This window comes from Desertibaculum subflavum, assembly GCA_003576705.1.
Classification (GTDB): Bacteria; Pseudomonadota; Alphaproteobacteria; order Ferrovibrionales; family Ferrovibrionaceae; genus Desertibaculum; species Desertibaculum subflavum.
The window spans coordinates 1-45,023 of the sequence record QOZS01000046.1 but is presented as its reverse complement, the minus strand read 5'-3'; the positions used below and the strand labels follow the sequence as shown (position 1 = coordinate 45,023).

Below are 45,023 nucleotides of genomic sequence, written 5' to 3'. Positions count from 1 at the left end.
CGGTCAAGGCGCCGGCAGCCGCGCCCGCGCCGGCGCCGAGGCCGGCGCCGCTCAGGGCGCGGTCGCCGGTGCTGCTGCCGCAGGCAGCGAGGCCGAGCGCCAGGCCGGAGATCACAACCGTGCTGGTGAACAGGCGTCGCATGGGTCGCTCCTTCGTTTCGGATGGCACCGTCGACATGGTCGGCGGCGGTTGGGCGTTAAACGTGGCGTGTCCGTGGCGGTTCCGCGGCATGTGGATTGCCGTCAAACCGGCGGGGCGCGGCCGCGCACCAGGTGCACGACCAGCGAGATCGCGAAGACGAGCAGGAAGACGAAGCAGAGGACCTGGGCGATCCACAACGAGGCCGACGCCACGCCGCCGAACCCGAGCAGGCCGGCGATGATCGCCAGCACCAGGAATGTCAGAGCCCATCCCAGCATCGCAAGACCTCCTTCTCCGCGAGAATCACTCGCGTCCGCCCAGCGCCCGCAGCATCCAGGCGAACTCCTCGTGCTTGCCGATCCGGGCGGTCAGCATGTCGGCAGTGAACACGTCATCCACACGGTCCGCCTCTTCGACCGCGTGCCGCAGACTGCGGGCCACCGTCTGATGGTCCTTGATGAGCGTTTCGAGCATCTGCGCCGCTTCCGGGTCGCCGCTCGCTTCCTTCACTTCGGCGAGGTCGAGGAATTTCGCGAGCGTGTTGGGCGCCAGAAAGCCGATGGCGCGAATGCGTTCCGCCACCTCGTCGATCGCCGCGCCGAGATCTTCGTACTGCGCCTCCGTCATCTTGTGGATGGCGTAGAACAGCGGGCCGCGGACATTCCAGTGGAAGCCCTGGATCTTGGCATACAGGACGTAGGTATCGGCGAGCGCCTGGCTGAGCAGCTCGGCCAATCGCGCTCGGTCCTCGCGGTCGATGCCGATCGCGACGGGTATCCGCTCCTTGGGCTCCTTGGCGGCGGTTGCGGGCATCAGGGATCACCTCCGAACGATTCCGTGGGAGCGGGTTGACGCGCCGGTGGCCGGCCGCACCCGCCTCTCGCGGACAACGCCGCAGATGCGAGCCGGTTCCCATGGCCGCCGGGTCAATGCCCCGCGGGGTCCTCAATCGGAGGCGGATCCCTCGTCGGCGGCGGGGGACGGACCGCTCGCCGGAAACGGTATGGCGGGGAGATCGACGCGGATGACCGTACCCGCCGCGTCGTCGATGGTCAGCGCGCCGCCGAGCTGGCGGGCATAGCCGACCATCAGCTGGTTGCCGAGGCTGCCCTCGGCCGCCTCGTGCTGCTCGACCGATCCCCGCTCTACGCCGCCGACCCCGTCGTCGGCGATGATCAGTGTCGCCCCGCCGGCAGGCGATCGCTCCATGCGGATGGTGACCTGGCCGATATGCCGGCGCGGGAACGCGTGCTTGAAGGCATTGCTGAGTGCTTCGGTCACCAGCAGCGCGAGGGTCACGGCCGTCTCCGCCGGGACGAAGATCGGCGGTACGACGACCGACATCCGGATGTGTCGCTCGCGCGCATCGAGGAATTCGGCCACCTGGTCGGCCAAGGTGCGCAGGAAGCCGCTCAGCTCCACCTGCTGCATCTCGTCGGTCTCGTACAGGGTGCGGTGAATGAGGGCGAGGGCGTTGACGCGGTTGCGCACCGTCAACATGGCGTCGCGCGCGGCCCCGTCCCGGATGCCGCGCATCTGCAGGTTCAGCAGGCTGGCGATGATCTGCAGGTTGTTCTTCACCCGATGATGGATCTCCTTGATCAGCGTCTCGCGGTGTTCGAGGGCGTCGCGGAGATCGGCGTTGCGCTCGCGTATGGTGGCCATCATGCGGCGCAGCGAGGTCGCGAGCTGCTGCAGCTCGCGCGGCGCATCGCTGAGCTGCTCGTCCGGGTCGACGGTGCGGCCCGCCGCGATCGAGGCGGCATGTTCGCGCACGCGCAGCACCCAGCGCACGATCAGACGGTCTGCCGCCGTCCAGGCGGTCGCCACGGCGGCGACCCAGATCAGCGCGGGTAGTCCGAGCCCCAGGAGCAGTTGGAAATTGAGCTGCTGGCTGATCAGGTGGCGCGGTTGACCGAGAGCCACGTAAAGGGCGCCGCCGGCCAGGGGGACGACGGCCCACTCGCTGCGCTGGCCGACGACGATCCTGCCGTCCGTCGACCTGGGCGGCGCCTGATCCGCGAAGGCCTGCATCAGTGCCTTCTCGCCGGAGAAGCCGCCCTGCTGCTTACCGGAACCCTCGAATGGAAAGATGCGACCGGAATGGTCGATCAGCGCGAGCATGCCGGCGCTTGCGCCTGCATTCTCCCCTGCATTCTCCGGCGTGTCGTCGCTGCGGAGCGGCGGCGCCGTCATTCGATCCCAGGGTATGCTCACCGCGATCACGCCGGTGACGGCGCCGGCACGCGACCGTAGGGGTGCGGAAGCCACCAGGATCGTGTTGTGGGTGACGCGGCTGGCCAAGGGCTGACTGACGAAGAAGTCGGCGCCCGTCGTGGCGGCCTGAAACCAGTCGCGGTCGGTCATGGTCACTGCCGGGTCGACCGGCTGGCTCGAGCACGCGATGCGCCCGTCGACGTCCAGAATCAGCAGAGTCTGGAAGTCCGCATTCCGCGCCAGCGCGTTGCGCAGGTTTTTCTGGCAGGTTTCGCCCTGCAAGGGCTCCGCACCGAGCAACTCGGCCAATGTCTTGAGCAGTCCGCGTGCGCCGTGGACAAGCTCCTCGCGCTCGGTCGCAATCAGCTTGGCCCGCTGCAGCAGAAGACGTTGCAGGCTGTGGCGTTGATCGTAGTAGTCATAGACGGCCTTGCCCCAGGCGATCAGTACCGGGGGAACCAGAACGAGCGAGAACAGAAGAACCAGTCTGGCGCGGAGCGATCGCCCGAAGAGGCGTGCGAAGCCCAGTCTCATCCCGCAAGTGCCTCGCCCGCAGGGGATTCACGCGGCATCGCTGCTCTTGGCCGAAGCCGCGCGCGGCGCATTCTCGGCGTCGGCGTGCGACCCGTTCTCGTTGCGCTCGGGCGGCGTACCGCCGAGATCGGCGACCAGGGCCCGCCTGGCGCGCGAAACGCGGCTCTTCATCGTGCCGATGGCACAGCCGCAGATCTTTGCGGCCTCCTCGTACGAGAACCCGCTCGCGCCGATCAGCACGAGAGCTTCGCATTGTTCCGCCGGCAGGCGCTCCAGAGCGCGCTGCAGGTCGTCCAGATCGACGCCTTCCTCCTGCGAGGGCGGTACGGCAACGTTGCGCGCATAGATCTCATCGGGATCTTCCACTTCCCGGATGCTCTTGCGCAGGCCGCTGTAGAATGCGTTCCGCAGGATGGTGAAGAGCCAGGCCTTCAGATTGGTGCCGGGCGTGAAGCTTTTCCGATTGGCCCAGGCCCGCAACAGGGTCTCCTGCGCCAGGTCGTCGGCGAGATCGGCCCGGCCCGAAAGCGAACGCGCGAAGGCGCGCAGCGCCGGCACGGCTTCGAGCAGTTCGCTCTTGAAGTCGAACCTGGCGGAACGGGCCGTGGCGTTCGGCCGATCGGTCTCCGGCGACAAGGGATCCATCAAGCACAAGCCTTCTTGAGACGAACGACTAGGGTTGCTCTTCCGCCTTGGGCGGGCGCGCTGGCCCTGCGGAGGCGTCACTCTGCTCGTCGACCTGTTCGTCGAGCCGGCTCAGCAGCTCGCGAAACTTGTCCGGGATGGGTTCGTTGACCGTTCCCTGGTAAAGCCGCCGCAAGCCCCGCCCCAGCCAATCGGAGCCATTGCGCCCGCCGGGCGCCGGCTGCCCGTCGCGGGTCGTGGCGCGGTGAGCCCCGGCGGCCGTAGCCTCGGAAGCCTCCGTCGGTTCGCTGGCCATTTCACGTCCTTGTTCCACTCGCTTGCCCACTTCGACACCCTCATCGACCGAGGCATGTTCAACCATGCAATCTTGCCTGACTTTTCAGGCGCCTCGCCCCCGCTGCGGCAGGCCGTTCCTTCGGGCAACGTCCATCGCGGCGTCGCCTCGCTTGCGTTTCCCCCAGCCGCGCTGGCCGACGCTCGTTGTAACTCCGCGAGACGACAATCGTTCCCGTGCCCGGGAACTTTTTGCGCTGCCGTCCGTTTACCGCACTACGGAGCGGGGCGGAGCGCCTGATATCCTGCCGGATTTCTATCCTACGTTGTATATAATCGAGATAGAGCAATCGGACGACGGGGATCGAAAGATAGGGATTTGGCAATGGAGCTCGCCCGGCAAGCCGCATCCAAGGGGATCTCGTGACAAAACTCGCTGTCCAACGGAGAGAGAATCTGATGTCGCGCTCGGAGAGCATAACTCCGCACCTGCCGCTGCTGCGTCGCTATGCGCGGGCCCTGACGGGAAGCCAGGAAAGCGGTGACGCGTTCGTTATCGCCACGCTCGAAGCGGCGCTGGCCGACCCGGAATCTCTCAACGCCGACAAATCACCGCGCGTGGCGTTGTATACGGCGTTCACGAGGATCCTGAGCAGCGCCAGCGTTCGCGGTGCCGACCCGGATGACGCGGAAACCGATGGTGAGCGGCTGGCCCAGTCCCGCCTCGGAGTCGTGGGGCCGGAGGCACGGCAGGCCCTGCTCCTCACCACGTTGGAGGAATTCACGCCGGAACAGGCGGGCATCGTCCTCGGTCGGACGCCGGAGGAGGTTTGCGCGCTGGTGGCATCCGCCATGAGCGAGATCACCAAGGACATCCGTACCGACGTCCTGATCATCGAGGACGAAACCGTCATCGCGCTCGACCTCGCGGCGATCGTCGAGGATATGGGGCACTCGGTCTCCCACATCGCCATCAGCCGCAGCGATGCCGTGAAGGCAGCCCGCCGCCGGCAGCCCGGTCTGATCCTGGCCGATATCCAGCTCGCCGACGACAGCTCCGGCATCGACGCCGTCAAGGACATCCTCGCCGACGTGCAGGTGCCGGCGATCTTCATCACCGCCTATCCGGAACGCCTGCTGACCGGCGAGCGTCCGGAGCCGACCTTTCTGATCACCAAGCCGTTTCTGCCGGATTCCGTGCGCGCCGCCATCGGGCAGGCGCTGTTCTTCCAGCCGAAGGCGCGGGAAACGGCTGCCGCGAAGGGCTGAAGCGACCGCATAGCAAGCGGGGAGGAAAGCCCGGTACCGGAGCGCCCCGAAGAGCGCTCCGGTTCGCGGCTTATATCTTGCGCATCCAGTCGTTCACCTGCTGCTCGGCCTCCTCCTTGGTCAGTCCGTAGCGCTCCTGGATACGGCCGGCCAGCTCGTTCTGCTTGCCCTGGACGACATCGAGATCGTCATTGGTGAGCTTGCCCCATTGCTGCTGCACCTTGCCCTTGACCTGCTTCCAGTTGCCGGACACCTGATCCCAATTCATGGTCCACTCTCCAATCGTTCTGTCGCGCCGGCTGGCGCTCCCGATGGAAACCCCGAAAGACAGGGGTTGGTTGCTGCGCCTAGTTCAACGTCCGCATTAGCGGAGTACGATCCAGAGCGCCCAGGCGATGGCGAGCGCCAGAACCGTCCCGGCCAGCGAAACCGAGAGCACCCGCCGTATGCGGCCGGAAGTCTCTCCGGCGCGGGCCTGTTGGGTGTTCAGGACGGTGCGGGGCTCCGGCCGGATGTCTGCCCGGTCTTCCACCATGATCGCTAGACCCGTCCCGTGAGCATCAGGATGACGAGGATCAGCACCACGAGGCCGAGTCCGCCGCTCGGCCCATAGCCCCAGCCGCGGCTGTACGGCCAGGCCGGGATCGACCCGACCAGGATGAGAACCAGAATAATGAGCAGGATGGTTGTCAGCATCGCGTCGCTCCGCAAAGGTCACGATGCGTGAAACTCTTTTGCCCGGGAACCGGTTCCCGCGCCGCGGCAACGACCGGCCAGCTTCCAGCCGGACTACCAGACCGCCGTCTCGTTCATGGTGGAGACATGGGCGTTGATCACCTTCCAGCCGAGGCCGGGGAAGCGGACCCAGGTTTGGCTTTGCCTTCCGATCAGGTCGCGCCCGCGCACCTTGAATTCCAGGTTGATGGTGGCGATGTCGCGGCCGAGCGTCAGGATCTCCAGCCGGATGCGCTTCTCCTTGATGCCGGGCCCCGGCGGCCGCGCGACGCGATGGCCGTGGATCGCCGCGAAGCCATAGCCGTTCTCGTGCAGGGCATAGCGGATGGTGTGCGGGCTGTCCCAGAAGGCGGCGTCCAGCACGTCGACATCCTTGTCGATCAGCGCCTGTTCATAGCGCTCGAACAGGTCACGCAGCTCGGCGACGACTTCGGGAATGTTCGGGGTCAGATCGTTCATCGCGGCTCTTCCATCGCTTGCGCGACCGCCACCAGCATGGCGTCGCTGCCATGCCCGCCCAGGATCGAGAGCCCGACGGGCAGGCCGTCCACCATCGCGCCCGGCAGGCTCACCTGCGGCACGCCGGTCAGGCCGCCATGGGCACAGAGGCAAGTGATGCGGTCGCGCAGCGGATCGAGCACGGAGAGCGCCTGGCCCTTCCGCGGGGCCGGGAACGGCGTGGTCGGCAGGCAGAGGATGGTGCCGGGCGGCAGAAGGTAGGCGAGCCGGGCGCGCGCCTCCTGGCGCATCAGTCGCGCCCAGCTCTGCTCCGCGGCCGGAATCATCGAGCCCAGCACCAGGCCGCGGGCGACGCCGAAGGCGAAGCGCGGGTTGTCGCGGTCGATCCAGTTCTTGAAGGTCGCCCAGGCCTCGGCCGGCTGCAGGGTGCGCTGGGCGCGGGCCCAGACCGAGAGCCCCTGCGGCGCCAGCAGGTCCTCGCGCGTCTCCCCGATCAGTCGGGAGAGGCGGTCGACCATCGGCTGCAGCGCCGCCGCCACTTCGGGATCGGCGAAGCCGAAGGCATCGACGGCGACGACCAGCCGCTTCGGCAGCTGCGCCGCGATCGGCTCGCGCAGCAGTACCGACGAAACCCGCGCGAAGGTCGCCGCATCGCGGGCGAACCAGCCGGTGGTGTCCGAGCTCGGCGCCTGCGGCATCATCCCTTCGACCGGCAGCCGGCCATGCGTCGGCCGGATGCCGTAGAGACCGCAAAAGCTCGACGGCACCCGCACCGACCCGCCGGTATCGGTGCCGAGCGCGGTGTCGCAGATCCCCTGCGCGACGGCCGAGGCCGAGCCCGAGGACGAGCCGCCCGGGACGCGGTCCGGTGCCTTTGGGTTGAGCGGGGTGCCGTCGAAGGCGCTCTCGCCCAGGATGCCGAGCGAGACTTCGTCGGTGATGGTCTTGCCGATCAGCTCGGCGCCGGCATCCAGCAGCGTCTGCACCGCCCAGGCATGCTTCGTCGGCACGGGATTGGTCCGCGCCCAATCGTGGTTGCCGCCGCCGGTCGGGAAGCCGGCGACATCGAACAGGTCCTTGGCGGCGAAGCTGAGGCCGGCGAGCGGCCCGCCCGGCCGGCCGGCGATGCGGGCGCGCGGTCCCGGTACGAAGGGTTCGGTCATCCGCTCAGGATGGCCATGCCGTGACTTCCAGCCAAGTGCTCTGATAGGTGGCGCCTTCGCCCATATCGGTGAAGCGGTCGGAGCAAAGCATGTTGATGGTGCCGTCCACCGCCTCGTCGTCCGGGCGCTGGCCGGGCACCAGCACCACGCCGGGCCGCACCTCGCCGCTCACCTTCAATTTCAGGCCGATGGCGCCGCGGCCGTTCTCGAGGCGCACCTTCTGCCCATCCGTGAGATTGCGCTTCGCCGCGTCCTCGGGATGCAGCACGCAGAACGGCGCGCCTTCGCGCTCGCGCAGGAACTTCACGCCGGTGAAAGCGGTATGCGCCTGGAAATAGCCGGGCGCGGTGAGCAGGCGGAGCGGCCAGCGCGGCGCTTCCTCTGCCTCGACCGGATCCGGCTCCCAATCGGGCAGCGGCGGCAGGCCCTGTTTCGCCAGCGCGTCGGAATAGATCTCGAGCTTGCCCGAAGGCGTGCGGAATTCCTGCGGACCCTTGGGCGCGATGCTGATCGGGGTGGCGCGCAGCACCTCGGCCGGGTCGATGCCGACGGTCGTGGCGCCGCTGATGCCGCGGAACAGCTCGCGCACGATCTCGGGCGCGCTCATGCCGAACACGGCATCGCCGAGCCCCATGCGCTTCGCCAGCGCCTGGGCGACCTGCAGGTTCGACCGGGCTTCGCCCTGCGGCGCCACCGCGCGCGGGCCGTACTGCATGTAATAGGCGCCGTAAGCGCGGTAGAGATCGTCGGTCTCCAGATAGACCGACGCCGGCAGCACGATATCGGCATAGCGCGCGGTGACCGAGAGGAAGGGATCGTGCACCACGGTGAACAGATCTTCGCGCGCCAGGCCGCGGCGCACCTTGTGCACGTCCGGACAGGTGACGGCCGGGTTGTTGGCGGCGATGAACAACCCGCGGATCGGCGGGTCCCGCATTTCCAGCAGCGCCTCGCCGAGGCGGAGATGGTTGACCATCCGCGTCGCCGCCGGGCCGGAGGGTTTGCGCACGGCGTTGTAGTTGAGGTCGCAGGTGGCGGCGGTGAGCAGCAGCGCGCCGCCGCCCGGCTTGCCATAGGCGCCGGTCAGGCCGGGCAGGATGGCGACCGCGCGCAGCGCCTGGCCGCCATGGGTGAGCCGCGTCATGCCCTCGCCGAGGCGGATGAAGGAGGCCTTGGCCTTGCCGTACATCGCTGCCAGCTGCTCGACGTCCGCGACCGCGATGCCGGCGATCTCGGCCACCCGCGCCGGCGCGAAGCGCGGCAGCACCTCGGCCGACAGGCGATCGAAGCCGACCGTCTGCGCGGCGATATAGGCGCGGTCCAGCAGGCCGTCGCGTTCCAGGATATGGGCGATGCCAAGCGCCAGCGCGGCGTCCGCGCCGATCTTGATCTGCAGGTGCCAGTCGGCCGCCTGGGCGGTGCGGCTGCGCCGCGGATCGATGACGACGATCTTCGCACCCTTCTTGCGCGCCTCCTCGGCCTTGGCCCAGAAATGCACGTTGGTCGCCATCAGGTCGGCGCCCCAGCCGATGATCAGGTCGGATTGCGCCACCGCTTCCGGATCGGCGCCGCCGATCGGACCCAATGTCGCGTCCCACGCCGCCTCGCAGCAGGTGTCGCAGACGGTGCCGCCCATCAACCGGCTGGTGCCGAGCGCGTGGAACAACCCGTTGACCAGGCCGCGGTTCATCAGGCCCTGATGGGCGCTGTAGGCATAGCCGAGCAAGGCGAGCGGGCCGCTCTCGGCGATGATCGCTTTCCAGCGGGCGGTGATCTCGTCCAGCGCCGCATTCCAGGTGATCGGCACGAACTTGCCCGCGCCCTTCGGCCCGGTGCGGCGGAGCGGGGTGGCCAGTCGCTCTGGCGAATGCACCAGCTCCACATCGCGGTTGACCTTGGCGCAGGCGAAGCCGGCGGTCAGCGGCTGATCGGGATCGCCCTCGATCTTCACCACCCGGCCCTGATCGACATGGGCGATCAGCGAGCACATGTCCGGGCAATCATGCGCACAGACGACTTTCACCTGGTTCACGCGACACCCCTCCTGCGGGCAAGCGTCCGACCGCGCCCGTTGCTACGACCGCCGAGGTTACAAGCAATTTTCCGACCAATCCGCGCAAACCGATGGGGCCAAACCGGCCGGCAGAGGAAAGCGGGGTGCTGACCTCTTCAGTAGTGGAATTCGGCGATCACGATCCGGTTCTCGGCTCTCGGCCAGCTCTGCACGGCGAAGCTCTCCAGATTGAAGCGAACCGGAACGCCACGGGCCGCTCCTTCCGGCAGAATGATGCGCCCGGTTGACGCACCGGGCACGCCCTTGTTGACGCCTTCCGGCACCGCGCCGTCGATCAGGAAGACATCGCGGCCGTGACCGAAATAGCCGCGCGGACGGCTGATGTAGACGACGCTGCCGGCGGCTTCCTCGCCCTTGCCGAAGCGCGCCGGACGCAGATGCAGGATGTTGCTGCCCCGCGGGAAGGGCGAGCGATAGATGTGGGTGATCGGCTGGCTCGGCACCTCGACGACGAATTCGAGATAGGTATCCGTCGGGGTTGTGAACGGACCCCAGGCGCCGCCGGCGCCGGTGGTCTTGGTGAACATCGCCTCGCCGAGCCGCTTCCCGCTGCGCGGGTCGACGGCGTGGATCGTGACCTTGGCCCCAGCGACGCCGACATTGTCGAAGCTTCCGCCGGTCAGGCCGGTTACGTTGCCGTTCAGCACCGCCGCGGCTTCGGGAAGGATCTCCACCCGGTCAGGCAGCCGCCCGGTGATGAAGCGATAGGTGTGCACAAAGGCCACCGGCGCGTACGACACCTCGCGGTGATCCAGGCCGGCCAGGGCGACGTTCTCGGCGCCCTTGAGCGCCGGCGCATCGAAAGAGATACCGGTTGGCTTGCCGGCCATGCCAATGAAGCGGCCGTCCGGCTGGGCATATTTGTCGTCCTTCTCGGACCGGAGCGTCATGAACTTCACGCCGGCAACCACCTCGTCAGGGCCATCGTTCAACTGCCGCATGAAGTCGGAAGCACCGTTGAACTCGCTGCCTACCAATACTGTATCGGAGATGATCACGCCGCGATTCACGCCGCCGCCGAGGACGACATGCGAGACATGATCGCTGCCACCGCCGTTCTTGACGTAGTTGCGGATGGTGTTGGCGCCGCGCGAATTGCCGACCAGGGCCACCTTGGCCGCGCCAGTCTTCTGCTTCACGTCGGCGACGAAATCGGCGAGCTGCTGCATCGCCTCGGCGGCGGAGGTGCGCCCCTCCTGCGGCTTGGCGTCGACGCTGCGGGCAGATGGGTATCTGAGATCGATGGCATGCAGCCGGTCGCGCGCATAGCCATTCGATTCGAAACGCCAGATCTGCGCGATCCAGAGCGCCGCCGTATCGCCGTTGCCATGCACGAACACCACCGGCGGGTCGTTCGCCTGGCCGAGAGCGAAAGACGGCAGGCACGCGGCCAGCGCCAGTGCCAGAACGTGACGGCGCAGCAGTCGAAGCATGGGAAGTCCTCCCTTTGTTATCCTTGGCTTCCGCGCCGGCATGCTAGCGCTGCGGGCAGCGTGCCGCCACGGGCGGACGGATCACGATTGTGCGCGGCGGGCCGGGATTCGCCGGCAGGGTGGAGAAGATGCTGAAGGTGTTGTCGCGCGCCATGGCCGTCATATTGATAGGTCTGGCGTTTCCCGCCGCCGGCGCCGATGTCGCCGTCCGCGGCGAGCTGATCGTGGTCGACGGACGGCCCTTCGTCGCCCGCGGCGCCGCGGGCGAGCGCCGGCTCGACCTGCTGAAGCAGCTCGGCGCCACCGCGGTGCGCACCTACGGCAACGAGACGGCGGCGGTGCTGGACGAAGCGGGGCGCCTGGGTCTCAAGGTGATCGCCGGCTTCTGGCTGGAGCATCCCCGACGCGGCTTCGACTACGGGAATGCCGCGCAGGTGGCGGCGCAGAACGCGGCGCTGGAGCGTTTCGTGCGCGCGCACAAGGACCATCCGGCGCTGCTGCTCTGGGGCCTCGGCAACGAGGTGGAGGCCGAGCTCGCCGACGACGCGGTCGTGTGGCCGGCAATCGAGGCGGCGGCACGGCTGGTGAAGGCCATCGATCCGCGGCATCCGACCATGTCGGTGATCGCCGAGGCCGGCAATGGCAAGGTCGCCAAGTTGATGCGACAGGCGCCGAGCATCGACGTGCTCGGCGTCAATTCCTACGGTCCGGCCTTGCCGAGCCTGGCCGCCCGGGTGCGCGAGCAGGGCTGGCGCGGCCCGCTGCTGGTGACCGAGCTTGGCCCGCTCGGTCAGTGGCAGGCGGGCAACACGCCCTGGGGCGCCGCGATCGAGCCGTCGAGCACCGAGAAGGCGGTGCTGCTGCGCCGCTATCTCGGCGCCCTGATGCCGGCGACCCAGGGGCAGCTCGTCTTCTATTGGGGCCAGAAGCAGGAAGTGACGCCGACCTGGCACAGCCTGCTGCTGCCGGGCGGCGAATGGACCGGGACGGCGGAGGCGATGGCCGCGGCCTGGGGCGGCACCACGCCTGGCGGCAACCGCGCGCCGCGCATCCGCAAGCTCGCCTTCACCGCGGGTGACAGCCGCCCGGCCGGCAGCCCGGCACGTGCCGAACTCGCGGCCGACGATCCCGACGGCGATGCGCTCGCGGCCGAATGGGTGGTCATGGCGGAGAGCACCGATCTTCGCAAAGCGGGCGATGCCGAAAGCGTGCCGCGGAGCTTCCCGGGCGCCGTTCTCGGCGGTGGTCCGGCGGGTGTCACCGTCGCCGGCCTCGCGCCGGGGCGCTACCGCCTGTTCCTGACCCTGCGCGACGGAAGGGGTGCCGCCGCCACCGCGAACCTGCCGTTCGAGCTGCGGTAACGGCCGGCCCTACCAGCGCAAGGTCACGTTGGCACCGACATGGCGGCCCGGCTGGGCGAACAGGCCGCGATTGGCAGCGGTCGAGGACAGGCCCACGACATCCTGAGCGATGTAGTACTTCGCGTCGAACAGGTTGAACATGCCGACATTGACCGTCAGGGTCGGCAGGATCTCGAAGAAGGCCGTCAGGTCCACCACGGTGTAGCTCGGCGCCTTGAAGTAGCTGTTCTGGCTGGTGCGGTCGTGCCGCCAGGCATGCATCACGGTCAGCTCGCCGCCGAATCCCTCCGGATTGCTGTAGCGCAATCCGCCGACCACGCGGAACGGATCGACGGAATCGATCGGCGTGCGGGTTTCTTCATTCTGGCCGTGGGCGTAGGCGGCGCTGCCGATCAGCGACCATTCCGGCATGAAGCGCCATTCGCCCCGGAACTCGGCGCCGTAGATGGTGACGCGCGGGATGTTCTGCGACTGGAACTGCTGCAAGCCGCCGCCGCTGATGCCGACGAACACGCTTTCGATGAAATCGGTGTAGCGGTTGTAGAAGCCGGCCAGGCTGAAGCTCGATCCGTCGCCGAACCGTCCGCGGATGCCGGCCTCGACGCCGTCGCTCTCCTCCGGCTTCAGGTTGCCGTTCGGCAGGATCTCGTAGCCGAAGGCCGGATTGCTGAAGCCGAAATTGGCATCGTCGTAGGGTGGCGCGCGGAAGCCGTGCGCGTACTGCCCGAACAGGGTGAACTGGTCGGTCATCGCATAGGTCAATCCGAGCTTGGGCGAGACGGCGACCTCGCTGAGCTCGTCGATCGTGAAATTCGTCACGTTGGAATTGGCGAACTTCTGATCGGGCTTGGGCTTAAGATGGTAGTAGTCGACGCGCACGGCCGGCAGGATGGTGAAGCGGCCGGCGCTGATCTTGTCCTGCACATAGGCGCCGACCAGCAGCGTCTCGGTATCGGGGAAATTCTTGTTCGGGAAGGTCTCGCCGGCGATCACCTTGGTCGTGACGCCGGTGCCGAGGTTGGTTTGAAAGCGGTCGCGCGGCCGGCTCGTCGTGGTGAAGTCGGCGCTGAGCCCATAGGTGAAGTCGTTCGGCACGCCGCCGAATTCCGTCCGGCTGATGAACTGCGCCTCCGTCCCGTAGATGTTCTGGTGGAAGTCCAGATCGGTGAAGCGATAGAGATTGCCGGATCGGAACTGCTTGTTGACCTCCTGGCGGTCGAGGATGGTGACGTAGGCGAGCAGCCGCGTGGTGTCGACGAAGCCGAACGGCTCGTCATGCGTCCAGTCGAGGCTGAGGCGGACGCGCTGATTGGTATCCTCGTTGTTCGAGGCGAGGACGGTGGCGCTTTCCTCGGTCCGAACCTTGGTGTCGGTATCCTTCATCGTGAATTCGCCGATCAGCCGCAGCGTGTCGACGTCGGTCGCCGCCAGGAGCAGCTTGCCGAGGATGTTGTTGACGTCGTAGCTCTGCGGATTGGCCGACTTGTCGCCGCCGGGATCGACTTCCTGGCCGTCGCGCCGGGTGTAGAGCAGCAGCGCCTGCACCTTGCCGGCGCGGCCGGCGCCGGTCAGCGTCTCGGAGAAGCTGGTATCGGCGCCGTTGAAGGCGGTCTTGACGCTGCCATAGATGTCCTTGCCGACGAGGTCGAGATAATCGCTCGGGTCTTTGGTGACATAGGCGACGACGCCGCCGAGCGCGTCGCTGCCATAGAGCGCCGAAGCGGGCCCGCGGACGATCTCGATCCGCTTGACGTTCTCCAGGTCGACGAAGTCGCGCGTATAGGTGCCGGCGCCGGCATTGGTGCCGGGATAGTCCGGCACGCGCACGTCGTCGATCTGCAGCCGGACGCGGTTCCCGCCGACGCCGCGGATCGTGTAGTTGGTGGCGCCGGTGCGGCCCGGGTTGTTGCCGATGGAGACGCCGGGCTCGTAGCGGATGGCATCGCGCGGCGATTGCGCGTTGCGCCGCTCCAGGTCCTCGGCGTCGATGACGGATGCGGTGCCGGGCACGTCGAACAGCGTCTCCGGCGAGCGCGTCACGGTGACGGTCACCGCGTCCAGCTCGGTCACCGGCGGCTTGCGCACCGGGCCCTTGGGCGGCGCGCTCTCCGGGGCCCGCTCAGCCGGCTCGGTCTGGCTCTGCCCGGCCGGCGGGTCGGCGGTTTGCCCCAGGGCGAGCGCGGCCGGCAGGCCGGCCAGCGCGCTCGCGGCAAGCAGAAGCGGAATGTGTCGAACGGCCATCGCCAGAAACCCCCGGTTGGCAGGAGACAATCTGGCTGGCAGGGGCGGGACGAGGCCGCCGGCTGGCTCGATCGCGTTGAGATGCGGAACGGGGCGAGGGAAGAGCTGTCCGTCGTGCAGCCCGGGCCACCCGCCGCCGTTGCGAATGCGTCGCATTAAGCTTCTAAGGCCGTTCACGAATTCGTGCAAGGGGCCTGTCACGGATCAAGTCGGCTCCGAACCCCGCGCCGTTCGTGGCTTGCCGGCGCACCGCGAGGCGAAGTGCCGCTTTGCGGCTATACTCCGCGAAACAGGGGAGGGTGCCGCAATGGGCCGCATACTGTTCCGCGACGTGTCGATCATCGACGGGACCGGCAAGGCGCCGTTCGCCGGCGATCTGCTGGTCGAAGGCAACCGCATCAAGGCGGTCGCGCCGCGCGGCGCCGCCATGGCGGCCGGCGACGCCGAGATCGTCGAGGGGCGCGGCGCCACCGTGATGCCGGGCCTGATCGAGCCGCATGCGCATCCGAGCTTCTGCAACACCGAGACGATCGAAGGGCTCGGCGCCATCCCACCGGAGGAGCACACGCTGCTGACGGCCAGGTACTGCCGCGAGCTTCTCGATGCCGGCTTCACTTCGATCCACAGCGCGGCGGCCGCAAAGCCCCGGCTCGACGTCGCGGTGCGCAACGCGATCAATGCCGGCGACATTCCGGGGCCCCGCATGCTCGCCGCGTCGCCCGAAATGACCATCACCGGCGGTCTCGGCGATGTCCGCCTGCACCATCTGCACCGCGACACCTTCGGCTATATCTGCGACGGCGAGGAAGAGTTCCGCAAGGCGGCGCGGCTGTTCGTCCGCGAAGGCGTCGACACCTTGAAGATCAACCCGTCCGGCGACGAAGGCGTGCCGTCGGCCCGCGCGCGCCACACCGTAATGACCGAGGCGGAGGTCGCCGCCGTCTGCGAGGTGGCGCGGAGCCGCGAGAAGCGGGTCGCCGCGCATGCGCGCACCGCCGAATCGGTCAAGATGTGTCTGCGCCACGGCGTCGAGATCATCTATCACGCGACGCTCGCCGACGAAGAGGCGCTCGACATGCTGGAGGCGGCGAAGGACCGCGTCTTCGTCGCCCCGACGCTCGGCCTGACCTGGATGACGCTCAAGGTCGAGCGGCCGTTCCGCGCCGATCTGCCCGTCGATGTGCGGCGGACGCTGGAATTCGAGCTGGAGAACGGCGCCGCGAACATGCGCTCGCTGCTCAAGCGCGGCGTGCGCGTGATGCCGGGCGGCGATTACGGCTTCTCCTGGAATCCGATTCCGAGCAATGCCCGCGACATCGAGCATTTCGTCAACTTGCTCGGCATGAGCCCGCTCGAGGCGATCGTCAGCGCTACCAAATGGGGCGGCGAGATCATGCTGCGCGGCGATGAGCTCGGGCAGGTCAAGGAGGGCTTCCTCGCCGATCTGCTGCTGGTGGACGGCGATCCCTCGAAGGACGTCCGCATCCTGCAGGACCGCGACCGGCTGCTCGCCATCATGCAGGACGGCCGGTTCCGCAAGCGTCCGCCGATGCAGGGCCAGTCGCAGCGGGTCGCGGCTGAGTAGCGCGCGAAGAAGGGTTCCGGCCTCCTGTCGTTGATGCTAGAAGGCATGCAGAACGACAGGGAGGAAACAATGATCAGTCGTCGTGCTGTGATCGGGACCGGACTCTGCCTTGCGCTGGCAGCGCCAATTGCCGCGCAGGCCAAGGACATCAAACTGCCGGGCACCTTGGTCTGGACCGCCTACGATGTCGGCTCGTCCGGCTACGCGCAGGCGGTCGGCGTCGGCAGCGTGCTGAAAAACAAGATCGGCACCAATCTGCGTGTGCTGCCGGGCAAGAACGACGTGTCGCGGCTCGCGCCGCTGCGCGAGAACACGGCGCAGTTCACCGCCACGGGCTCGGACTCGATCTACGCGCAGGAGGCCGTCTTCACCTTCGGCGAGAAGGAATGGGGCCCGCAGCCGATCCGCCTCGTGCTGCTGAACTATTCCGACGGCGCCGCGGTCGCGCTGGCAACGGCCGCCGATGCCGGCATCAAGACCCTGCAGGACGTGAAGGGCAAGCGCGTCGCCTGGATTCGCGGCGCGCCGGCGCTGAACCAGGCCGTCACCTGCATGCTCGCCTTCGCCGGCCTGACCTGGAACGACGTGAAGAAGGTGGAGTTCGGCGGCCATGGCCCGGCGGTGGAGGGCATCATCAACAACGAGGTCGATGCCTTCAACAACGCGACCTTCTCGGCGCTGAACCAGAAGATCGCCGCTTCGCCGCGCGGCATCTTCTACCCGACCGTGCCGCATAACGACGAGGCGGGCTGGAAGCGCCTCAAGGATGTCGTGCCCTGGTACGAGAAGGCGATCGCCACCGAAGGCATCGGCATCAAGAAGGAAGGCCAGGAGATGGCCAATGTCGCCTATCCGGTGCTGGCGACGATGGACCGCACGGCCGAGGACACCGTCTACAACATGATCAAGGCGATGCACCTCTACTACGACGAATACAAGGCGAGCGCGCCGGGCGGCAATGGCTGGGACATGAAGCGGCAGAAGTTCAGCCAGTTCGTGCCGTATCACCCGGGCGCGGTGAAGTACTACAAGGAGATCGGCGCCTGGCCGGCCGGGCAGGACGCGGTGCAGCAGAGGACGCTCGCCCGCCAGAAGGCGCTGATCGATGCCTGGGCCGCCTATGTGAAGAGCGCGCCGTCCGACAAGGAGGCGTTCAAGCAGGGCTGGGTCAAGGCCCGGGCCGAGGCGCTCAAGGCCAAGAGCCAGTCGGTGGTGTTCGACACCTGGTGAGGAAGCGGCGCGGCCGGCCCACCCGGCCGCGCCTCTCTCCCGCGTGATCTGAGCGCCGACCGGCAAGGAGCATGCCGCTATGACCGATCGCTTGGTGGTCCGCGACGAGGACCTGCCGGATTACGACCTCGCGCGCACGCGCACGCTGCCCAGGCTTTGGCAGTACGTCATCGTCGTCGCCACCCTGGTCTCGGTCTTCCTGGCGCTGAACCAGATCTTCTCCTGGCGCTTCTTCGCCGGCATCACCCTGCTCGATACGCAGTATCTATATGCGATCACCGGGCTGATGTTCGCCATGGTGTTCATCGTCTTCCCCTCGCATGCACGGCAGCGGCGGGATTTCGTGCCCTGGTTCGATGCGGCCCTGTTCGTCCTGGCGCTCGGCGTCGGCAGCTATTTCTTCGCCAATGCGGAGCTGATCCTCGACCAGGCCTGGGAATATGCCGCGCCGGAGCACGGCAAGTGGGTCAGCCTCGTCATGTGGGCGCTGGTGCTGGAGGCCGGGCGGCGCACCGGCGGCTGGCCGATCTTCTTCATCGTGCTGATCATTTCGCTCTACCCGACCTACGCGCATCTGATGCCGTCTGTGATCAGCGGCGTGAACCAGGATCTGCTGAACACGGCGGCGTTCCATATGTTCAGCGCCGAGAGCCTGCTCGGCATCCCGATGCGCGCCTTCGCCTCGCTGGTCTTCGGCTTCCTGATCTTCGGCGTCGCGCTGCAATATACCGGCGCCGGCCAGTTCTTCATCAACATCGCCTTCTCGCTGCTCGGCACCGTGCGCGGCGGGCCGGCGAAGGTGGCGATCTTCTCGTCGGGCTTGTTCGGTTCCATGTCGGGCGGGCCGGTCACCAACGTGCTGACCACCGGCACGCTGACCATCCCGGCGATGCAGAAGATCGGCTTTTCGCCGCGCTATGCCGCGGGTGTGGAGGCCTGCGCCTCCACCGGCGGCGTGCTGATGCCGCCGATCATGGGCGCCACGGCGTTCGTGATGGCGAACTTCCTGCAGATTTCCTATGTCGAGGTGGCGCTGGCCGCCGTCGTGCCGTCGCTGCTCTATTATTTCGGCCTGTTCGTGCAGATCGATGCCTATTCCGCCCGCCAGGGCCTGAAGGGCATGCGCAAGGAGGAGCTGCCCGGCGTCTGGCAGGTGCTGAAGGGCGGCTGGTACTACGTCTTCGTCTTCGGCCTGCTGATCTACATGCTGATCCATCTGCAGCAGGAGGCGCGGGCGCCGTTCTATGCCACGCTCCTGCTGCTGGTGATCAACCAGCTCAATCCCGAGCACCGGCTGACCTGGGCCAAGCTCGCCAAGTTCGTCTTCGCCACCGGATTTCTGCTGGCGGAGCTCGCCGGCACCTTGGCCGCCATCGGGCTGATCGTCGGCGCGCTGGTCGTGACCGGCATGGTCGGCACCATCACCAACGATCTCGTTTTCCTTGCCGGCAACAACACGCTTGTGCTGCTGATCATGGGGGCCATCACCTGCTTCATCCTGGGTATGGGGATGACGGTCACCGCCGCCTATATCTTCCTCGCCATCATCCTGGCGCCGGCGTTGATCAAGGTGGGGCTCGACCCGCTCGCCGTGCACATGTTCCTGCTCTATTGGGGCATGCTCAGCTTCATCACGCCGCCGGTGGCGCTGGCCGCCTTCGCCGGGGCCTCGATCGCCAAGACCGATCCGATGGCGACCGGGTTCGAGGCGATGCGGCTCGGCACCATCATCTACTTCATCCCGTTCTTCTTCGTCTTCAACCCGGCGCTGCTGCTGATCGGCGATGTCGGCGAGATCCTGATCGTCTGCTCCTCCGCCGTGGTCGGCGTCGTCCTGCTCAGCGCCGCCTTGCAGGGATACATGATCGGCGTCGGCAGCATCCTCGGCACCCCGCTCGGCTGGCTCAGCCGTGTCCTGCTGGCCGCGGGAGGCCTTGTCTTCGCCGTGCCGGGCGGCGACTTCACCGGCTTCAGCCATCTGCAGCTGACCCTGATCGCTGCCGCGCTGGCGGTGCCGGGCATCGTCCTGGCCCTTATGCAACGGGTACGCGCGCCGTCGGTTCGAGCGGCACCCGGCTGACCGTCGGGCTTGCGGCCAGCGCGGTTCCGCTGGTCAAATCGGCGGCAAGAGGGTTGGGGAGTGACGTCCATGCCGCGCTACCGTTCCTATACGACGACCCAGGGCAAGGGCCAGGCCGCCGCACGGGCGCTGTGGCGCGCCACCGGCACCGGCGAGAACGATTTCGACAAGCCGATCGTCGCCATCGCCAACTCCTTCACCCAGTTCGTGCCCGGCCACGTGCACCTGAAGGATCTCGGCCAGCTGGTGAAGGGCGAGATCGAGAAGGCCGGCGCCATGGCCAAGGAGTTCAACACCATCGCCGTCGATGACGGCATCGCCATGGGCCATGACGGCATGCTGTACAGCCTGCCGTCGCGCGAGCTGATCGCCGATGCGGTCGAGTACATGGTCAACGCGCATTGTGCCGACGCGCTGGTCTGCATCTCCAATTGCGACAAGATCACGCCCGGCATGCTGATGGCGGCGATGCGCCTCAACATTCCGACGCTCTTCGTCTCCGGCGGGCCGATGGAGGCCTCGAAGGTGACCGTCGGCGGCAAGGAGATGGTGATCGACGCGGTCGACGCGCTGGTCGCTGGCGGCAGCCCGACCATCGCCGCCGCCGATCTGAAGATCATGGAAGACAATGCCTGCCCGACCTGCGGGTCCTGCGCCGGCATGTTCACCGCTAATTCGATGAACTGCCTGGTCGAGGCGCTCGGCCTGGCGCTGCCCGGCAACGGCACCTTGCTGGCGACGCATGCGCGCCGCAAGCAGCTCTTCGTCGAGACCGGCCAGCGCATCGTCGAGCTGACGCGCCGCCATTACGAACTTGGCGAGACCGGCATGCTGCCGCGCAATGTCGCCAGCCGCCGCGCCTTCGAGAACGCCATGTGCATGGACATCGCCATGGGCGGCTCCACCAACACCATCCTGCACCTGCTCGCCGCCGCCTTCGAGGGCGAGATTGAGTTCGACATCAACGATATCGACCGGCTGTCCCGCAAGGTGCCGAACCTCTGCAAGGTCTCCCCGGCGGTGTCGCATTATCACGTGGAGGACGTGCACCGCGCCGGCGGCGTGCTCGGCATCCTGGGCGAGCTGGAGCGCGGCGGCCTGCTGCACGGCGACGTGACCGACGTGCTGGGCGACACCCTGGTCGACAAGCTGTCGCTCTGGGACGTGCGCCGCTCCAACAGCGAGGAGGTGCGCCGCTTCTACATGGCGGCGCCGGGGCGCCGGCGCATGCTCGAAGCCTTCGGGCAGAACGCGCACTATCCGGATCTCGACCTCGACCGCGCGGGCGGCTGCATCCGCGACATGGGGCACGCCTATTCGACCGATGGCGGCCTCGCCGTCCTGCACGGAAACATCGCCAAGGACGGCTGCATCGTGAAGACGGCCGGCGTCGATCCCTCGATCTGGAAGTTCCGGGGCAAGGCGAAGATCTTCGACAGCCAGAACGCCGCCGCCGCCGGCATCACTTCCGGCGAGGTGAAGGCGGGCGACGTGGTGGTGATTCGCTACGAAGGCCCGCGCGGCGGGCCCGGCATGCAGGAGATGCTGATGCCGACCAGCCTGCTCAAGGCCTTCAACCTGGCCAAGGTCTGCGCCCTGATCACCGACGGCCGCTTCTCCGGCGCCAGCTCCGGCCTCTCGGTCGGCCATATCTCGCCGGAAGCGGCCGAAGGCGGCGAAATCGGCCTGATCGAGCCGGACGACGAGATCGAGATCGACATTCCGGCCCGCCGCATCGAACTCATGGTGCCGGCGGCGGAGCTGGAGCGGCGCCGCGCCGCCATGAACGCGCGCGCCGATGGCGGCTGGCAGGCGGTCGGGCGCGCCCGCAAGGTCAGCCGGGCGTTGCGCGCCTACGCGGCGCTCGCGACCAGCGCGTCGAAGGGTGCCGTGCGCGACCCCGACCAGCTCACCCGGGGCTGACCTTTCCGTTTGTCATGCAATTGTTGCAGGACATCGCCGCCCCGACTTAGGATTGTTACAGCGCTTGCAGAGCGCGACCCGGAGGGGGGCGGTTTCGCATGTCGGCATTGCGACCACCGGGCCTGGGCCCCGTTATCGGACATACGACGGGCACCACTTCCCGTCTTTGGATTCAAGCCGCCGAGGTCAAGGAGGACGGGGTCACCCTGGAATCGAGCCGGCGCACCGTCGGCGTGCTCGGCGTGCTGACCGGCCGTGCGAGCAACCTCAAGGTCTCGCGCGCCTATTACTTCCGCCTCCAGCGCGAATTCGATCGCACCGGGACATTCGTGCTCGGCGCGGACGTATCGCTCGGCCGCTATCACACCGACGAAGCGGATGCGAAGCGGCTCGGCCTGCCGTTCCAGGCCGAGACGGCGGAGCCGTTGACGCCCAACACGGAATACCGCGTTCGCATGGCGACGCTGTCGATCGACGATCCGGCGCCGGATGACGAGAGCATCGCCGATGTCGAGCTCGCCCGGCGGCTGCCGCCGATCGACCACGTCAAGCACATGTTGCTCGGCCTCGATCCGTCGATCTGCGAGACGCTGCTCCACACCTTCCCGGAGCGCGGCAAGGTCCAGGACAAGCTGACCTTCCTGCTGGGCTCCTGCCGCTATCCCGGTCTGCTGTGGAAAGCCAAGGAGGCCGACAAGATCTTCGACCCGATGCAGCGGATGCTGGCGGAGGGCCAGTTCCCGGAGCGACCACGCTTCTCGCTGATGGTCGGCGACCAGATCTATGCCGACACGTTGAACCGCCTGATACCGATCGGGCTGGCCGACACCTACGAGGAGTTCCAGGAGCGCTATCAGAGCGCCTATGGCTCGCCGAACATGCGGCAGCTGCTCAAGACCGCGCCGACCTACATGACGCTCGACGACCACGAGATCGAGGATAACTGGTCGCAGGATCGCCTCTCCGACAACGGCAAGCACCAGCTCTTCAATCTCGCTATCGGCGCCTATATGAGCTACCAGTGGAGCCCGGGGCCGCGCAGCTGGGGCCGGCTGCTCTACTACCGCTTCAAATGCGCCGGCTATCCGTTCTTCGTGCTGGATACGCGCACGCAGCGGTTCAAGGACCAGACGGGCCTGCCCGACAATCATCTGCTCGGCCGGCCGCCGATCGATCCCGTCCATCCGGGTCAGCTGAAGCGCCTTCTCAAGTGGCTCAGCAAACAGCAGGCCAATTTCGGCAACGTTCCCAAGTTCGTCGGCTGCGCCAGCGTGTTCGCGCCCAACGCCATGGACGAGCGGTTGGACGATCCCGATCCCGCGAACTGGCTGACCGCCAATGCCAAGCGGCGTGACGGCAGCGATTCCTGGCCCGCCTATCCTCTGACGCGTCGCGCAATCCTGGATCACATCGTCGGCAACAACATCCAGAACGTCGTCTTCCTGACCGGCGACATCCACTGCGCGAACATCGCCGAACTGAGATTCGCCAAGGGTGGCAGGGCGCTGGATCTCCGCGCCTTCGACATCACGTCATCGGCGCTCTACTGGCCGTTCCCCTTCGCCAACGGAGATCCCAACAACTACGTCCACGATTCCACGCTGCCGAAACAGCGGGATCCATTCCCGATCGATGGCGGCGAGATGAACTACGTCGCCTGGGCCTTCACCCAGGAGGACAACTTCTGCCGCATCAGCGTCGACAAGAGGGCGGCGCGGCTCGATGTCACCTACCACGACACGAAGGGGCGACCCCTGCCGGTGGCTGATCCGTCCGGAACGCCGATTACGACGCACCAGCTTTCGCTCGCTCCCTGGTAACCGAGGAGGCCGATCCATGCCCGGCGGCATCGCGTTCGACGAAACCATGGAAGGCTGGTTCGCGCTCGGCGCGGCGACGCCGGAGGCGGGCGCCACGCAGGGCAAGCATGCCGGCACGCGGCTCGCCATGCATGCCAAGGTGAGCATCGACGATCTCGACCGCTTCATCGCCGAACCGGCGCATCCGGGCGCCCTGGCCGGCACCATCGACTTCCAGCCGATCGGCATCGGGCTCGCGGCGCCGAGCGGGCTGTTCCAGCTGTTCTCGCCGGGGCCGGGCGAGGACAGCCGCCGCATGGTCTACGAGCTCGGCTTCCGCGACCAGGGCCGGCCGCGCTATCTCGCCGGCGAGAAGCGGGTCCGCAACGAGGCCGGCGTCGATCTCTGGAAGGACACGACGACGCTTTACACCCGGCTGCACGACGGCACAGACGCGAAAGGCCCGGTGATCGGCGCCGGCATCCTGACGCTCGGCGTGCCGCAGCTGCTCGCGCTGGTGTCGACCATGAAGCCGATCAATGGTGGCGACCTGACGACGCTCGGCCGCTTCGGCATGTTCTTCTTCGGCGAGCTGTGGGAAGTCTACGCCCCGCATCTGAGCCGCAGGTAGTTTCATGGCCGGCTACGCCGCCATCGTCATCGGCTCGGGCTTCGGCGGCGCCGTGGCGGCCTGCCGGCTGGCCGAAGCGGGCGAGAAGGTGCTGGTGCTCGAACGTGGCAAGCGCTGGCGGACCGAGGACTTTCCCCGCGGCCCCGGCGACGACTGGCTGTTCGATGTCGACGAGCCCGAGAAGCAGCATGGCTGGATCGACCTCCGTCTGTTCCGGCGCATGGCGGTAGCGCAGGGCGCCGGGGTCGGCGGCGGCTCGCTGATCTACGCCAACATCTTCGTGCCGGCTGAGCGCTTCGCCTTCGATGCGGGCTGGCCGGCCGAGGTGACCTTCGATGCGATGGCACCGCACTACCGGCGCGCCGGCGACATGCTGGCGGTGGAAGAGGTGCCGGCGAACCAGCTGCCGCCGCGGGCGAAGCTGGTGCGCGAGGCGGCGGCGACGATCGGCGACGGCGCCCGCCTGCGCGCGCTGCCGCTGGCGGTGCGATTCGATTCCGCCTGGCATTACGGCCTCGACGACCCGCATGGCGAGCAGCACGCGAAGTTCGACACGAACCGCTTCGGCCGCCGCCAGGGCACCTGCATTCACTGCGGCTGCTGCGATCTCGGCTGCCCGGTTGCCGCCCGCAATTCCCTCGACCTCAACTATCTCGCCATGGCCGAGGACAAGGGCGCGGAGATCCGCCCGCTTTCGCTGGTCCGGGCCATCGAGCCCGTGATCGGCGGCGGCTACCGGGTCACCATCCTGCGGCTCGATACCGGCGTCACCATGACGGAGACGGCCGAGAAGGTGATCGTCGCCGCCGGTTCGCTCGGCTCGACCGAGCTGCTGCTGCGCTGCCGCGACGAGCACCGCACCTTGCCGCTTCTGTCGCCCCGGCTCGGCCATGGCTGGTGCGCCAACGGCGACTTCCTGACCCCGGCGCTCTATCCCGGCCGCGACGTTTCGCCGACGCGCGGGCCGACCATCACGACGGCGATCGACTATCTCGACGGCAGCGACCGCGGGCATCGCTACTTCGTGGAGGATGGCGGGTTTCCGGACGTGCTCGGCAACGCCCTGCAGGCCGCGCTCGGCCGTAACTTCACCGGCCGGCGCGTGCTCGACGGCTGGCGCGTCATGCTCTCCGGCCTGCTGCGCGGCCGCGACCCGGCCAGCTTCATCATGCCGTGGTTCGGCCAGGGCGTGGACCAGCCGGGCGGCGTCATGCGGCTCAAGCGCGGGTTGTTCGGCGGCGGGCTCGAGCTCGATCTCGACTACGACGTCGCAGGCTCCGAGGGCGTGGTGCAGGCGATGGTCGACCGCCACGAGCAGTTGAGCCGCGCCACCGGCGGCATTGCCGCCGTGCCGCCCACCTGGTCGCTGTTCCGCTACCTGGTGACGCCGCATCCGCTCGGCGGCTGCAATATGGGGACCAGCCGCGACGACGGCGTGGTCGACCATCGCGGCGAGGTGTTCGGCTATCCCGGCCTCTTTGTGATGGACGGCGCGGTCGTGCCGCGGGCGCTCGGCCTCAACCCGTCGCGCACCATCGCGGCCCTGGCCGAGCGCTGCATGCAGCTGATGCTGGCCTGAACAAGGAGGGGCGACGATGGACCGCGAGGTGCCGCTCTACACCCTCGAAGGCGTCCGTGACGCCGAGATCGCCACGCACTGGTTCTCGACCCAGGACGGGCTCGGCCTGTCGCTGCTGCGCTTCTGCCGCAAGCCGTCGAAGGACGTGGTGATGATCATCCACGGCCTCACCACCTCGTCCGACATGTTCATCCAGCCGGAGCACCAGAATCTGGTCAGCTATCTGCTCGAAAACGGCTTCAGCGATGTCTGGACGCTCGACTTCCGCATGAGCAACCGGCACGCCTACAACCTGACCCCGAGCGACTGGAGCATGGACGATTGTGCCGTGTTCGATCACCCGGCGGCGATCGCCAAGATCCGCGAGGTGGCGGGCGGCGACGTGGCGATCCACGTGATCTGCCACTGCCTCGGCTCGATGAGCTTCGTCATGTCGCTGTTCGGCGGCACCGTCACCGGCATCAGGTCCTGCATCGCCAATTCCGTCGCGCTGACGCCGCATGTGCCGACATGGTCGCGCATCAAGGGCACCATCTTCCCGTTCTTCATCGAACGCGTGCTGCAGCAGCCCTATGTCAGCCCGCGCTGGAGCGAGGATCCGCGCCTGACCATCGGCAAGGTGCTGTCGAAGGCCGTCTCGCTGTTCCATCGGGAATGCGACGTGCCGGCCTGCCACATGCTGTCCTTGATGTGGGGCACCGGCTGGCCGGCGCTCTATCTGCACGAGAACATGGATCCGGTGACGCATCGGCGCGGCGGCGATCTCTACGGCGCGGTCGGCCTCAACTATCACAAGCACGTCCTCAAGATGCTGGGGATGAACCACCGCACGGTGAAGATGAAGCCGGCCGATCCGCGCTATGCGGCCCTACCCGACAACTACATCGCCGGCGCCGCGGCGGTGCCGACGCCGGTCATGTTCATGACCGGCGAAATCAACCGCGTCTTCTCCGACAGCAACATCCACTGCCACAAGGCGCTGGAGGCGGTGGTGCCCGGCCGGCACGAGCTCGCCATCTTCCCGCGCTACGGCCACCAGGACGTGTTCATGGGCAAGAATGTCGCCCAGGACATCTTCCCCCGGCTGCTGACCTTCCTGAACCGCAACAAGGCGGCCTGAGGCTATTCGCCGGGCGCCGTGGAGAGCTTGGCCGGCGGCTCCGGCCGGCGGCCGAGCCGCTTGCCGCTGACCTCGGCGCCGGCATCGGCGGGCAGGCGCAGGAAGGTCATGCCGGAGACGGCGGCGATCAGGCCGACGAACAGGAAGGGCAGCACGAAGTCGCCGGCATCGAGCGCCCCGCCGCCGCGCAGCAGCTGGGTGAAATGCAGCAGCAGCGCGCCGACCGCCACGCCGATGGTGAGCGACAGCTGCTGCGCCATGCTGGCGAAACTGGTCGCCTGGCTCATCCGCACCGATGGTATATCCGCATAGCCCAGCGTATTAGCGCTGGTGAATTGCAGCGAGCGGAAGAATCCGCCGATCAGCAGCACGCCCAGGATGATCCAGCCCGGCGTGGTCGGGGTGAACAGGCCGATGGCGGCGAGCGACAGACCGACGATGAAGGAATTGACCGTCAGCACCCGCTTGAAGCCGAAGCCGCGCAGGATCGGCCCGGCGGTCATCTTCATGGTCAGCGCGCCGGCGGCGCCGGCAAAGGTCAGCATGCCGCTCTCGAACGGCGACAGGCCGAAGCCGATCTGCAGCATCAGCGGCAGCAGGAAGGGGAGCGCCCCGATGGCGATACGGAAAGACGAGGCGCCGAGCACCGAGGCGCGGAAGGTCGGAATCTGCAGCAGCGACAGCGCCAGGATCGGATGCTCGGTGCGCCGCGTGTACAGCACGTAGAAGGCGAGGATCGCCGCCCCCGTCGCCAGCAGCGAGATGGAGAGCGGCAGCGGCACGATCCCACGGCCGAGCGTCTCGAAGCCGAACATGGCGCAAGCGAGACCCGTGCTGGTCAGCGCGAAGCCGCGCCAGTCGAGCGGCGGCACGTTCTGTTCCTTGGTGTTCTCGATGAACAGGCTGACCATGACGATGCCGACCAGGGCGATCGGCACGTTCAGCCAGAAGATCCAGCGCCAGGAGAGGTAGGTGGTGATGAAGCCGCCCAGCGGCGGGCCGAAGACCGGACCGAGCAGGGCCGGCGTGGTCAGCCAGGCCATGGCGCTGACCATCTCGGCCTTGCTCACGGTGCGCAGCACCACGAGCCGGCCGACCGGCACCATCATCGAGCCGCCGAGGCCCTGGAACAGCCGGGCCAGGACCAGCTCGGTCAAGCTGTTGCTGAACCCGGCCGCGACCGAGCCCAGGATGAAGATCACGATCGCAGTGCGGAACACGTTGCGGGCGCCGAACCGGTCGGCCAGCCAGCCGGAGACCGGGATGAACACGGCGAGGCTGAACAGATAGGCGGTGATGGCGAGGCTCAGATGCAGCGGGTTCTCGCCGAGTGACTTCGCCACCGCCGGGAGCGCGGTCGACAGCACCGCCGAATCCAGGTTCTCCATCATCAGGCCGCAGGCCACAATCAGGGGCACGGCGATGCGGCGCGGCGGTCTCGGCATGGCCGGGAACATACGGCCCGAGCCCGAGTCCGGGTAAGCCCCATTCGCCTATCAGCTAGGCGGGGCGGGCAGGGCACGGGCCTTGCAGCGTGACGACGAATCTTCAAGGGGGAGTGCGATGGCAACCACGAGCGATCCGGCCAGCCCGTTCATCGGCCATGTCAATCTGGCCGATCCGCGGCTCGGCGCCGCCGTGTTGTCGGCGACCGACGATTTCTTCGCCGACAAGGACCGCCTGCTCGACCCGGCGCCGGCCGCCTATATCGCCGGCAAGTTCGACGAGCACGGCAAGTGGATGGACGGCTGGGAGAGCCGCCGCCGCCGCGATCCCGGCTACGACTGGTGCGTCATCCGCCTGGCCCGAGCCGGCCGCATCCTCGGCGTCGACATCGATACCAGCTTCTTCACCGGCAACTATCCCGCGGCGGCGTCCCTGCAAGCCTGCCGCGTTGCGGGCGAACCGGATGCGAGCGCGGATTGGCGCGAGATCCTGCCGGCGGTGGCGCTGACCGGCAACGCGCACCACTTCCACGCCATTGCCGATGCCGGCGTCTGGACGCATCTCCGCCTCAACATGTTTCCCGATGGCGGCATCGCCCGGCTCCGCGTCTATGGCCAGGTCGAGCTGGCGGCGGCTTCCGGGCCGGTCGATCTCGCCTCGGTGCTGAACGGCGCGCGCGTGGTCGGCACCAATGGCAGCGGCTACGGCCCGCCGATCAACATGCTGATGCCCTGGAAGGGCCAGAACATGAGCGATGCCTGGGAGACGCGGCGGCGGCGCGAGCCGGGCTTCGACTGGGCGATCGTCGCCTTCGCCGTGCCGGCGCGGGTCGAGCGCATCGAGATCGACACCGCTTTCCACAAGGGCAACTACCCGGCGCAATGCGCCGTGCATGCCGCATCATTGCCGCGCGGCCTGCCGGACGCCGCCGTCATCGCCTCGGCGATTCACTGGCCGGCGCTGCTGCCGGCGACGCCGATGCGGGCCGATTCCGTCCAGGTCTTCGAGGGCGGCGCACTTGCCGAATTCGGCCCGATCAGCCATGTCCGTGTCGACATGATCCCGGATGGCGGCATCAGCCGCTTGCGCATCATCGGCCGTCCGGCGTGAGGGGAGGTAGCATGGGCGCGAGCCTGTTGGTCAATATCGATGTCGACGATCTCGCCAAGGCCGAGGCCTTCTATGTGAAGGCCTTCGGCCTGAAGCCGACGCGGCGGTTCGGCGATGGCGGCGTGGAGCTGATGGGCGGCGGCGCGCCGATCTACCTGCTGGTGAAGGCGGCCGGTAGCCGCGCGCTCAAACTCGGCCAGCAGACCCGCACCTACGCCCGGCACTGGACGCCGGTGCATCTTGATTTCGTCGTCACCGACATCAAAGCGGCCGTGGTCCACGCTCAGGCTGCTGGCGCCACCCTTGAGGGCGAAATGGAAACGCACAATTGGGGCTACATCGCCCACATGGCCGATCCCTTCGGCCACGGCATCTGCCTCGTCGAGTTCCGCAATCGCGGCTATGACGAAGTATCGACCCCGGCCTAGAACGCCGGTTTCTGGTGCGGCAGGCCGAAGGCGGCGGCGACGGCCGGATAGGTGATCTGGCCGTCCAGCAGGTTGAGGCCGCCACGCAGGTGCGGGTCGTCGCTCAGCGCCTGGCGCCAGCCCTTGTCGGCCAGCGCCAGCACGAAGGGGAGCGTCGCGTTGTTGAGCGCGATGGCGGAGGTGCGCGCCACCGCGCCCGGCATGTTGGTGACGCAGTAGTGGATCACGCCCTCCTCGACATAGACCGGCGCGGCGTGGCTGGTCGGCCGGCTGGTCTCGGCCGAGCCGCCCTGGTCGATCGCGACATCGACGATGACGGAGCCGGGCCGCATCCGCCGCACCAGCTCGCGCCGGATCAGCTTCGGCGCCGCGGCGCCCGGGATCAGCACCGTGCTGACCACCAGGTCGGCGGTGGCGACCTCGCCTTCGATATTCTCCATGGTGGAGAACACCGTCTGCAGCCGGGGCCCGAACAGGTCGTCGAGCTCCTTGAGGCGCGCCAGCGAGCGGTCGATCACCGTCACCTGCGCCTCCATGCCGACGGCGATGCGCGTCGCGTTGCTCCCCGCCACGCCGCCGCCCAGCACCACCACCTTCGCCGCCGGCACGCCCGGCACGCCGCCGAGCAGGATGCCGATGCCGCCCTGTTCCTTCTCCAGGTAATGCGCGCCGACCTGCACCGCCATGCGGCCCGCCACCTCGCTCATCGGGGCGAGCAGCGGCAGGCCGCCGCGCGCATCGGTCACCGTTTCATAGGCGATGCCGGCGATGCCGCGCTGCATCAGGCCGTCGGTCAGCGCCCGGTCGGCGGCGAGATGCAGATAGGTGAACAGCACCTGGCCCGGGCGGAGCAGGGCGATCTCGGCGGGCTGCGGCTCCTTCACCTTGACGATCATCTCAGCCGCCGCGAACACCTCGGCCGCGGTCGCAACGATGCGGGCGCCGGCTTGGCTGTAGGCGCCGTCGTCGACCCCGATGCCGCGGCCGGCGCCGGTCTCGACGATCACCTCGTGGCCGTGATGGGCAAGCTCGCGCACGCTGCCGGGCACCAGCCCGACCCGGTATTCGTGGGTCTTGATCTCCTTCGGCACGCCGACGCGCATCTGAGGCCTCCTGGATGCGGCGACAGTACCGCCTCAGGCGAGCCAGCGCACCAGCACCAGGGAGAGCCAGGGAAAGGCGACCAGGATGGCAAGGCGGATGATGTCGGCGGCGATGAAGGGCAGCACGCCGCGATAGGTGGTGGCGATCGGCACGTCGGCCGCAATGGCGCTGACCACGAAGACGTTCATGCCGATCGGCGGCGCCGCAAGGCCGATGCCCACGACCACCAGCACCAGCACGCCGAACCAGATCGCCACCTCGTCGGGCCGGAGCCCGAAATCGAGTGCCACCACCACGGGAAAGAAGATCGGCAGCGTGAGCAGGATCATGGCGAGCTCGTCCATCACGGCGCCGAGCAGGATGTAGATGACGAGCAGCGCCACCAGGACGCCGTAGGCCGGCAGGCCCGATCCGGCGACCAGCTGCGCCACCTGCTCGGGCATCTGCGTCAGGCCGAGAAAGGCGTTGAACACCGCGGCACCGAGCAGGATCAGGAAGATCATCGCCGTCGTCTCGGCGGTGTTGCTCAGGCTGGTGGCGAAGCCCGCCCAGCTCAGCTCGCGCTGGGCCAGCGCCACCAGCAGCATGGCCACCGTGCCGACCGCCGCACCTTCGGTCGCGGTGAAGACGCCGCCATAGATGCCGCCGAGCGCGCCCACGATCACCAGCACCAGCGGCCAGACGCGCCGCAAGGTGGCACGACGGGTGCCGCGCGGTGCCGGCTCCTGCAGCGGCGCGCTCTCGGGGTTGCGCCGCACTGTCCAGATCACGGCGCCGCAATAGAACAGCGTCGCCAGGATGCCGGGGATCAGTGCCGCCAGGAACAGCTTGACGATGTTCTGCTCGGTGGTGATGGCATAGACCACGATGATGATCGAAGGCGGGATCAGGATGCCGAGCACGCCTGAGATCGCAATCGTGCCGGTGGCGAGGCCGGGCTCGTAGCGATAGCGCCGAAGCTCCGGCAGCACGGCGCGGCCGAAGGTTGCCGTGGTCGCCACCGAGGAGCCGCAGATCGCGCCGAACACCGTCGCCGCCCAGATCACCGCCATGGCGAGCCCGCCGCGCACCCGGCCGACCAGCGCGGCGGCGGCGCGGAACAGGTTGGCCGATTGGCCGCCGCGCTCCGCCAGCGCGCCCATCAGCACGAACAGCGGAATGACGGACAGCGTGTAGTTGGAGAACAGGTGATAGGGCGTCGACTTGATGAAATTGAGGAAGATGTCCCAGCTCGTCATGTAGGCATAGCCGAGGCTGCCGGCGACCAGCATGGCAAGGCCGACCGGCATGCGCAGCGCGATCAGCGCCAGCATGCCGGCGAAGCCGATGCCGCCGACAGCGAGGCCGCTCACCGCCAGCCCCGGATCAATCGAAGCAGGGTGACACCGGCGACCAGGCAGAGCACGCCGGCCAGCGCCGATGTGGCCAGGATCGCCCAGCCGGTCGGCAGGGCCAGGATCATCGACACGGTATGGGAACGGATCGCGTCATAGCCGCCGATGGCGAGCCGCCAGGCGATGATGCCCGCGGCGATCAGGTAGACCAGATCCCACAGCGCATCTAATGCGCGCTGCACGCCCGCCGGCAGACGCGTGGTGAAGGTATCGACCACGATGTTGCCGCGCCGAAGCTGGCAATAGGGCAGGAAGGCGAAGGCGGCGATCGCGGTCGCCACCTGCACGATCTCGTAATCGCCGCTGATCGGCGATCCGGCGAACCAGCGCAGGCCCACGCTGACCACGACGACCAGCGCCGCCGCCAGCATGACGCCGCCGCCGGCCAGCGCCAGCGCATGAACGAAGCGCGAGAAGATCACTGCAGGAAGCCTCCCCCGCCCGGGAGCAGGGGAGGATTATGCCTTGCCTTGCAGAACGTCACGCCTTCTCGTACTTGGCGATCAGCGCCTTGGCATTCTCGATCATCTTGGCGCCGTCCAGGCCGCGTTCCTTGACCTGCTTGGTCCATGCGTCCCAGACCGGCGCGGTCGTCTTGCGCCATTTCGCGGCTTCCTCGGCGCTGATGGTCGAGACCGTGTTGCCGCGCTTCTTCACCATCTCCTCGACCACGCTCGCCTGCTCGTCCCAGACACGGGCCGCCATGGTAGCGGCGGTCTGGCCCGAATTGGCGTCCAGCACCTTCTTCAGGTCGGCCGGCAGCGCGGCGTACTTGGCCTTGTTCATGGTCAGCACGAAGGTCGCCGTGTAGAGCGTCGGCGAGCCCGGGATCTCGGTGTGGAACTTGACCAGCTCGTGCACCTTGATCGCCGGCACGACTTCCCACGGCACCACGCAGCCGTCGATCACCTTCTGCGCCAGCGCCTCCGGCACCTGCGGGATCGGCATCGGGATGCCGGTCGCGCCGAGCGCCTTCAGCGCCTCGCCGGCCAGCCGGGTCGGCGAGCGCACCTTGAGACCCTTCAGGTCGTCCATCGTCTTGACCTGACGATTGGCATGGATCAGGCCATGGTCATGCGCCCAGACGGTGATCGGGTGCGTCTCCTTGAATTCGTCGCGCAGATGCGTCTCGTAGAATTCCTGCACCGCCTTGGCGTTCGGGGCGGAGCGCTTCGCCGCGATGAACGGCAGCTCGAACACCTCGACCCCGGGGAAGCGGCCGGGCGTGTTGCCGGGCAGGGTCCAGATGATGTCGGCGACGCCGTCGCGCGCCTGGTCGTAGAGCTGCGGCGGCGCGCCGCCGAGCTGCATGGACGGGAAGATGTCGATCTTCAGCTTGCCGCCCGTTTCCGTCTCCACCTTCTTGGTCCAGGGCACCAGGAACTTGGTGTGCACATTGGACACCGCCGGCAGGAAGTGGTGCAGCTTCAACGTCACCTGCGCCTGCGCGCGCGCGCTCTTGATGATGGCGGGCGCGGCCAGCACGGCGCCGGCCGTGGTCAGAAAACGGCGACGAGCGATCGTCATTGTGGAAACCTCCCCTGGTGTCACGCTCTGATGCGCATCCTAGCCCAGTTTGTTGGGTGGGCCAACAAGTGCGGCAATCGGCCGACATGGATTCAAGGGAGGAAGGATGACATCGTTCAAGGATCTGGAACAGACCGGCTGGACCCGCGGCGCCGCCGCCTATGATGATTGGTTCGCGCCGGTGACGCGCCAGGCGATCGGGCCGATCCTCGACGCGCTTGGCGATGGACTGCCCGGCAGGACGTTCCTGGATATCTGCTCCGGCACCGGGCATCTCGCCAAAGCGGCGGCCATGCGCGGCGCGCTCGCCCGTGGAGTCGATTTCGCGCCCACGATGGTGGCGGCGGCACAGCGCAGTTTCCCCGACATTGCCTTTTCCGAAGGCGATGCCGAGCGACTGGCCTTTGCCGACGCGAGCTTTGATGCCGTCACCATGTCCTTCGGCCTGCTGCATCTGAGCGACCCTGAGGCCGGCCTGCGCGAGGTGTTCCGCGTGCTCCGGCCCGCCGGCCGCTTCGCCTTCACGGTCTGGCTGCCGCCGGATCAGGGCTTCGACCTGATGCGCATCGTCGGTCCGGCGATCCGCGAGCATGGCTCCCGCGATGTCAGCCTGCCGCCGGCGCCTTCGCCGTTCCGCTTCGCCGATCTGGGCGAGGCCGAGCGTGCGCTGACCGCCGCGGGCTTCGCCGGTATCGCGTCGCGCCGGCACGACTGCCTGTGGACCGGCACGCAGGGCAGCGATCTGCTCGCCATGATCGACCGCGCCTTCGTGCGCACCCCGATGCTGATCGACGCGCAGACGCCGGAGGCGCAACAGCGAATCAAGCAAGCGATCGTGGAGAAGGCGGAGACCTACCGCCGCGGCGACCGCATCGAGCTCCGCTTTCCCTGCCTGGTGATCACGGCGGCGAAGCCGGGCTAGGTGAAAAAAAGGGCCGCGATCGGCGTCGCGGCCCTGGGTCGGGATCGGCGATCCGCTCACCCCATCTGCGCGAAGCGCTGCAGGTGGTGGTCGGCGGGGCCGAACATGGTGTCGATGGCGAGCAGGCGCTTCACGTAATGGCCGACATTCAGCTCGTCGGTCATGCCCATGCCGCCATGCAGCTGGATCGACTGATAGCCGACGAAGCGCCCGGCCTGGCCGATCTGCGTCTTGGTCGCCGCAAGTGCCTTCGGCCGCTCGGCCGCGTCGTCGAGCTTCATCGACGCCATCAGGCTCATCGAGCGCGCCTGCTCCAGGTTGATCCACATGTCGACCATGCGATGCTGCAGCACTTGGAAGTCGCCGATCGGGCGTCCGAACTGCTTGCGCGTCTTTAGATACTCGTTGGTGGTGTCGCACAGCACCTGCATGCAGCCGACCGCCTCGGCGGCCAGCGCCGAGATCGCGTAGTCGACCACCTCCTCGACCAGAGCGAGGCCGTTATCGGCCTTGCCGAGCACGGCATCGGCGCCGACCTTCACGCCCTTCAGCGCCACCTCGGCGCCGCGGCGGTTGTCCAGCGTGCGGTACTCGCGGAGCGTGACGCCCGGTGCCTTGCGATCGACCAGGAACACAGTGATGCCGTTCTTGTCGAAGCGGGTGCCGGCGGTGCGCGCGGTGACGATCAGCTTGTCGGCGGAAGGTGCGTCGAACACGACCGCCTTCTGGCCGTCCAGCGTCCAGTCGCTGCCGGATTTCTTCGCCGTGGTCTGCACATCGGCGAGGTTGAAGCGCGAGGTCGGCTCGGCCTGCGCGAAGGCGAGCTTGAGATTGCCTTCCACCAGCTTCGGCAGCAGCTCCTGCTTCACCGCGTCGCTGCCGCCCTTGGCCAGGAAGTTGCCGCCGATCACCGCCGTCGTCAGATAGGGCTCGGCCACCAGGCCGCGGCCGAAGCCTTCCATGATCACGGCGGTGTCGATCGGCCCGCCGCCCAGGCCGCCGAAATCCTCCGGCACGGCGACACCGAGCCAGCCGAGCTCCGCCATCTGCTTCCAGTTCTCGTCCTTGAAGCCCTTCTCGGTGGCGACCACCTTGCGCCAGGACTCGAAGGCATACTGGTCGCGCACGAAGCGCAGCACGCTGTCCTGCAGCTGCTGCTGGATGTCGCTCAGTGAAAAATCCATCTTGTTCGTTCTCCCGCCGAATCTTTCGTCGTTCTAGAGACCCAGCACCATCTTGGCGATGACGTTGCGCTGGATCTCGTTGGAGCCGCCATAGATCGTGTAGGTGCGGCCGTAGAGGAAGCCCGGCATCCAGCCGGCGCCGTGCTCCGGCCCGATGAAGGGCTCGTTGGAGCGGTGCCGGCCGCCATAGGGCATGGCGTAGTAGCCGAGCGCGTCGACCGCGAGCTCGGTGATGCGCTGGCCGAGCTCGGAGCCGCGGATCTTGAGCAGCGACGCCTCGGCGCCGGGCGGCTTGCCCTTGGCGGCATCGGCCAGCACCCGCAGGTTGGAGATCTCCAGCGCCATCAGGTCGACCTCGATCTGCGCCAGCTTGCTCTTGAACGTGGTGTCTTTCGCCAGCGGCTCGCCGTTCGACTGCTCGGCGCCGGCGATCTCCTTCAGCTTGCGGACGCGCTTCTTCGACTGCGCCACCATGCCGATGCCGGTGCGCTCATGGCCGAGCAGGAACTTGGCATAGGTCCAGCCCTTGTTCTCCTGGCCGACCAGGTTCGATTTCGGCACCCGCACGTTGTCGAGGAACACCTCGTTGACCGAATGGCCCTCGTCGATGGTGATGATCGGCTTCACCGTGATGCCGGGCGTGTTCATGTCGATCAGCAGGAAGGAGATGCCCTCCTGCTGCTTCGCCTTCGGGTCGGTGCGCACCAGGCAGAAGATCCAGTCGGCATAGTGGGCGAGGGTGGTCCAGATCTTGTGGCCGTTCACCACGTAGTGGTCGCCGTCCGAGACCGCCGAGGTGCGGAGCGAGGCGAGGTCCGAGCCCGAGCCAGGCTCGGAATAGCCCTGGCACCACCACACATCGCCGCCGATGATGCCGGGCAGGTGCTGCGCCTTCTGCGCGTCGCTGCCGAAGGTATAGATGACGGGCGCCACCATGCTGATGCCGAAGGGCAGCTGGCCGGGGCAGTCGTTCGCTGCCACCTCCTCGTCGAAGATGTAGCGCTGCGCGGCGGTCCATCCCGTGCCGCCGAATTTCTTCGGCCAGGCCGGCGCGCCCCAGCCGCGCTTGTGCAGGATCTTCTGCCAGGCGAGCGTGTCGGCCTTTTCCAGGTGCTCGCCGCGCGCCACCTTGCGGCGCAGCTCGGCCGGCAGGTTGTCGCGAATGAAGCTGCGCACTTCCTCACGGAAGGCGATCTCTTCCGGCGTGAAGCTCAGGTCCATGGCGCGTGCTTCCTCCCGCAACGCGAATGATCGTTCACAGGTGGCCGGAGAGTAGGAGGGGGGCCTGTTCAAGGCAAGATGGCGGCGCCGGGGGGACGCGTGGCGATGGCTGATTTCACGTGGCAGATTGCCGCCGAAAGCGAGAAGATTATCGATGCTGACCGGAAGCTGCCTCTGCGGGGGCGTCGCCTACCAGGTTGACGTAGCGTCAGGGCCGATCGTCCATTGTCACTGTGCGACCTGCCGCAAGGCGCATGGCAGCGCCTTCTCCTCCGTGATGCCGGTGCCGCGGGAGCATTTCCGCTGGGTCAGGGGCGAGGCGCTTCTGTCGCAATTCGAATCATCACCCGGGAAATTCCGCCGCTTCTGCTCACGCTGCGGCTCGCAGATCGTCGCCGAACGGCCGTCGCAACCGAATGTCCTGCTGCGTCTCGGCTGCCTCGACACGCCGATCGCCGATCGGCCAAGGGCACATATCTGGCGTTCGGATGCCGCGCCATGGTTCGATCCCAAGGATCAGGTCGCAGAATTTCCAGAGGGCTTCCCGAGCAAGTGATGCTCGGTCGGCGTCGGGCCGGCGAGTAGCGCCCTGTCACGCCCTGGGATCGATATTCGGCTGTTCGCGCGCGGCTTCCAGGATCCAGTCGCGGAAGGCGCGCACCAGCGGCCGGTCGGCGAGCTCGAGCGGCGAGACGAGGTGATAGCCGATGGTCGACGGGATGCGCGCCTCAAACGGCACGATCAGTCGCCCGGTCGCCAGCTCCTCGACCAGCAACCGTTCGCGCCCGAGCATGACGCCGAGCCCGTCGACCGCGGCCTCGATCGCCGTCAGCACCATGTCGAAGGAGATCTGGTTGCGCCCGCGCACTGGCGCGATGCCGGCGCCGGTGAACCAGAGCTGCCAGTCGTCCTGCAATGATCCGACGATGATCTGCGTATGCCGCGCCAGGTCTTCCGGCCGGTGCAGCGGCGGGTTGCCGTTGGCGAGCCTCGGCGCGCAGACCGGGAACAAATTGTCGCCCATCAGGAAATCGGCCCGGAGCCCGGGCCAGGTGCCCTTGCCGAAGCGGACCGCGACATCGACTTCGTCGCGGCGAAAGTCCACCAGGTCCATGCCGGTGCCGATCCGCACATCGACGCCGGGATGCTTGTCGCGGAAGCCCTGCAGCCGCGGCACCAGCCACTTCACCGCGAAGCCCGGCGTGGTGGAGAGCGTGAGCCGCCGGTTCCCCGGCTGGCGGCGGAAGCGCTCGGTGGCGCGGCGCATGTCGTCGAAGGCGGCATGGATGCCGGGATAGAGCCGATCGCCCTCGCTGGTCAGGCGGATCTGTCGGCCTTCGCGGCGGAACAGCTTGGTGCCGAGCTCGTCCTCCAGCCGGCGGATCAGGTGGCTGACCGCGGTCTGGGTCACGCCCAGTTCCTCGGCCGCTTTGGTGAAGCTCTGCAGGCGGGCGGCGGCCTCGAAGGCGCGCAGGCCGTGCAGGGAGGGGAGCGGGCCATTCATGCCTTCACATGATACAGAATCATGTCAGGGTGAGAAAGTGTCGTTTGTTTCAGGCCCGGGCAGGCTCCAGATTCAACTCCAAGATATATCGCACTGGAGTAAAGCCAATGTCCGACTTCACCTATGCCAACGTCGACGTCCCCCATGTCCCCAGCACGCTCGACATCCTGGCCGGCGCCTTCCGCACCTGGCGGCAGCGGGCCCGCGAGCGGCGCCAGCTGGCCCAGCTCAGCACCCGCGACGTGCATGACCTGGGCTTGAGCGAGCAGCAGGTCCAGTTCGAGATCAACAAGCCGTTCTGGCGCGTCTGATCGCCCTTCGAGCTGCCCGCGGCGCCGTTCCCCCGACGGCGCCGCCGGAGCCGCCCCGACGGACTCATCCTCCCGGTCCGCCGGGGCGGTTTCGCTTGTGGACCTGCCCTTCTTGGGCGAGGGCCGCCATGGCGACATGCCTTGCATGTCCTATGTCATGACGCGGGTCGGTTTTTCACGCGCGCCGCCTGTATTAGATCAGCCCAAGCCGGGCGCGGCCTGATTGCGTCCGCGATCCGGAGGAATCCATGGTGGCTGAACAGCGGGCGGCGCCCAGTGTGTGGCCCGCGGCGGTGGCCGGGCTCGCCGCGACGCTGATCGGCAACGGCCTCGGCCGCTTCGCCTATACGCCGCTGATCCCGGCGCTGATCGCCGCCGGCTGGTTCGCGCCGGCCGAAGCCGTCTACCTCGCCGCGGCCAATCTCGCCGGCTACCTGGTCGGCGCCATGGGCGCGCGCCGGCTCGCGATGGCGACCAGCGGCACCTTCGGCGCGCGCGCCGCCATGCTGGCGACGGTGGCGAGCCTCGTCGCCTGCGCCTTCCCGCTCGGCTTCGCCTGGTATGCCGTCTGGCGCTTCGTCGCCGGCGTCACCGGCGGCGTGCTGATGGTGCTGGCGGTGCCGATGGTGCTCGGCGCCACGCCGGCGCATCAGCGCGGCCGCGTCGCCGGCGTGGTGATCACCGGGGTCGGCCTCGGCGTCGCGGCGAGCGGCACCATCGTGCCCGCCGTGGCCGCGCAAGGGCTGACCGTGGTCTGGCTGGCGCTGGCGGCGACCGCCGCTTTGCTGACCGCCTATGCCTGGTTCCTGCTGCCGGCCGACTCGCCGGCGATGGCGACGACGACGCGCGGCGCGCGGGTCGATCTCGGCATCGCGCTGCTGCTCGCCGCCTATGCCTGCGACGCCTTCGGCTTCATCCCGCACACGGTGTTCTGGGTCGACTACATCGCCCGCGGGCTGGGGCAGGGGCTGGAGACCGGCGGCGTGCAGTGGATCCTGGTCGGGCTCGGCGCGGCGGCCGGGCCGTTCCTGGTCGGCGTCCTGGCCGACCGCATCGGCTTCGGCGCCAGCTACATCCTGGCCATGGCGGGGAAGGCGGCCTTCGTCGCGCTGCCGTTGATCTCGACCTCGACGCCGATGCTGGTCATTTCCTCACTCGGCGTCGGCGCGCTGATCGCCGGCACCACGACGCTCTGCTCCGGCTGGGTCGCGGTGCGGGTCGGCCTCGGCCATCACCGGCAGGTCTGGGGCTGGATGACGTCAGCGTTCGGCATCGCCCAGGCGGGCGGCGCCTGGACGATGTCGCATATCTTCGCGCAGACGGGGACCTATCCGCTGCTCTTCATGCTCGGCAGCGGGGCGCTGGCGCTCGGCGCCGCGCTGGCACTGGCCAGCGCGCGTCAGAGCCAGTCTCGGAATCAGAGATAGGGGACGGGATAGCGCCGACCGCTGCGGACGGCGCTGTCGATATCGGCGCGGCTGATGCCGATATCGCTCAGCATGCGGTCGTCCAGGCCTTCGAGCCGGCGGGTGGCGCGCCGCAATTGGACTTCGCGCCACAACCGGGCGGGCAGACCGAGCGCGGCGGCGAGCGAGACCCGCTCCGGCACCGCCGGGACGGACAGGTCCGGAGCCAGGCGCCGCGCCAGGCTCTGGGTGGAGAGGTCTTCGGTCAGGCGGTCGTGGGAATGGGCGGTCATGGCAACGGTCCTTGGAACGGGCCACCGCTTACCTCGCCGAACCTTTCCGGAGCATTAATCTCCCGGGGGCATCGCGAGGCCGGATGGCGCTGTGTCTGAAGCGGAAAATCGTTGCTTTTTCGCCGTTCGACAAACGATCCTTTCTCCGATAATGAATTAGAAAATCTAGGGAGTGGCGCATGCCCCGTACCCTGCCGCCGCTGAACGCCTTGCGCGCCTTCGAATCCGCCGCCCGGCACCTTTCCTTCACCCTGGCGGCGGAGGAGCTGCATGTGACCCAGGCGGCGATCAGCCACCAGATCAAGGCGCTGGAGGCGCATCTCGGCGTCGCCCTGTTCCGCCGCCTGCCGCGCCGCCTGCTGCTGACCGAGGAAGGCCAGACCCTGCTGCCCGAGATCACCGCCGGTTTCGACCGCCTGGCCGATGCGGTCGGCCGCCTGACCCAGCCGCGCCAGGGCGGCACGCTCTCGGTCACGCTCCTCACCACCTTCGCGCTCGGCTGGCTGGTGCCGCGGCTGCCGCGCTTCCAGGCCCTGCATCCCGGCATCGACGTGCGGCTCAGCGCCAGCCCGCGCCTGGTCGACTTCGCCCGCGAGGATGTCGATTGCGGCATCCGCCACGGCGACGGCAACTGGCCGGGCCTCTATTGCGTGAAGCTGCTCGACGGCCTGCTGACGCCGCTCTGCGATCCCGCCACCGCCGCCAAGCTGCAGCGGCCGGAGGACCTGCGGCAGTTCCCGCTGCTGCAATCCGGGCACGGCCCGTTCGACGACTGGGCGGTGTGGCTGCGCCATGCCGGCAAGCCCGATCTCGTGCTCAACCGCGGCACCAGCTTCGACTCCACCACGATCGCCGTGCAGGCGGCGATGCAGGGCCTCGGCATTGCCATCGGCGATCCGCGCTTCTATCAGGCGGAGATCGCGAGCGGCCGCCTGGTGCAGCCTTTCGACCTGGTGACGCCGGAAGGCGATACCTGGTGGTTCGCCTGCCTGCCGGCGATGGCGGAGCGGCCGCGCGTCAAGGCGTTCCGCGAATGGCTGATCGCCGAGGCGCAATCGACGGCGGTGCCAGCAAGCATCAGGGCGGCGCGCAGCGCCGCCGAGTGATAGGGGAGCGAGACATGCCCGAGATCCTGCGCACGCCCGAGGACCGCTTCACCGGCCTGCCGGGCTATGCCTTCGCGCCGCACTATGCCGAGGACATGCCGGGCTATCCGGGCCTGCGCATGCACTACCTGGACGAAGGCAAGCGCGCCGGACGCACCTTCCTCTGCCTGCACGGCCAGCCGACCTGGTCCTATCTCTACCGCCGCATGCTGCCGGTTTTCACCGAGGCCGGGCACCGTGTGGTGGCGCCGGACCTCTACGGCTTCGGCCGCTCCGACAAGCCGGCGGACGAGGCGACCTACACCTTCACCTGGCACCGCCGCTCGCTGCTGGCGCTGATCGACCGGCTCGCGCTGAAGGACATCGTGCTGGTGGTGCAGGATTGGGGCGGGCTGCTCGGCCTCACCTTGCCGATGGAACTGGGTTCGCGCGTCACCGGTTTGCTGGTGATGAACACGACGCTCGGCACCGGCGACGCGCCGCTGGCCCCAGGCTTCCTCGCTTGGCGCGACTGGTCGAACAAGAATCCGGACATGGACATCGCGAAGCTGATGCAGCGCGGCTGCCCGCATCTCACGCCGGCGGAGGCCGCGGCCTATGCGCTGCCGTTCCCGGATGCGCGCCACAAGGCCGGCCTGCGCCGCTTCCCCAACCTGGTGCCCGACCACCCCGATGCCGACGGTGCCGCGCTGTCCCGCCAGGCGCGCGACTATCTGCGCAGCCAATGGTCGGGCAAGACCTTCATGGCGGTCGGCATGCAGGACCCGGTGCTCGGCCCGCCGGTGATGGCGGCCTTGCGCGCCGACATCAAGGGCTGCCCGGCGCCGCTGGAGGTGAAGGAGGGCGGCCACTTCCTGCAGGAATGGGGCGAGCCGGTCGCCCGCGCCGCGCTCGAGGTGCTGGCATGAACGAGGCCAGCGTCGTACCGACCGGCGCGCCGGACGCGACCTGGACCGAGTTCCGGCGCGACGACGGCTTCACCGGCCTGATCGGCCCGCTCTGGTTCCGGCGCGAGGGCGAGGACATCGTCTTCGCGCTCCGCGCCGGGCCGCAGCATTGCAATGTGCGCGGCGTGGTGCATGGCGGGTTGATGGTCACCTTGATCGACCATGTGATGGGCGCGCATGTCTGGCGCGTCGGCGGAAGGGGCGCCAGTGCCACGATCAGCCTGAACACCGATTTCGTCGCCGCGGCGCGCGCCGGCGACTGGATCGAGGTGCGCAGCCGCATCATCCGCCGCGGCACCGGGCTCGCCTTCCTGGCCGCCGATCTCACGGTCGACGGCAAGACCATCGCCTCGGCGCAGGGCGTCTGGAAGATCTTCGAGCCGAAATGACGCAGCACGACACGCGCCTCACCGAGCAGGAGATCGCCGAGATCGATGCGCGCCTCGACCTGTTCGACCGCGCCAGCCGGCACGGCACCTGGACCCGGCCGATGCTGCAGATCATCGCCCGCCATCCGCGCACGCCGGCGGCGGAGCTGGCGCTCGGCTTCGGCCGCGAGAAGCGCCGCCTGCAGGCGGATATCCGCAAGCTGAAAGGCCTCGGCCTGACCCGCAGCCTCAAGGCCGGCTACCAGCTCTCGCCCCGCGGCGAAGCCTATCTCGCCGCGCTCAAAGGTCATGGCCGGGATTGACCCGGCCATCCACGCGTCGGCGGCAGCGCGGCGGAGAGCCGTGGATGCCCGGGTCAAGCCCGGGCACGACATGGCATGAAGTGCCGCTTCTCGAAGCTCACCGCCGCCGCTTCACATAGCCCCGGGGCGGCAGGAGGTCGGCGAATTTCGGCTCGCGCTTCTGCTTCTGCGCCGTCAGCGCTTCCATCAGGTCGTCGGAATGCAGCATGCCGGCATTCCAGGTGGCGATGTGGTTGAGGCCGTCGGCCACGCTGTGGTCGCGGCTGTAGTTCAGCATCTCCTTGGTGCCAGTGACGGCGAGCGGGCTCTTCGCCGCGATCTCGCGCGCCATCGCCTGGGCTGCCTCCACCATCGCCTCCTGGGTCTCGAACACCTCGTTGACCAGGCCGGCCTGCAGCGCACGCTCGGCGGTCAGGCGGCGGCCGGTATAGGCGAGCTCGCGCACCAGCCCTTCCGGGATCAGATAGGGCAGGCGCTGCAGGGTGCCGACATCGGCCACCATGCCGATATTGATCTCCTGGATGCAGAACCAGGCATCCTTGGTGCAGAGCCGGATGTCGCAGGCCGAGACCAGGTCGACGCCGCCGCCGATGCAGCCGCCCTGGATCGCCGCGATCACCGGCACGCGGCTCTCCTCGATGACAGAGAAGCTCTGCTGCATTTCCAGCACGTTGCGGCGCAGCTGCTCGTTCTGCCGGGCGCGGTCGACCTTGGGCTCATTGCCGGCCACGCCAGCGAAGACGGAGAGGTCCATGCCGGCGGTGAAATGCTTGCCCGTGGACGAGATCACGACCGCGCGCAATGCGGGCGTCACCGCGATCGCCTCGAACCCGTCGACCATCTCCTGCCAGAAGGCCAGCGTCATCGAGTTGAACGCTTCCGGCCGCTTGAGCTTCAGATGCGCCACGGGGCCGGCGAGGTCGAGGTCGAAGGTGGTGTAGGGCACGGTCAGGTTCCTCCCGCTCTAATGGCAAAGCTAACACGGGCGGCGACGTCTCACCCGCTTTCCCACGTCGTGCCCGGGCTTGACCCGGGTACCCACGGCTCTCCGCCGCACCGCCCAGCGGCGTGGATGCCCGGCCAGCACCAAAGCTTAGAACTGGGCCCGCGCGTAACATTTTATTGTATTATAGGAAAAGATATTGTACCATACGGTATTCCTAGCTGGATACCGCTATGCCCGATGCTTATAATCCCCCGAAACGCTCGCTCGCGATGTGGTCTTACCTGATCCGCCGGGAGCATGTGCTCCGCGCAGTGCGCCACCCGGCGCTGACCCCGGCGGCCAAGCAGGTGCTGGTCGCGCTCAGCGTCGCGGTGGACGATCCCTTCATCCTGCCGGAACGGCCGCCGGTCCGGGCACTCGCCCGGCATCTGGCGCTGGCCGAACGGACGGTGCGGCAGGCGATCGCCGAACTGGTCGAGCAGCTCTGCCTGACCTTGCGGCCGAACGGGCACTTCTTCCGCCCCGGCGAGGGACCGCCGGCCGACCCGGAGGCGCGGCCCGACCTAGCGGAACGGCCCGAGCTTGCCCGCGAATGGACCTTCCTCGCCGAGGCCCGCGCCGACCCGAGCCGGGCGGAGCATGTCGCTATGCTGGCGAGCCTGCGCGACCGGGCGGTGGCGGCGAAGCGGATCGCCACCGCCGTCTCGGCCGAGCGGGCGCTGGGGCGGGTGCTGGCGGAACAGATGCGCCGCGGCGAGGAATTGTCGGCCGAGGAACAGATGCGCCGCACGCCATCCGCCGCCGATGAGGACGAGGCCCCGCTCGGCATGCCCGAGACGGCCACCCTGATCCTGGTCGCCAAGGTCAATGCCGACCGCGCGCTGGCCCCGGCCGCTCGCCATACCCTGATCGAGGTGATGCTCGACCGCGCCAATGACCCGGTCGATTTCCCCGAGGACGACCGCGACAAGAGCTGGGCCTATCGCATCG

The 45,023-nt window shown here is 68.0% G+C and carries 43 protein-coding genes and 1 pseudogene; 21 read left to right on the top strand and 23 right to left on the bottom strand.

Annotation, left to right across the window (positions count from 1 at the left end):
* Positions 1-243: 243 nt before the first annotated feature.
* From DT074_RS20975 to DT074_RS20955, 5 genes are all read right to left on the bottom strand, one after another.
* Complete coding sequence (locus tag DT074_RS20975) at positions 244-420, bottom strand: DUF1328 domain-containing protein (protein WP_119421823.1); 177 nt, start codon at positions 418-420, stop codon at positions 244-246.
* A gap of 25 nt (positions 421-445) precedes the next feature.
* Positions 446-955 carry a Dps family protein gene (locus DT074_RS20970; RefSeq protein WP_119421822.1) on the bottom strand — a complete coding sequence of 170 codons (510 nt, stop codon included), beginning with the start codon at positions 953-955 and terminating at the stop codon, positions 446-448.
* Positions 956-1,087: 132 nt separating this feature from the next.
* Positions 1,088-2,893: a sensor histidine kinase gene (locus DT074_RS20965; RefSeq protein ID WP_119421821.1), complete on the bottom strand. Its 1,806-nt coding sequence runs from the start codon at positions 2,891-2,893 to the stop codon at positions 1,088-1,090.
* 27 nt (positions 2,894-2,920) lie between these two features.
* Positions 2,921-3,538 (bottom strand): sigma-70 family RNA polymerase sigma factor, encoded by a 618-nt coding sequence (locus tag DT074_RS20960; RefSeq protein ID WP_119421820.1) that lies wholly within the window; start codon positions 3,536-3,538, stop codon positions 2,921-2,923.
* A gap of 28 nt (positions 3,539-3,566) precedes the next feature.
* Positions 3,567-3,899, bottom strand: a complete 333-nt coding sequence (locus DT074_RS20955) for a NepR family anti-sigma factor (RefSeq protein ID WP_368744816.1) — start codon at positions 3,897-3,899, stop codon at positions 3,567-3,569.
* 371 nt (positions 3,900-4,270) lie between these two features.
* Here DT074_RS20955 and DT074_RS20950 point away from each other — a divergent pair, with 371 nt between their 5' ends.
* A complete protein-coding gene (locus DT074_RS20950) occupies positions 4,271-5,080 on the top strand; it encodes a response regulator (RefSeq protein ID WP_119421818.1) in 810 nt (269 codons plus the stop codon).
* A gap of 70 nt (positions 5,081-5,150) precedes the next feature.
* Here the strand turns inward: DT074_RS20950 and DT074_RS20945 are convergent, their stop codons facing one another.
* The 7 genes from DT074_RS20945 to DT074_RS20920 all read right to left on the bottom strand — a co-directional run bounded on the left by DT074_RS20945 (position 5,151) and on the right by DT074_RS20920 (position 10,944).
* Positions 5,151-5,348 (bottom strand): CsbD family protein, encoded by a 198-nt coding sequence (locus DT074_RS20945; protein ID WP_119421817.1) that lies wholly within the window; start codon positions 5,346-5,348, stop codon positions 5,151-5,153.
* Positions 5,349-5,444: 96 nt separating this feature from the next.
* A complete protein-coding gene (locus tag DT074_RS28160; RefSeq protein WP_162915061.1) occupies positions 5,445-5,615 on the bottom strand; it encodes a hypothetical protein in 171 nt (56 codons plus the stop codon).
* A 5-nt stretch (positions 5,616-5,620) separates the two neighbouring features.
* Entirely contained in the window at positions 5,621-5,776 is a 156-nt protein-coding gene (locus DT074_RS20940; protein ID WP_119421816.1) for a DUF3309 domain-containing protein, read from the bottom strand.
* Positions 5,777-5,869: 93 nt separating this feature from the next.
* Entirely contained in the window at positions 5,870-6,274 is a 405-nt protein-coding gene (locus DT074_RS20935) for an AtzH-like domain-containing protein (protein ID WP_119421815.1), read from the bottom strand.
* A complete protein-coding gene (locus DT074_RS20930) occupies positions 6,271-7,437 on the bottom strand; it encodes an amidase (protein ID WP_119421814.1) in 1,167 nt (388 codons plus the stop codon). The genes DT074_RS20935 and DT074_RS20930 overlap by 4 nt, the downstream gene beginning before the upstream one ends.
* A gap of 4 nt (positions 7,438-7,441) precedes the next feature.
* Complete coding sequence (locus DT074_RS20925) at positions 7,442-9,469, bottom strand: molybdopterin-containing oxidoreductase family protein (protein WP_162915060.1); 2,028 nt, start codon at positions 9,467-9,469, stop codon at positions 7,442-7,444.
* Positions 9,470-9,606: 137 nt separating this feature from the next.
* Positions 9,607-10,944, bottom strand: coding sequence for an alpha/beta fold hydrolase (locus DT074_RS20920; RefSeq protein ID WP_119421812.1), 1,338 nt, complete (start codon positions 10,942-10,944; stop codon positions 9,607-9,609).
* Positions 10,945-11,072: 128 nt separating this feature from the next.
* Between DT074_RS20920 and DT074_RS20915 the strand changes: the two genes are divergently transcribed.
* Complete coding sequence (locus DT074_RS20915) at positions 11,073-12,305, top strand: glycoside hydrolase family 2 protein (RefSeq protein WP_119421826.1); 1,233 nt, start codon at positions 11,073-11,075, stop codon at positions 12,303-12,305.
* 9 nt (positions 12,306-12,314) lie between these two features.
* Here the strand turns inward: DT074_RS20915 and DT074_RS20910 are convergent, their stop codons facing one another.
* The gene (locus DT074_RS20910) at positions 12,315-14,546 is read right to left on the bottom strand and encodes a TonB-dependent hemoglobin/transferrin/lactoferrin family receptor (RefSeq protein ID WP_162915059.1); all 2,232 of its coding nucleotides are present in this window, start codon (positions 14,544-14,546) and stop codon (positions 12,315-12,317) included.
* Between the two features lie 307 nt (positions 14,547-14,853).
* Here DT074_RS20910 and DT074_RS20905 point away from each other — a divergent pair, with 307 nt between their 5' ends.
* The 8 genes from DT074_RS20905 (at position 14,854) to DT074_RS20870 (ending at position 26,493) form a co-directional block, all read left to right on the top strand.
* Complete coding sequence (locus DT074_RS20905; protein WP_119421810.1) at positions 14,854-16,131, top strand: metal-dependent hydrolase family protein; 1,278 nt, start codon at positions 14,854-14,856, stop codon at positions 16,129-16,131.
* A gap of 69 nt (positions 16,132-16,200) precedes the next feature.
* Entirely contained in the window at positions 16,201-17,361 is a 1,161-nt protein-coding gene (locus DT074_RS20900) for a TAXI family TRAP transporter solute-binding subunit (RefSeq protein ID WP_162915058.1), read from the top strand.
* A 79-nt stretch (positions 17,362-17,440) separates the two neighbouring features.
* Positions 17,441-19,441, top strand: a complete 2,001-nt coding sequence (locus DT074_RS20895) for a TRAP transporter permease (protein ID WP_119421808.1) — start codon at positions 17,441-17,443, stop codon at positions 19,439-19,441.
* 69 nt (positions 19,442-19,510) lie between these two features.
* Positions 19,511-21,364: a dihydroxy-acid dehydratase gene (gene ilvD, locus DT074_RS20890; RefSeq protein WP_119421807.1), complete on the top strand. Its 1,854-nt coding sequence runs from the start codon at positions 19,511-19,513 to the stop codon at positions 21,362-21,364.
* Positions 21,365-21,462: 98 nt separating this feature from the next.
* Positions 21,463-23,184 (top strand): alkaline phosphatase D family protein, encoded by a 1,722-nt coding sequence (locus DT074_RS20885; protein ID WP_119421806.1) that lies wholly within the window; start codon positions 21,463-21,465, stop codon positions 23,182-23,184.
* Positions 23,185-23,200: 16 nt separating this feature from the next.
* On the top strand, positions 23,201-23,794 hold the full coding sequence (locus DT074_RS20880; RefSeq protein ID WP_119421805.1) for a hypothetical protein: 594 nt from the start codon (positions 23,201-23,203) through the stop codon (positions 23,792-23,794).
* A gap of 4 nt (positions 23,795-23,798) precedes the next feature.
* A complete protein-coding gene (locus tag DT074_RS20875) occupies positions 23,799-25,373 on the top strand; it encodes a GMC oxidoreductase (protein ID WP_119421804.1) in 1,575 nt (524 codons plus the stop codon).
* 16 nt (positions 25,374-25,389) lie between these two features.
* Positions 25,390-26,493 (top strand): alpha/beta hydrolase family protein, encoded by a 1,104-nt coding sequence (locus DT074_RS20870; RefSeq protein WP_119421803.1) that lies wholly within the window; start codon positions 25,390-25,392, stop codon positions 26,491-26,493.
* A gap of 2 nt (positions 26,494-26,495) precedes the next feature.
* Here DT074_RS20870 and DT074_RS20865 read toward each other — a convergent pair whose 3' ends face one another.
* Positions 26,496-27,938 carry an MFS transporter gene (locus DT074_RS20865; RefSeq protein ID WP_119421825.1) on the bottom strand — a complete coding sequence of 481 codons (1,443 nt, stop codon included), beginning with the start codon at positions 27,936-27,938 and terminating at the stop codon, positions 26,496-26,498.
* A gap of 118 nt (positions 27,939-28,056) precedes the next feature.
* Here DT074_RS20865 and alc point away from each other — a divergent pair, with 118 nt between their 5' ends.
* On the top strand, positions 28,057-29,049 hold the full coding sequence (gene alc, locus DT074_RS20860) for an allantoicase (RefSeq protein ID WP_119421802.1): 993 nt from the start codon (positions 28,057-28,059) through the stop codon (positions 29,047-29,049).
* A gap of 11 nt (positions 29,050-29,060) precedes the next feature.
* On the top strand, positions 29,061-29,477 hold the full coding sequence (locus tag DT074_RS20855) for a VOC family protein (RefSeq protein ID WP_119421801.1): 417 nt from the start codon (positions 29,061-29,063) through the stop codon (positions 29,475-29,477).
* Here the strand turns inward: DT074_RS20855 and ald are convergent.
* Genes ald through DT074_RS20835 form a run of 4 tightly spaced genes read right to left on the bottom strand, consistent with a single transcriptional unit; the run spans position 29,474 to position 33,502 of the window.
* Complete coding sequence (gene ald / locus DT074_RS20850; protein ID WP_119421800.1) at positions 29,474-30,580, bottom strand: alanine dehydrogenase; 1,107 nt, start codon at positions 30,578-30,580, stop codon at positions 29,474-29,476. The genes DT074_RS20855 and ald overlap by 4 nt on opposite strands.
* A gap of 33 nt (positions 30,581-30,613) precedes the next feature.
* Positions 30,614-31,933 carry a TRAP transporter large permease gene (locus DT074_RS20845; protein ID WP_368744815.1) on the bottom strand — a complete coding sequence of 440 codons (1,320 nt, stop codon included), beginning with the start codon at positions 31,931-31,933 and terminating at the stop codon, positions 30,614-30,616.
* Positions 31,930-32,397, bottom strand: a complete 468-nt coding sequence (locus tag DT074_RS20840; protein WP_119421799.1) for a TRAP transporter small permease — start codon at positions 32,395-32,397, stop codon at positions 31,930-31,932. Before DT074_RS20840 ends, DT074_RS20845 begins: the two co-directional genes overlap by 4 nt.
* Positions 32,398-32,455: 58 nt before the next feature.
* Entirely contained in the window at positions 32,456-33,502 is a 1,047-nt protein-coding gene (locus DT074_RS20835; RefSeq protein WP_119421798.1) for a TRAP transporter substrate-binding protein, read from the bottom strand.
* Between the two features lie 106 nt (positions 33,503-33,608).
* On the opposite strand from DT074_RS20835, the gene DT074_RS20830 reads away from it, so the two are divergent.
* Complete coding sequence (locus DT074_RS20830) at positions 33,609-34,424, top strand: class I SAM-dependent methyltransferase (RefSeq protein WP_119421797.1); 816 nt, start codon at positions 33,609-33,611, stop codon at positions 34,422-34,424.
* A gap of 56 nt (positions 34,425-34,480) precedes the next feature.
* On the opposite strand, the gene DT074_RS20825 is transcribed toward DT074_RS20830, so the two are convergent.
* Both DT074_RS20825 and DT074_RS20820 read right to left on the bottom strand, forming a co-directional pair.
* Complete coding sequence (locus DT074_RS20825; RefSeq protein ID WP_119421796.1) at positions 34,481-35,608, bottom strand: acyl-CoA dehydrogenase family protein; 1,128 nt, start codon at positions 35,606-35,608, stop codon at positions 34,481-34,483.
* 33 nt (positions 35,609-35,641) lie between these two features.
* The gene (locus tag DT074_RS20820) at positions 35,642-36,829 is read right to left on the bottom strand and encodes an acyl-CoA dehydrogenase family protein (protein ID WP_119421795.1); all 1,188 of its coding nucleotides are present in this window, start codon (positions 36,827-36,829) and stop codon (positions 35,642-35,644) included.
* Between the two features lie 154 nt (positions 36,830-36,983).
* Here DT074_RS20820 and DT074_RS20815 point away from each other — a divergent pair, with 154 nt between their 5' ends.
* Positions 36,984-37,385 (top strand): GFA family protein, encoded by a 402-nt coding sequence (locus DT074_RS20815; protein WP_119421794.1) that lies wholly within the window; start codon positions 36,984-36,986, stop codon positions 37,383-37,385.
* Positions 37,386-37,421: 36 nt separating this feature from the next.
* Here the strand turns inward: DT074_RS20815 and DT074_RS20810 are convergent, their stop codons facing one another.
* The gene (locus tag DT074_RS20810) at positions 37,422-38,333 is read right to left on the bottom strand and encodes a transcriptional regulator GcvA (RefSeq protein ID WP_119421793.1); all 912 of its coding nucleotides are present in this window, start codon (positions 38,331-38,333) and stop codon (positions 37,422-37,424) included.
* Positions 38,334-38,440: 107 nt separating this feature from the next.
* Between DT074_RS20810 and DT074_RS20805 the strand changes: the two genes are divergently transcribed.
* Together DT074_RS20805 and DT074_RS20800 are read left to right on the top strand one after the other, a co-directional pair.
* On the top strand, positions 38,441-38,644 hold the full coding sequence (locus tag DT074_RS20805; protein ID WP_119421792.1) for a DUF1127 domain-containing protein: 204 nt from the start codon (positions 38,441-38,443) through the stop codon (positions 38,642-38,644).
* A gap of 248 nt (positions 38,645-38,892) precedes the next feature.
* Positions 38,893-40,071, top strand: a complete 1,179-nt coding sequence (locus tag DT074_RS20800; protein ID WP_119421791.1) for a YbfB/YjiJ family MFS transporter — start codon at positions 38,893-38,895, stop codon at positions 40,069-40,071.
* Here DT074_RS20800 and DT074_RS20795 read toward each other — a convergent pair.
* Positions 40,062-40,343 (bottom strand): DUF1127 domain-containing protein, encoded by a 282-nt coding sequence (locus DT074_RS20795; RefSeq protein WP_119421790.1) that lies wholly within the window; start codon positions 40,341-40,343, stop codon positions 40,062-40,064. The two genes, DT074_RS20800 and DT074_RS20795, sit on opposite strands and share 10 nt — an antisense overlap.
* A gap of 179 nt (positions 40,344-40,522) precedes the next feature.
* Between DT074_RS20795 and gcvA the strand changes: the two genes are divergently transcribed.
* Genes gcvA through DT074_RS20775 form a run of 4 tightly spaced genes read left to right on the top strand, consistent with a single transcriptional unit; the run spans position 40,523 to position 43,087 of the window.
* A complete protein-coding gene (gcvA, locus tag DT074_RS20790) occupies positions 40,523-41,449 on the top strand; it encodes a transcriptional regulator GcvA (RefSeq protein WP_119421789.1) in 927 nt (308 codons plus the stop codon).
* 14 nt (positions 41,450-41,463) lie between these two features.
* The gene (locus DT074_RS20785; protein ID WP_119421788.1) at positions 41,464-42,357 is read left to right on the top strand and encodes a haloalkane dehalogenase; all 894 of its coding nucleotides are present in this window, start codon (positions 41,464-41,466) and stop codon (positions 42,355-42,357) included.
* Positions 42,354-42,785 (top strand): PaaI family thioesterase, encoded by a 432-nt coding sequence (locus DT074_RS20780; protein WP_162915057.1) that lies wholly within the window; start codon positions 42,354-42,356, stop codon positions 42,783-42,785. Before DT074_RS20785 ends, DT074_RS20780 begins: the two co-directional genes overlap by 4 nt.
* On the top strand, positions 42,782-43,087 hold the full coding sequence (locus tag DT074_RS20775; protein ID WP_119421786.1) for a hypothetical protein: 306 nt from the start codon (positions 42,782-42,784) through the stop codon (positions 43,085-43,087). Before DT074_RS20780 ends, DT074_RS20775 begins: the two co-directional genes overlap by 4 nt.
* Before the next feature lie 97 nt (positions 43,088-43,184).
* On the opposite strand, the gene DT074_RS20770 is transcribed toward DT074_RS20775, so the two are convergent.
* Positions 43,185-44,033 (bottom strand): crotonase/enoyl-CoA hydratase family protein, encoded by an 849-nt coding sequence (locus DT074_RS20770; RefSeq protein ID WP_368744814.1) that lies wholly within the window; start codon positions 44,031-44,033, stop codon positions 43,185-43,187.
* A 230-nt stretch (positions 44,034-44,263) separates the two neighbouring features.
* Between DT074_RS20770 and DT074_RS20765 the strand changes: the two are divergent.
* Positions 44,264-45,023 (top strand): annotated as a pseudogene (locus DT074_RS20765) (hypothetical protein); the annotation flags it as partial.

What these genes read in the sequence shown, in the direction of transcription:
- DT074_RS20975 (WP_119421823.1), bottom strand. Translation starts at nt 420, where the DNA reads ATGCTGGGATGGGCTCTGACATTCCTGGTGCTGGCGATCATCGCCGGC.
- DT074_RS20970 (WP_119421822.1), bottom strand. Translation starts at nt 955, where the DNA reads ATGCCCGCAACCGCCGCCAAGGAGCCCAAGGAGCGGATACCCGTCGCG.
- DT074_RS20965 (WP_119421821.1), bottom strand. Translation starts at nt 2,893, where the DNA reads ATGAGACTGGGCTTCGCACGCCTCTTCGGGCGATCGCTCCGCGCCAGA.
- DT074_RS20960 (WP_119421820.1), bottom strand. Translation starts at nt 3,538, where the DNA reads ATGGATCCCTTGTCGCCGGAGACCGATCGGCCGAACGCCACGGCCCGT.
- DT074_RS20955 (WP_368744816.1), bottom strand. Translation starts at nt 3,899, where the DNA reads ATGGTTGAACATGCCTCGGTCGATGAGGGTGTCGAAGTGGGCAAGCGA.
- DT074_RS20950 (WP_119421818.1), top strand. Translation starts at nt 4,271, where the DNA reads ATGTCGCGCTCGGAGAGCATAACTCCGCACCTGCCGCTGCTGCGTCGC.
- DT074_RS20945 (WP_119421817.1), bottom strand. Translation starts at nt 5,348, where the DNA reads ATGAATTGGGATCAGGTGTCCGGCAACTGGAAGCAGGTCAAGGGCAAG.
- DT074_RS28160 (WP_162915061.1), bottom strand. Translation starts at nt 5,615, where the DNA reads ATGGTGGAAGACCGGGCAGACATCCGGCCGGAGCCCCGCACCGTCCTG.
- DT074_RS20940 (WP_119421816.1), bottom strand. Translation starts at nt 5,776, where the DNA reads ATGCTGACAACCATCCTGCTCATTATTCTGGTTCTCATCCTGGTCGGG.
- DT074_RS20935 (WP_119421815.1), bottom strand. Translation starts at nt 6,274, where the DNA reads ATGAACGATCTGACCCCGAACATTCCCGAAGTCGTCGCCGAGCTGCGT.
- DT074_RS20930 (WP_119421814.1), bottom strand. Translation starts at nt 7,437, where the DNA reads ATGACCGAACCCTTCGTACCGGGACCGCGCGCCCGCATCGCCGGCCGG.
- DT074_RS20920 (WP_119421812.1), bottom strand. Translation starts at nt 10,944, where the DNA reads ATGCTTCGACTGCTGCGCCGTCACGTTCTGGCACTGGCGCTGGCCGCG.
- DT074_RS20915 (WP_119421826.1), top strand. Translation starts at nt 11,073, where the DNA reads ATGCTGAAGGTGTTGTCGCGCGCCATGGCCGTCATATTGATAGGTCTG.
- DT074_RS20910 (WP_162915059.1), bottom strand. Translation starts at nt 14,546, where the DNA reads ATGGCCGTTCGACACATTCCGCTTCTGCTTGCCGCGAGCGCGCTGGCC.
- DT074_RS20905 (WP_119421810.1), top strand. Translation starts at nt 14,854, where the DNA reads ATGGGCCGCATACTGTTCCGCGACGTGTCGATCATCGACGGGACCGGC.
- DT074_RS20900 (WP_162915058.1), top strand. Translation starts at nt 16,201, where the DNA reads ATGATCAGTCGTCGTGCTGTGATCGGGACCGGACTCTGCCTTGCGCTG.
- DT074_RS20895 (WP_119421808.1), top strand. Translation starts at nt 17,441, where the DNA reads ATGACCGATCGCTTGGTGGTCCGCGACGAGGACCTGCCGGATTACGAC.
- ilvD (WP_119421807.1), top strand. Translation starts at nt 19,511, where the DNA reads ATGCCGCGCTACCGTTCCTATACGACGACCCAGGGCAAGGGCCAGGCC.
- DT074_RS20885 (WP_119421806.1), top strand. Translation starts at nt 21,463, where the DNA reads ATGTCGGCATTGCGACCACCGGGCCTGGGCCCCGTTATCGGACATACG.
- DT074_RS20880 (WP_119421805.1), top strand. Translation starts at nt 23,201, where the DNA reads ATGCCCGGCGGCATCGCGTTCGACGAAACCATGGAAGGCTGGTTCGCG.
- DT074_RS20875 (WP_119421804.1), top strand. Translation starts at nt 23,799, where the DNA reads ATGGCCGGCTACGCCGCCATCGTCATCGGCTCGGGCTTCGGCGGCGCC.
- DT074_RS20870 (WP_119421803.1), top strand. Translation starts at nt 25,390, where the DNA reads ATGGACCGCGAGGTGCCGCTCTACACCCTCGAAGGCGTCCGTGACGCC.
- DT074_RS20865 (WP_119421825.1), bottom strand. Translation starts at nt 27,938, where the DNA reads ATGCCGAGACCGCCGCGCCGCATCGCCGTGCCCCTGATTGTGGCCTGC.
- alc (WP_119421802.1), top strand. Translation starts at nt 28,057, where the DNA reads ATGGCAACCACGAGCGATCCGGCCAGCCCGTTCATCGGCCATGTCAAT.
- DT074_RS20855 (WP_119421801.1), top strand. Translation starts at nt 29,061, where the DNA reads ATGGGCGCGAGCCTGTTGGTCAATATCGATGTCGACGATCTCGCCAAG.
- ald (WP_119421800.1), bottom strand. Translation starts at nt 30,580, where the DNA reads ATGCGCGTCGGCGTGCCGAAGGAGATCAAGACCCACGAATACCGGGTC.
- DT074_RS20835 (WP_119421798.1), bottom strand. Translation starts at nt 33,502, where the DNA reads ATGACGATCGCTCGTCGCCGTTTTCTGACCACGGCCGGCGCCGTGCTG.
- DT074_RS20830 (WP_119421797.1), top strand. Translation starts at nt 33,609, where the DNA reads ATGACATCGTTCAAGGATCTGGAACAGACCGGCTGGACCCGCGGCGCC.
- DT074_RS20825 (WP_119421796.1), bottom strand. Translation starts at nt 35,608, where the DNA reads ATGGATTTTTCACTGAGCGACATCCAGCAGCAGCTGCAGGACAGCGTG.
- DT074_RS20820 (WP_119421795.1), bottom strand. Translation starts at nt 36,829, where the DNA reads ATGGACCTGAGCTTCACGCCGGAAGAGATCGCCTTCCGTGAGGAAGTG.
- DT074_RS20815 (WP_119421794.1), top strand. Translation starts at nt 36,984, where the DNA reads ATGCTGACCGGAAGCTGCCTCTGCGGGGGCGTCGCCTACCAGGTTGAC.
- DT074_RS20810 (WP_119421793.1), bottom strand. Translation starts at nt 38,333, where the DNA reads ATGAATGGCCCGCTCCCCTCCCTGCACGGCCTGCGCGCCTTCGAGGCC.
- DT074_RS20805 (WP_119421792.1), top strand. Translation starts at nt 38,441, where the DNA reads ATGTCCGACTTCACCTATGCCAACGTCGACGTCCCCCATGTCCCCAGC.
- DT074_RS20800 (WP_119421791.1), top strand. Translation starts at nt 38,893, where the DNA reads ATGGTGGCTGAACAGCGGGCGGCGCCCAGTGTGTGGCCCGCGGCGGTG.
- DT074_RS20795 (WP_119421790.1), bottom strand. Translation starts at nt 40,343, where the DNA reads ATGACCGCCCATTCCCACGACCGCCTGACCGAAGACCTCTCCACCCAG.
- gcvA (WP_119421789.1), top strand. Translation starts at nt 40,523, where the DNA reads ATGCCCCGTACCCTGCCGCCGCTGAACGCCTTGCGCGCCTTCGAATCC.
- DT074_RS20785 (WP_119421788.1), top strand. Translation starts at nt 41,464, where the DNA reads ATGCCCGAGATCCTGCGCACGCCCGAGGACCGCTTCACCGGCCTGCCG.
- DT074_RS20780 (WP_162915057.1), top strand. Translation starts at nt 42,354, where the DNA reads ATGAACGAGGCCAGCGTCGTACCGACCGGCGCGCCGGACGCGACCTGG.
- DT074_RS20775 (WP_119421786.1), top strand. Translation starts at nt 42,782, where the DNA reads ATGACGCAGCACGACACGCGCCTCACCGAGCAGGAGATCGCCGAGATC.